Origin of the sequence: Thalassolituus hydrocarboniclasticus, from assembly GCF_025345565.1 — a bacterium.
In the GTDB taxonomy this organism is placed as follows: domain Bacteria; phylum Pseudomonadota; class Gammaproteobacteria; order Pseudomonadales; family Oceanobacteraceae; genus Venatoribacter; species Venatoribacter hydrocarboniclasticus.
This window is the reverse complement of the sequence record NZ_CP054475.1, coordinates 2,940,656-2,998,326: the sequence shown is the minus strand read 5'-3', so window position 1 is coordinate 2,998,326 and position 57,671 is coordinate 2,940,656. Positions and strand designations below refer to the sequence as shown.

Below are 57,671 nucleotides of genomic sequence, written 5' to 3'. Positions count from 1 at the left end.
ACCATTTTCAAAGTCCGCGTGAACATCTTGCTTTTGTTATTTCAGAAGAACGCTTGTTTGCCGCCAGCAGTCGCGAAATATGGTGGTCGGTCTTAATCATCGCCGCCGTCTGGTTGTTATCGATGCCTCTGATTCTGCTGTTTTTTGTGTTCCGCCCGTTACGGAATTTCCATAGCGCTGTCGCGGCGGATAACCATGACTGACAGACGGCGGATATTACGCAGCGCTACATTTCTATACGGGGCTGTTCTGGACTCACTCTGTTAATTCCAGTACAGTCCGCCCCCTCTCAAAGGCAGGATATGCACCTGTTACCTGCCTTGCCGGGCGACCGCCCGGATGGACGCGGCTGCTGACACCGCGCCATTTCTCCTTGCAATGTCAGCTCTCAGAGCAGATCACGCACTCATGACCCAATTTTCCGAACTCGGCTTAGCCGATGCCATCCTGAAAGCTGTTGCTGATCAGGGTTACACCACGCCATCTCCGGTACAGGCCCAGGCTATTCCTGCCGTACTGGCTGGCCGCGATGTAATGGCCGCCGCCCAGACCGGCACGGGTAAAACCGCCGGTTTTACCCTGCCAATGCTGCACAAACTGCAGCAGGGCGAACGCGCCGGCGCCAACCGCTGCCGCGCGCTGGTATTAACACCCACCCGTGAGCTGGCTGCTCAGGTAGGTGAAAACGTTGCTGATTACAGCAAATACCTGAATATCCGCTCTGCCGTTGTATTCGGCGGGGTCAGTATTAATCCGCAAATGATTGCCCTGCGCCGTGGCGTGGACGTGCTGGTGGCTTGTCCGGGTCGTTTACTCGACCTTTATCAGCAGAAAGCCATTCGTTTTGACGAAGTAGAATTTCTGGTGCTGGACGAAGCCGACCGTATGCTCGATATGGGCTTTATTCACGACATCAAAAAAATCCTCGCGCTGCTGCCGAAAAACCGCCAGAACCTGATGTTCTCGGCCACCTTCTCTAACGAGATCCGCACCCTGGCCAAAGGCCTGGTAAACGATCCGGTAGAAATTGACGTCAGCCCGCGTAACAGCACCGCCCACACCGTTGAGCAGTGGCTGATTCCGGTCGATAAAAAACGCAAACCGGAAGTGCTCAGCCACCTGCTGAAACAACACGGCTGGAAACAGGTACTGGTATTTACCCGCACCAAACACGGCGCTAACCGTTTAACCACGCACCTGCAGGATCGTGGTATTACTGCCGCTGCCATTCACGGCAATAAAAGTCAGGGTGCCCGTACCCGTGCACTGGCCGAATTTAAAAGCGGTGATATTGCCGTATTAGTGGCGACCGATATTGCCGCCCGTGGTCTGGATATCGAACAATTACCGCACGTTATTAACTTCGAGTTGCCTAACGTTGCCGCCGACTACGTACACCGTATTGGCCGTACCGGACGTGCCGGTGCCAGTGGTGAAGCTATTGCCCTGGTGTGTGCTGAAGAACTGGAAGACCTCGAAGGTATTGAAGGCTTAATCGGCAAAAGCATTGAACGCCGTGTGCAGGAAGGTTTTGAACCCAATACCCCACTGCCGGTATCGCGCCCGAAAGCCCCGCGTAAACCGAAAAAAGCCAAACAGCCGAAAGGCTTTAAAGACACCTTTGACCGCGAGCCACGCGCTCCGCGTCCGGCCGGTAGCGGTCGTTCAAATGGAAATGGCGGCAACGCCAGCCGTTCCGGTTCTGGTCGTTCTGGCTCAGCTCAGAAACAGGGTGAGCAAAAGCAGGGTGAACAGCGCCGTTCATCCGGCAGCAGCGGTAATAACACTGGCAATAGCAATGGCGGTAACAGCCGTCCGGCAGGCAACGCACCGCGCCGCTCACGCCGCCCGGCACAGGGATAAAACCTGTGCCAACAGCGGCTGCTGTTAACGCCGCCTGAAACAAAAACGGGCCTCAGATGAGGCCCGTTTTTTTATTCCGGAATTGAGACAAAATTCCCCGTTTCTTATTAAGACTTAACGGATCAGATCCGTTGGCGGGTTGTCTGCAATCCTTCCGGTTCAGAATGCTTTATGGGAGTAACAGCCTGCATGCTTACTTCTGTGCTTGCAGTCGCTCGGCCTCAGCTTTAATCATATCCTGCAGCTCGCCAAGGTTTTCCTGAACCCGGGAAGCACCGATCATTCCACCCTTGGTCATCAGTTCCGGCATTTTTTCAATTGCCTTCTGACCCACATCGGTAGAGTAGAATTCATTGATTTTTATCAGCTCAGCAGCAGTAAAGGCTTCTGCATACATTTTTACCAGATCGTCTTTCAGACTCTCATAGCTCATATGTTTTCCGAGGAATTCCAGCATAACCGCTTTGTACGGCCCGAGAGCAGGGTTCTGCTGAATCTGAAGATTAAGCATCTGGGACATTGATTGTTCAAGCATGCTGTCCATTTTCATGGAGTCCAGTAGCTTTGTGGCTTCCTTTTCAGAGGCCGGATCAGCTGAAACCAGGGATGGGACTGTAAGAGAAAACAACAGTATCAGATAAGGTAATTTCATTTTCACTCCGTGTTTTATGGTGTTTATTTCTTAAAAATTCAGGCTGCTTATCCGGCAGCCTTGATCACTCTGCAATCTTCTGTCGAAAGTCTCATTGGATGCCAATCGTCAGCTTAAGCGCTTATAGTGAATCGCGGTAAGTTCTCAGTCAATATTGAGGTGCATGTCAGGGGCTGGGGTAACGGTGCATTTTTCAGAATATTGCCCGCATAGCCACACCAGATAGCCAGTGTAGTTGTGCTTATAAAATCCATTGTCTGGAATGCTATCAATAATGGGTTGTGCGGTGTTCTCATAGGCCCGGCTTATCCAGCGGTTATTTATCTCAAACCTGAGCCCGGCTGCCAGAAAAGGGTGCGCAAGAAAGAGGATAATGACTGCCACTGATACTCCAGTCGCTATTTTATTGTTTTCGAAGTGATCACACTCATCGTCTTTCTATATCGCTGGTCTTTTTCATTGGCTACCTGTGCCTGCTCCTGAACGAATAGCGTTGTTGACCGTTTCCGGTTCGTTTTTATATCTGATAGCGATACCGGTTAATACCGGAGCTTCGTACTCATCGTTATCAATCCTCTCTCCGGCGGCCAAGCTCATGGTATCAATGATCAGGTCACCAGAAGATCTGGTTTGGCGTCTCTTTTTTATAAAAATAACAGCGTCAGCTCCTATGGATTTTGCTTTGTCTTTCAGTAATGACAGCAACTCTGGCAGACGTGAGGACTCATGGCCGATTGCCTCAAGGTATGCGATCTGATCGTACTCGCGATGAATGGGTTTATCCTCGAATATGACTTCTGTGTTGTTCGTTGATGGTGGATATGTGTCGTTTGTTATCATTGTTGCGCTGACATAACTGTTATATCCGAACGAACATCCGCTGAGCGTCAATGCCAACAGGAGAATCATTTTCTTCATTTACCAGTATTCCTCAGGTGCTTTCGGGTGTAAGAGTACGGCTGTCTTGTAAAGCTTCAGGCCAAAAGCTTTGTGCTTCATAAGTTTCGGTTATTTGTTATAGACCGGTCAGCTTCTTCATCGTGTTGTTTTTTCAGACACGCTGCCGCCCGTCCTTATATACGCAGGGCAGGAGTCGCGTGGTGTTATATCCGGAGTGCTAAGCGGGGAGGGGAGTTATTGTCGGTCGTTCTGACACTGTTGTATTAACGGTCTGGCGGCATCCCTGCTGTGACTTGAGAGTACTGAAGTTCGGGGCCGTGTTCAATAATTGATAGAAAGGGTTACAAGTGGCAAATAACGACCAGAATCTGGTTTGTAGTTCCTTCCTGTAATGACGGTGGTGGCGTTGCGCTGTTATCGCGGCTGAAAGCCGCTTCCCTTGTCCTGCGGGCATGGCCAGCTCATGCCGTGTGGTGTTTGTTATCATATCGGGTGTTGCATGATGGTTTAAGGGCTATTCCCCGGAACGGCACTGTCAGCATCAATCTGTTAGAATTCAGTCACTGAACTCCAGAGGCCCGTGCCCGCTTTGACCCATACTCCAACATCCTCCGTGTATACGCCCGACGGTCAGTCCGGCCGAACCCAGCTGACACCGCAGCAGGCACAGGTGATTGCGCATCAGCAGGGTCATGCCAAAGTGGTGGCGGTGGCGGGTGCCGGTAAAACCACCACGCTGACGCACTTTATTGCTGCCCGTCTGAGTGAGGGGGTAAGCCCGCGGCGATTACTGGTGCTGATGTACAACCGCGCCGCACGGGAGGATTTTGAGGCCAAGTTAAGCCGCTTGTTGCCTCGTCAGGCGTTGCCCGAGGTACGTACCTTTCACTCGCTGGGCTTGCGTATTTATCAGCGCTTAATTGCTCAGGGTGTCTTGCCGCCGTTTCAGGGCAAGCCGTTATCCGATGGCGAAATGGAGCCCATTGTCTGGCGTTTACTGCAGCAGCTGGCGGATGACGATACCCGTCAGGAAATTCTGTCACAGCGGAAAAAATGGGTCGAACCGGCACTGGCCTTTATTGATCTGGTGAAGTCTGGCCTGCAGCCGCCGGCTGAGGTGTTTGAAGCGCTGGAACTGCCCGACAGCTGCAAAATCTTTATCGACCTGTTTGATCTGTTTGAAGACTGGCGCCGTCAGCAACGGCGCATCAGTTATGCCGATATGCTGTACGATCCGGTGATGGCCTTTATTTATCAGCCGGAAATCGCCGCACAGTTTGGCGGCCATATGCAGTGGATTCTGGTGGATGAATATCAGGATATTAATGCCATTCAGCAGCACCTGCTGGAAGTGCTGTACGGTGGTCGCGGTTCGGTGATGGTAATCGGTGATCCGGATCAGACGATTTATGAATTCCGTGGATCAAAGCCGGAATTTATTGTGCAGAAGTTTGATCAGCAGATGCAGCAGGTCAGCACTTACCAATTACCGCACACCTTTCGCTATGGTCATGCGTTATCGCTGCTGGCCAATCATCTGATTACCCATAATAAAGAGCGTGAGCCGGTGCTGTGCCTGTCGCATCCGTCCACACCACAGACCAAAGCCAAACTGCATTTTGCCCGTTATGAACCGGCGCTGATTTTAACCCTGATTAAAAGCGAGGCAGAAAAGCAGCCGCTGGAAAACATCGCCGTTATTAACCGCTTATGGGCGCTATGCGCGCCGATTGAGCTGGGGCTTTTGCAGGCCGGCATTCCGTATCAGCTGCATAATTCGCAGTCGGTACTGGATCGCTGGGAGTTGCAGATTTTCTGGATCTTACTGGAAATCTCGGCCGGGCGTTTTGCTGCGCGTAATACCGAGCAGCGTACCGATGCCTGGCTGCAGTTACTGACTACGCCATACCCGAAGATTAAACGCTCAACACTGGAACAGATTGCCCGCACCATGGCGCAGGCCGATGCCGATTTTGGCGAGGCATTGCAGGCGGCGGTGCCGGACGATATGAGTAAATGGCAGCGCCAGCAGCTGGATGCCCGGGCTGAAGTGCTGGCCAGTGCTGAGCATGTGGCGATGCCGGCGCACCGGTTATTACAGCAGTATATTGATCAGTCGGGTCTGGAAGATGGTATTGCCGACAGCGCATTTTCGGCGCAGCAGATTGAAGACCGGCTGCAAACCATTAAAGCCTTTGTGCATTTTATGCGTGAGTCGGAACAGAACAGCCGCAACGCGCTGGACTATCTGCAGCAATTAAAAGCGCAGCGTCTGCAGCAAAGCCGCGAGAAAAAAGGCGGTGTGCATTTAACCTCGATACATAAGAGCAAAGGTCTGGAATGGCCGGTGGTGATTATTCCCGGTTTAAATGCCCATTATTATCCTTATACCCCCGAAGGTGAATTCACTACCCCGGCCAGCGAAGAAAGCGAACGGCGTTTGCTCTATGTGGCGATGACCCGCGCCAAGCAGCAACTGCATTTAATTGCGCCAGATCCGTTTAAAGATCAGAAACGCGGCGGCGGGCAAACTTCCGCCCGCGACTGGAGCAGCCGCTTTCAGCAGGAATTAATGGTTGAACGCAGCGTTGATATTGCACGCGCTATCGAAGCGAAATCGGATTCTGTTGCGTTAAAAATACCCCATGGCAGCCCGGCATCCTGGTTGCAGGATTATTGCCGTCAGCTGGATATTCATCTGAACTTTACTCTGGATACTTCTGCCCCTGCTTCGGCAGAGCGTACAGCACGGCGGGCGGCACCGGGTTATCCCAAAGCGCCGGCGGATTATATTATCGAGCGCAAATATTCGGCCGCAGAAGAACAGCGCCGTATCCGCCATGACACACTCGGGGCAGGGGTCGTACTGGCGGAAGATGAGCGCTATATTAAAATCCGTTTCGATGGCGAAGCTCAGGCGCGTACGCTGGATAAAAAAACTGCCAGTGCTTTTATGGAAAATGAATAACCGGCCTGATCTGTTTATAACGCCTAACAGACGCTGACAAGCCGCAGGAGAAAAGAGACATGAAGTCATTGCTGCGCATTATGCTGACCACGCTGTTTGTTACCTTTATAGCAGCGCTCGCGCTGGAACTGTTCTGGCTGAACAGCACGCCTGAGCAGCGTCAGCACTGGCTGAGCTTAAGTCCGCAGCCTCTGGCGATTAAACCCAACGGCTGGCTGTTACCGCAATTATTCAGTGCACATACAACGGCTTCTGTGACGACGAGGCCGGGTGTTGCTTCCGAACATGCTCCGGGCAGCGATAAGTTTTGGTCTGATACAGCCCCTGCGGCTTCCTCACCCGGTACCGCGCCGGCCAAAGCTTTGGCGGACAGCATGCCAACAGGTTACCGCAATCATGGTGGCGCGGGATGTGTTCGTCCGCCAACGCAGGATATCCGTGATGTTGAACGCGGTGCGGTCTATCGCTGGACCGACAGCGAAGGCAAGGTTCACTTTGGTGATCGGCCACAACAGAACGGCGCGGAAGATCTCAGTAAAAAATACGCCGCGGCAACTCAGGGCGTGCGTCTGGTGATGGAATATCCGGGCTGGGCCGGTGATGCTCAGCTCGAATTTCAGCTGCGCCGTGAAGCCGATTTACTCTACCGCGTGTTAACGCGCTTTATCCCGCAGAAGGCCTGGCGTCAGATCAATCTGAATCTGGTGCTGTTTGCCAGTCAGAGCGCCTTTGATGAATTCCGTCAGCAGCAGGGGGCAAACAGTGGCTGGATGGCGTATTACAGTGGCGGCCATAATCAGGCGTATCTGGCCCGCCAGCAGCGTGACGAATGGACACTGCGTATTGCCCGCCATGAAATGACCCACGCGATGATGACCGGCATGCTGGGCACAACACCGATCTGGCTCAGCGAGGGCATGGCACAATACCTTGAAGGTCTGCAGTGGCAGATGAATGTCGGCCAGATAAAAGCCGATGCCGCCGGTTTTAACCGGCTGAGCGCGCAGGGGCTGACCGGTTTCAGCGAGCTGGCCGGGCGCAGCCATGCGGAATTTAACGGCATGGCGCAGGATGAGAATTACGCCCGTGCGGCAGCGATGGTATTTTTTCTGATTGATCATGACGATGGCAAGCGCTGGTTGCGGCAGACGCTGGGCCATTATGCGCAGCATCCCTGTGCGCCCTTTATACCGTCACAATTCTTTAATCAGGCCTACCCCGGCGGGCTGGCGGCGGTAAACGGGCGCTACGCCCGCTGGTTACAGGACGGGCATTTCAGCACGCACTATTACTGATGACAGGATCCGGTGCGCGGCAGGGGGTGGTACTCAGATAGCCAGTTGTTATACTGAGCGCTTTCGTAGAGATCGGTCGTACAGGTTTATCCGGGTCGCCTTTGCGTAACGCCACAACGCCTTGTTCAGACAAGGCGGTTATATTTCAGTCCGGTGATGCCGGGCCCAACAAGGACAACACCTTATGACCATTGCACAACACAAAATCGTAACCATTCACTACAAAGTTGTTGATGTTGCCAGCGGCGAAGTTATCGATTCATCTGAAGGTGGTCAGCCAATGACTTACCTGCATGGCGCGCAGAACATTATTCCGGGTCTGGAACAGGCTCTGGAAGGCAAGCAGGTTGGTGATGAATTTGAAGTTACTGTTGCTCCTGCCGATGCGTACGGCGAGTACAGCGAAGAGCGCGTACAGAAGGTACCAATGGAAGCGTTCGAAGGCGTCGAAAAAGTTGAGCCTGGTATGGCCTTTACCGCTCAGACTGAACACGGCCCGATCAACCTGATCGTGACCGAAGTTGATGAAGCCATCGTTACAGTTGATGCCAACCACCCTCTGGCCGGTAAGTCTCTGAGCTTCAGCGTTAAAGTTGAATCTATCCGTGACGCCAGCGAAGAAGAACTGGCTCATGGCCATGTTCACGGTGAAGGCGGTCACCACCACTGAGTATTTGTCCAAGGGAAAATACTTAATAAAAAGCCGGCAAACAGCCGGCTTTTTTTATGCATTTTAAATTTATTTTTGCAGTTATTTATTTCTGCTTAAAAAATAACGGCTGGTTATTGCCCGCTGGCTTTTTTCAGATCCAGTGGTTCGGCAATATCCACTTCAACCACGGTACCGGCTTTTACATCGGCCAGCGCGCTGACTTCATCAAGGGCGTCGCCCCAGATATGACAGGCATTGGACAGGCGGATTTCACCGTGGCGGGAAATAGGCGTTGGTCCGAAACCAATGACAATGCTGCTGCCATCGGCCCAGAAGGCAATATCGCCGGGTTGCACAATATTTACCGCATTATCTTCATAGCTTACCCGTACCGGGCAGTCGAAAATAACTTCCTGCCCCCAGGTTTGTACCGTGGCGGTAAAAGGCACCGCCTTAAGAATGGCCTGAGCAGTTGGGGTGCGGCGCAGTGCAATACGGATTTCGTGGTTTTCAAAACGCATAGCCAGTAACGTCATAAGAAATTCCCCCGTCGTGTCAGTAAAGACAACGGCATAAATGCATCCGCCGGCAAGTTGCCGGCGGTGCAGTTCCGTTGCATCGGATTACTTTCAGACTAGCAGAGCGGTTTTTTTGCCGCGCTGATTTTCTTGGTTCTCAGGCGACGGCCCGGCTGTCAATGATTGCCTTGTTAATAGTAAACAGGATGGCATTGAGGCTGGCCGAGAGGGTGTCACCGTCCTGAGCGACCGCGGTATAACGGCTGCCGCGGATGCTGGCCTGCACAAAGGCCATGGCGGTGGCATCGGAACCTTCACTGATGGCCTGCTCGTCAAACTGGACAATCTGCACGTCCACGCCGGTGGCTTTGTGCATGGCGTCAGCAAAGGCGCTGATGGCACCGTTGCCATGACCATGAATCAGCATTAACTGGCTGCCGTCATTAATAGATGCCTGCACATGATACTGGCTGCCCTGTTTGTCGATCTGGTAACCGGCCAGTGAGTAACGGCCATCGCTGTTCATAAACTCGGTACGGAATACGCTCAGAATCTGCTCCGGGCTGAGTTCGCCTTCCTGCATTTCGGCGCGGCGCTGAATCGGCTGTGCGAGTTCGATCTGCATCCAGCGCGGTAAGGTAGCGCCGATCTGCTGTTCAATCAGGTACGCAGCCCCACCTTTACCCGACTGGCTGTTAACGCGGATCACCGACTGGTAATTGCGGCCAAGGTCGCGCGGGTCGATCGGCAGGTAAGCCACATCCCATGGCTCGTCGTCCTGCTGCTTGCTCAGGCATTTACGGATAGCATCCTGATGGCTGCCGGAGAAGGCGGTGTACACCAGTTCACCGACCCACGGGTGGCGCGGATGGGTCTTGATGTTGGTACAGGCTTCTACGGTGGCGATGATGTCATCGGCCATGCTGATATCCAGCTCAGGATCAATGCCCTGGCTGTACAGGTTCATCGCCATAGTGACGATGTCCATATTGCCGGTGCGCTCGCCATTGCCAAGCAGGGTGCCTTCGATACGGTCTGCACCGGCGAGCATTGCCAGCTCGGCGGCGGCTACTCCACAACCACGGTCGTTGTGGGTATGAATGCTGATGATCAGGCTGTCGCGCTTGTTCACATGGTCGCAGAACCACTCAATCTGGTCGGCAAACACGTTGGGCATGCTGCTCTCGACGGTGGCCGGTAAATTGATAATGGCTTTTTTGTCGACCGTCGGCTGCCAGACATTAATCACGGCGTTACAGACTTCAACGGCAAAATCGACTTCGGTGGTCGAGAAGCTTTCCGGTGAGTACTGAAATACCCACTCGGTCTGCGGATAGCGTTTGGCTTCGCTGGCGACCTTACGTGCGCCTCTGACAGCGATGTCGACAATGCCCTGTTTGTCGAGATTAAACACACGCTGACGCTGTACCGGCGAGGTGGAGTTATACACATGCACCACCGCGCGGCGTACACCGGCAAGAGCTTCGTAGGTGCGTTCGATTAATTCATCACGCGCCTGCACCAATACCTGAATGGTGACATCCTCAGGAATCTGGTTGGCTTCGATCAGCCAGCGTACAAAGTCAAAATCCGGTTGTGAGGCGGCAGGGAAACCGACTTCAATCTCCTTGAAGCCCATGTTGACCAACAACGCCCACATCTGCTGTTTCTGCGCAACGGACATAGGTTCGATCAGCGCCTGGTTACCATCACGCAGATCAACTGAACACCACAGCGGTGCGGTGGTCAGAGTCTGGTCCGGCCAGCGGCGATCGGTTTTGGCGATAACGGTTGCAGGGCGGTACTTACGATGGTTAAAGCGGGCGGTGGTCGGGGTATTCATATCCGGTCCTTGCTCAGATTTTATAAAAACTGGTCATTGATTGCGTGTTTTAAGCCTTTTGAGCTTGTTCGTGTTTCCTTTCTGACTGTCTTTGCTCAGACCTTGTGAGTCCTCTCTGGCCCTGACCACTTCTGGCGGCTGGGCGGACGCGTTGTCTTGTGAACAGCGCGTTCAGATGCCTTCCGGTAAGGAAGAGATCTGGTTAACAGTATGTGCACAGTATATGCGGCATGCTGGCATTTATGATTGCAAAGTTGCTATTGATAACCCTTAATTTTGATACAATATTGCGCAATATTTATTGTCTTTGGCGATTTGTGCCAGTGTCTGTTCGTGGCACGGATTGCCCTGACCGGCAGCGACTTGTATCAGCTCAACAGAAGGTCGTTTTATGAACTCAGATATGCCTGATGGTATGGCCCGGCTGGATCGTATTGACCAGCGCATTCTCGAATTACTGCAGCAGGATGGCAGTCTCAGCAATCTGGAGCTGGCCGATAAAGTCGGCCTGTCACCCTCGCCCTGCTCGCGCCGGGTAAAAGCGCTGGAAGAAAGCGGTATGATTCAGGGCTACCGTGCCCATCTGGATGCCCGGCGTCTGGGGCTGGATCTGCTGGCGCTGATTTCGATCAGCATGGATCGCCATACGCCGGAGCGTTTTGATAACTTCGAGTCACAGGTCGCGGCCTGTCCGGAAGTGCTGGAGTGCTACCTGATTACCGGCCAGTCGGCCGACTATGTATTAAAAGTGATCGTGCGTGATATGAATGCCTACCAGCAGTTTCTGCTTGGCACCCTGACCCGTATTGAGGGCGTCAGCGGAGTGCATTCCAGCTTTGTAATGCGTAAAGTCATCGACCGCACGGCGCTGCCATTAGCAGCACGCTGATAGGATGATTTTTCTGTAAGGAGACGATGTGTTAACCCAGGTTGCTTTACCACTGGCTCTGGCCATGATGATGCTGGTGATGGGGCTGAGCCTGCGCCCGGCGCATTTTGTCGCGGTGGCGCGTGAGCCGAAGCTGATTCTGCTCGGTCTGGCGCTGCAATTATTTTTGTTACCGGCATTGGCGCTGATGCTGGTGATGGTGCTCTCACTGCCGGCCACACTGGCCATTGGCCTGATTATTCTGGCGGCCTGCCCCGGTGGTGCCACCTCAAATATTATCAGCCATTTAAGTGGTGGCGATGCGTCGCTGTCGGTCACCCTGACGGCTCTTATTACCTTGCTGGCACCTTTGACGTTACCGCTGTGGGTAAATACCCAGCTGCAGTGGCTGAACCTTGATCAGCTTGAACTGTATCTGCCCTGGCTGCCGACATTAATGCCTTTATTGCTGGTAACGGTGTTACCGCTGTTAGTGGGCATGGGGTTGGGGATGGTGCTGACGGCCCGTTATCCGCAATGGTTAGAGCGTGCTTTACCCTGGTTTAACCGGTTGTCTGGTTTGCTCTTTGCCGTGCTGGTCATCGCCATGGCCGTGGCCAACAGCGAACGCCTGCCGCAACTATGGTCGCAGGCGACACTGGTGTGTCTGGGGCTGTGTGTGCTGGCGATGGCGGCGACCGCTTTGCTCAGCCGTTTACTGCGCCTGAGCGAACGGCATACGCTGACGCTGATGATTGAGGTGGGTATCCAGAATGCCGGTACGGCGATGCTGATCAGCGCGACCATCCTGCAGCGGCCGGACCTGGCGCTGGTCGCGTTGTTTTACGGTATCCTGATGAATCTGCCGGCGTTGTTGCTGATTGGCCGTAATGTCCTGCGCTCGTCATCTGCAGTGCGGGTGCCACTGAACGGATCTTCGCTATAATGACCCGTGCCTGTCTTACCACAGCCGGATCGCTGAATAATAATTAGGGGACAATTTTGAGCAGTCGTCTGTCATCGATAGAAAGTAAGCTGACTTTTTATGTCCTTAGCTTCAGCATCTTTCTGGGGGTGCTGTTCAGTGCCGCGCAAATCGGCTTTGACTATACCGCCGAGAGTCGCCGCTACCATGAGCTTACCGCCCAGCTGCTGGAGCGCCAGAGCGGTCCGGCGGCCCTGACCCTGTATAACTACGACAACAGCTCCATGCAGAGCATCCTCGACAGTCTGCTGATGAACCCGGCGGTGGTGGCCAGCGTGATTGTGGAAAACGATACCGGCTTTGAGAAGCGCGCCGGTCTGAGCAAACGCGAGCTGAGCGATACCGCTAATTCCTTTTATTACCGTGCCCACGATGTCGAACTGCTGGAGCCGGCGATCTACTCTAAAAATCCCCGCGTGATCGGTCATCTGACGGTCTGGTCGGATGAGCGCCTGACCCGCCAGGGCTTTGAGCGCCGCGCCGGTATTACGTTATTGCTGGATGTGCTGCGTAATATCGCGCTGGCGGTGGTGCTGATTCTGGTGTTCCGCGCGCGTCTGACCAGCCCGCTGAAGCGTCTGATGGAACGTCTGATGGCCATCGACCCGCGTCAGCCGATAACCGCACCGCTGGTGGTGGAGGGCTCGCTGCGCCACAGTGAACTGGACGATCTGGCGCATAAAATGAACGATGTGCTGCGCGCCATGGAAGGTGAGATCAGCCAGCGTCAGCAGGCCGAGAACCGCGTGCGCCAGCTGAATGAACAGCTCGAAGAGAAGGTAAAAGCCCGTACCAAGGCCCTGCACGACAGCAACCATCAGTTGCAGAGCAGTCTGGATGAACTGCAGCGCACCCAGGATCTGCTGCTGCAGGCGCAGCGGATGGCATCGCTGGGGCATCTGGCGGCGGGTATGGCCCATGAAATCAACAACCCTATTGCGGTGGTGTATTCCAATATCGCCACGCTGAGTGAGTACCTGACCGAGCTGATTGGTCTGGCCGATCAGTATCAGGCCGCTGAGCACAGCATTGCCGATCAGGCCCTGACACAGGCGCTGGTGCAGATGCGTGCTGCGATTGATCTGGACTTTGTACGTGACGACGCCCCGGATCTGGTGCGTACTTCCAAGCAGAGCCTGGAGCGGGTACGCAATATTGTCAGCGAGCTGCGCACCTTCGCCATCAGCGAACATCAGCGCAAAGAAACCACGGCGCTGGACGAGCTGATGCAGCAGGCGCTGGCCGAACAAAACCTCAGTGCGCGTAACGATTTACGGGTTTACAGTCATCTGCAGCAGCTGCCGCTGGTGTCGTGCATCCCTGAGCAGGTGCGGCTGGTGTTTAACAATATTCTGCATAACGCTGCCGATGCGATGCCCGGTGGCGGTACTATCGAAATTGCCGGCGATCTGCAGGATGACTGGGTAGCGGTCATGGTCAAAGATTCCGGCACCGGTATGAGTGCAGAAGACCTGAGCTGTGCGGTTAACCCCTTCTTTACCCGCAAGGAAATTGGTCAGGGCACCGGCCTTGGCCTGACCGTGGCTTACAACGTGATGGTTAATCATGGCGGTGAGCTGCTGATCGACAGCTCTCCGGGTAAGGGCACGGTCGTTACCCTGCGTTTTCCGCGCAGCTGACAGAGCCTGTCATCCTTTCTTTACGGGGCTTTATGCTCCCGTCAGATTCACCAATTCCTTCAATAATTCCCGTAACCAGCGGTGTGCCTGATCGCGCTCGCGGCTCTGATGCCAGATCAGCTGCAGTTCAACCGGTGGGCAGGCAAAGGGCAGGGGGGCGGTCTGCAGTAACTGCTGCCAGAGACTGTGGCTGACCAGCTGTTGCGGTACCACGGCAATCAGGTCGGTACTGGCGACCACCGGCGGAATTGATACAAAACTGCTGACCCAGAGCTGCACCTGGCGTGGCAGGTCTTTATGTCCCAGCAACTGCTCAATCGGCGTGCCCTGACGGTTACGTGGCGACAGGCTGACATGTTGCAGGCGGATAAACTCGTCGTAGCTGAGATCGGGGCGGAACTGCGGATGGTTACGCGCAGCAATCACCACCAATGATTCCTGCAGCAGCGGCGCATGGCACAGCCCCGGCTGCGGCTGGTCGACATAATCGATGGCCAGATCGAGGCGGCCATCCTGCAGGCGCTGCACAATATCCGGGCTTTGGTCGGTTTCTATCTGCAGGGCGACACCCGGCGCGCGCTGACGCAACTGCTGCATCAGCCAGGGCGCAGCCAGATATTCCACTGCACCATTGGCACACAGACGGAAATGCCGGCGGCTGGTGGCGGCATCGAAGCTTTGCTGATCGGCCCAGCCCTGTTCAATCAGTTCCAGCCCGTCACGGACTTTGGCATACAGCTGCAGCGCCCGCGGGGTCGGTTTCAGGCCGCTGGCGGTGCGCACAAACAGATCATCACCCAGCTGCAGGCGCAGGCGTTTCAGGGCGTTACTGACCGCTGGCTGACTGAGATGCAGACGTGTGGCGGCACGGGTCAGGTGCTGTTCTTCCATTAAGGCGGCAAACAGCGGCAGCAGATTCAGATCAAGGGAACGCAGGCTCATGGCTTTCTCATGTATTATTCATAATGGTGATAATACATTTTTTAATTATTGATTGGCCTTTATTTAGCCGCCGGCGATAGAGTGGAGACAACTTAAAAATAATAACAACAGCAATAATGACAGGAGATGCTTATGGCCTTTGATCATCTGGCCTTCCGCGCCCGATACCGTGCCTCTATTGCCAGCTTTTATTCCGGCGGTCTGCATGCGCTGGTGGTCGCGGCTACCGGGCTGGCTGTCATCATTTACAGCTTCAGTCAGGTGGAACAGGGCACTGTCGCCGAGTGGCTGTTATTGCCGCTGACCATGGTGCTGGTGAATTTCGGCGAATACGCCACTCATCGCTGGCTCGGGCACCGTAAAACCCGTATTGGCCGGCTGTTCTATTCGCGCCATACCGGCGATCACCACAGCTTTTTTATTGAATCGGCGATGCCCTTTGAAAGCGTGCGCGACTGGCGTGTGGTGCTGTTTCCGGCCTGGCTGATTTATGTGTTTTTAGTATTCCTGATTATTCCCGGTACTTTGCTGCTGCAATGGCTGTGGTCGGATAACGCCGGCTGGATTTATGCCGCTGCGGCGCTGTGCGGTTATCTGTTTTATGAGGTGATGCACTTCAGTTATCACCTGCCGGCGGGCAGCTTTGTTGAGCGCACGCCCATTTGGTGGCGGTTGCGGCATCTGCACCAGCTACACCATGAACGCGAGCGTATGGCGCAGTGCAATTTCAATATCACCCTGCCGTTATTTGACTGGTTACTGGGCACGCTGTACTGGCGCACACCGGGCAATCGGGCGACATCCGGGGAGAAAAACCGATGAAACACACACTGTTTAGCCTGGCCGTGATTCTCGGCGCGCTCTATATCCTGCTGTGGCCGCTGCATCCGTACCCGCTCAGTTATGCCCTGAAAGCCAGTCCGGTATTGCTGCTGGCGGTTGTTGCCTGGCTGCAGTACAGGAACGCTGAAATCAGTTTACGGGCAGCCTGGTTGTACGCGCTGGCGATGCTGACCTCAGCCGCCGGGGATGTGTTTCTCGACTTCGACCGCAGCCTGTATTTAAAGCAGGCGCTGGCGGCGTTTTTGCTGGCGCAGCTGAGTTATATCGCGCTGCTGTGGCCATTGCGTCAGAGCCGCCGTGGGGATGCGCTGCGGGCCGGCTTGCCGGCGTTGTTTGCGGTCTTTCTGCTGTGGCAGTTTTACCCCAATACCGGCGCGCTGTGGTGGCCGGTGCTGATTTATGTGCTGTGTTTATGGGGTATGGCAGTACTGGCGTTACGCAGCGGCAACCGCTGGATTGCCGCCGGCGGTGTGCTGTTTATGCTGGCCGACAGCCTGATCGGCGTAAACCGCTTCTGGCTGCCGTTTGAGCACTCCACACCGGTGATCGTCAGCATCTATATCAGCGCCCAGTTACTACTGGGGTATGGCCTGTTGCTGGCGGTGGATTCACCTCTGCTGAAAGCAGCAACCGGCAGGCAGAAAAGCACGGCGGAATCCGCTCCGGCGAGCTGAAATCCGTGATTGCGTCAGGGCGGTGGATGGTTTAGTTTGCCGCTTCTTTACGGTCATTATTGGCCAGTTCTGTCGCATAGCAGTGTGAGTGTTCCCATGGCAAAAAAATCTTCTTCCGGTGGTCTGGTGTATTCAACCGAGTTTGGCCGTGCCTGTCCTGAGTGTCGCGAACCTCAGGATCAGTGCCGTTGCGGCGAACCAGAAGTACCCGCCGGAGACGGTATTGTGCGCGTCAGTCGCGAGAGCAAAGGCCGTGGCGGCAAAGTGGTGACCATTGTCAGCGGTGTGCCTTTGGCAGGCGCCGAGCTGAAGACGCTGGCGAAAGAACTGAAGCAGAAATGCGGCGTGGGCGGTGCGTTAAAAGACGGACTGATTGAAATTCAGGGCGATCAGCGTGACCTGCTGGTCAGCGAGCTGAGCAAGCGCGGTTTTACTGTTAAAAAAGCAGGTGGCTGAGATGCAGGCAGCCTCTGCTGGCACTCAGACCGATTTACCGCCACCGCGTGCGCTGATCGTTTACGCCCATCCCCAGCATCAGCATTCCTACGGCAACCGCGAATTACTGGCGGCCGTGCAGGGGCTGGAGCAGGTCACTGTGCATGACCTGTATGAAGAGTATCCCGATTTTCATATCGACGTGGCGCGCGAGCAGGCGCTGCTGCTGTCCCACGATCTGATTATTTTTCAGTTTCCGCTGTACTGGTACAGCGCCCCGGCATTGTTAAAAGAATGGCAGGACCGGGTGTTCGACTTTGGCTTTGCCTATGGCCAGAACGTGCAGCAGGAACAGCAATCTCAGGCGCTGGCGGGTAAGGCGCTGTGGCTGGCGGTCACTGCCGGTGGGCCGGTGAATTCCTTCCGCGAAGAAGGCATCAGCCGCCGTCCGCTGAGCGACTATCTGCTGCCCTTTGAGCAGAGTGCCGCGCTCTGTGATATGCGTTATCTGGAGCCGTTTGCCGTGTACCGCATCCGCAAGCTGACCAAACCTTATCTGCAGGAACGCGCCGAAGAATACCGTGCCGCGCTGCTGCAGCATCTGCGTGACCTCAGAAAACCTCAGGAGAACGCCGATGCATGACAGCGGCTTAATGCAGCAGGCTTTTGTCTTTCTGCTGTCGGCGGTGGTGGCGGTGCCCGTGGCCAAGCGTCTTGGACTTGGCTCGGTACTGGGGTATCTCTGTGCCGGTGCGGTAATCGGCCCCTTTGCGCTGGGCTTGATCGGTAACGACGTTGAAGGCGTGATGGCCTTTGCCGAATTCGGCGTAGTGATGATGCTGTTTCTGGTCGGCCTCGAACTTGACCCGTCGCTGTTATGGCGTATGCGCGTGCCTATTTTAGGGCTCGGCGGCCTGCAGGTGGTGGTCACCAGTGTGCTGATTCTGCTGGTCGGTGTGCAGCTGGGCTTTCCCTGGCAGCAGAGTCTGGCGGTGGGCATGATTCTGGCAATGTCATCGACCGCCATCGTGCTGCAGACCCTGAATGAAAAATCACTGCTGAAAACCGAAGCCGGGCAATCGGCCTTTGCTGTGCTGCTGTTTCAGGATATTGCCGTGATTCCGATGCTGGCCATTCTGCCGCTGCTGGCACTGGACAGCTCGCTGGTGGCTGCGGCTTCGCACACCGGTTTGTCCGGCTGGCAGAAAACCCTGCTGGTACTGGCGGTGGTGGCCTCCATTGTGATTGTTGGTCGCTGGGTCAGCCGCCATCTGTTCCGCATTATTGCCAACACCCGTATGCGCGAAACCTTTACCGCTACCGCACTGGCGCTGGTGGTCGGTATTGCGTTGCTGATGGAGTTGGTCGGCTTGTCACCGGCACTGGGCACCTTCGTTGCCGGCGTGGTATTAGCCAACAGTGAATACCGCCACGAGCTGGAAGCGGAGATTGAGCCGTTTAAAGGTTTGCTGCTGGCGCTGTTCTTTATTTCCGTTGGTGCCAGCATCGACTTCGCCTTGCTGGCGGCCAAACCCTGGCTGGTGCTGGAACTGGTGCTGGGGCTGATCATTATCAAAATGCTGGTGCTGATTGTGCTGGCGCGGCTGTTTGGTCTGTCGGCGCAGAGCAACGGTATCTTTACCTTTGCCCTCGCTCAGGGCGGTGAGTTTGCCTTTGTACTGTTCACCTTTGCCGGTAATAACCAGATTCTGCCAGCGACGATGATTGAGCCGCTGGTGCTGGTGGTCGCGCTGAGCATGGCCGCGACACCGCTGCTGATTATCCTTAACGAGCGCCTGATTCTGCCGCGGCTGTCGGGTAATAACAGCACGCGCCCGCACGATCAGATCGAATCGGAAGAGGCGCGGGCCATCGTTGTCGGCTTTGGTCGTTTCGGCCAGATTGTTGGCCGTCTGCTGCGAATGAACGGCTTTGCCATTACGGTTCTGGAGCACGATGCGACTCAGGTCGATACCGTACGGCGTTTTGGCCATAAAGTGTTTTACGGTGATGCCGCACGCCTCGATTTGCTCGAAGCCGCCGGACTGGCCGACGCCGAGCTGCTGGTCGTCGCCATCGACGATCATGAACGCTGTCTGCAGATCGTCGAAGTAGTGCGCCGCCATTACCCGCAGCTGCGCATTATTGCCCGTGCCCGCGGTCGCCGTCAGGCGGCCGAAATGCTGCGTGCCGGAGCTGATCATGTGGAGCGAGAAACCTTTAACTCGGCATTGGCATTGGGCCGTGAAGCATTGCGTTCGCTTGGCTTCCGCGCCTATCAGGCGCAGCGTGCGGCGGAACTGTTCCGCCACCATGATGAACTGAATGTACGCTCGCTGGGTGAAGTGCTGGACGACGAATCAGCCTTTATTAACCGCGCGCGCCAGCATGCCGTCGATCTGGAGCAGGTACTGAAAAACGACCAGAAGGTCGATGCCGAAAGCGGCGATCAGGCCTGGGACCGGGACTAGCTGGTATCTCAGGCGCTGTCTGAATGAGTCGACAGAACAGGCGCTTACAGCGCCTGTAAGTGCTCGCTCAGCTGGGCACGGATAGGCTCCGGAATCGTCACCGATTGCTTGGCGTCGTGATCAAAATGCACCATCACCGCCGAGCCGCGGGCCCCCATTCGGCCTTCCTGCCAGGCTTCGTGGGCAATCACCATAGAGCTGTTGCCCAGCTTGGTGAGGTAAGTGCGGATCTCCACATCTTTGCCGTAAAACAGTTCACCAACAAATTCGACTTCGATTTTGGCGATGATCAGATGCCAGTTGTTGATATCCAGATCCGGGGTAAACAACCGGAACAGCGGCGTGCGGGCATCTTCAAACCAGACCGGTAAAACGGTGTTGTTGATATGACCCAGGGCATCGGTTTCCACAAAGCGCGGGCTCAGGTGGTGCGTCCACATAATATTATTCCTGTTATTAGTAGGTCACTGATTGTACCTGCTGAATCTGTCAGCGGCATTGGCAATGAGTATACAATGGCAAAGAGTATAAAATGCCCGGCGCCGGGAGCCATCCATTCACGATTTCAGTCAGATAAACGAGGCCACTTTGCCAGATTCCGCCACGCACATCAGTAACGACGAACAGGGCATGCAGCTGGCACTGGCCGAAGCGCAGCGCGCCTACGATGCCGGTGAAGTGCCGGTGGGCGCAGTGGTGGTGCTGGATGGCAAAGTGATCGGCCGTGGTTTTAATCAGCCTATTACCAGCCTTGATCCGAGTGCTCATGCTGAGATGGTTGCCGTGCGTGATGCCGCCAGAAATATCGGTAATTACCGCCTGCCGGGCGCTACGCTGTATGTCACCGTGGAGCCCTGTACCATGTGTACCGGGTTATTAATTCACAGCCGCATTGCACGGCTGGTTTATGGCGCGACCGAACCGAAAGCCGGGGCGATAGAAAGTGCGCTGCAGTTACCGGCACAGCCTTTTTATAATCATGTGATGAAAATTGAGGGCGGGGTGCTTGCTGAGCAATGCTCCGCTATGATGTCATCCTTCTTTGCAATGCGCCGCGAAGCGAAAAAGCGTCTGAAACAGGCGGTACCTCCGGCGGCAGATTAATCATCCGCGCAAAAAATAATAAAAAGTAAGAACAAAAATAATAAAAAAACGACCAACCATTCCTGATCACGACGACCCGTACCAATAGTAAGAAACAACAATAACAAACAAAAAAATAATTAAAACGCTTACCGGGAATACGTTTATGCCTGTTTTACGTTCAGTGCTTCTGGCGCTGCTGTCACTGCAATTACTCGCCTGCGCCAAAGTGCAGGACACCCTCTTTGAAACCGGCCTGAAAGCCGAGCGCGCGCTGTCGGCGCTTAACCGCCATGAGCTGGATGTGGCGGGTCATCACTGGGTGTATCTCGATTCAGAAACCGCCGATGTGCCGGTGCTGCTGATGCTGCATGGCTTTGCCGTCGATAAAGACAACTGGCTGCGTTTTGCCCGCCATTTTAAAGATTACCGGGTGATCGCGCCGGATTTACCCGGCCACGGTGAAAGCTCTTACAACCCGCAACTGACCTACGATTTCGCTGCTCAGGCCGGCTGGTTGGCGGAGTTTGTTGACGCGCTCAGGCTCACTCAGCCTGTACATGTACTGGGGAATTCTATGGGCGGTGGCATTGCCCTGCTGTACAGCGCGGCGCATCCGCAGCAGGTGGCTTCCATTACGCTGATTGATGCCGCTGGTGTGTACCCGCCGCAGCTGAGTGAATTCCAGCAGATTATTGATAACGGCGGGCGCAATCCATTGGTGGTCGAAAACATGGATGACTACGACGCGCTGCGCAACTTTGCCATGGTGCAGCAGCCGTTCCTGCCGTGGCCGGCGCCGGATGTGCTGGCGCGCCGGGCGATGGCACGCAATACGATTAATACCGACATCTTTGCCGATATTCATGCGGTGGCCGAAGCCGCACGCCACAACGACGATAACCTGCGTCTGCTGGAGCAGATTCAGCAACCGGTACTGATCCTCTGGGGTGAGCAGGACCGTGTGCTGGATGTCAGTTCGGTGGGCGTGTTTGAGCAGCATCTGGCACACAGCCAGAGCCATATTTTTGCCAATGTCGGCCATGCGCCGATGCTGGAAGTGCCGGATGACAGTGCAGAAGTGGTGCGCACATTTCTGCAGGAATTGCCGCCTCAGCAGCAACTCCTGCAACCGTCGCAGACGGCTCAGAACGGGGAATAAAAAAAGCGGATAAATCTATCCGCGAAACTCACTATTGCTATAGGAGTGGAGGAATAACGGTAATCAGTGATGATGACAGCATCAGAGCATTTTCGTCATCGCTGAATGTTTGATTCTGCTCTTCGTTCCAGACCAGCACGTCGTAGTAACGGCGGATATTCTGTACATAATCCACCGGCTCCTGACCACGGGCATAACCGTGGCGGGTATGGCGGTAGTAACGTTTCTGGCTCAGCAGTGGCAGGGCTTCTTTAACGTCCAGCCAAAGATTCGGGTTGCCGCCCATCTGAGCGGTAATTTTACGTGCATCGGTCAGGTGACCAAAACCCACGTTATAAGCGGCCAGCGCCAGCCAGGTGCGGTCCGGTTCCTGTACATCATCGCCCAGACGCTCACGCAGTTTGGCCAGATAACGGCTGCCGCCAAAAATACTCTGCTTAGGGTCGAGGCGGTTTTTTACACCCAGCTCGCGAGCGGTGTTACGGGTCAGCATCATCAGGCCACGTACACCGGTAAAGCTCTTGGCTGTCGGGTTCCAGTGGCTTTCCTGGTAACCGACGGCGGCCAGCAGACGCCAGTCAAAACCGTGATCGGTGGCGGCTTTTTCAAAATGTGGCTTGTAGGTGTCGAGCTTATTGCTGGTCTGGCGCAGGAAACGCTTGGCACCCACATAATCAAGCTTATCCAGATGGCCGTAGTAACGCTCTTGCAGACCAGCCAGCAGGGCGGCATTTTCTTTGCGCTGGAAAAATTCATTGGCGGCCCGATACAGGCTGTCATCGCGGCTGTGGCTGAACGCCCAGGCGATATTCCGTTGCGTGCTTAAATCGAAGGCAATGGCCAGGTTGGGGAAGTAAGCCTGCAGTACATCAAATTCGTTGGAATCGACCACGGTAAAGTCGATATTGCCACTGGCTACCATCTGCAGCATATCGGCGACTTCCAGGTCGGATGTTTCGCTCCAGGTCAGTTCAGGAATCTGACCGTGTTGCAGCAGGCGCAGATGCTCGGCATGGCTGGAGCCGGAAGCAACCACTAACTGACCTTTGGCCAGATCATTTACCTGCAGCGGGCGCAGGGCACCACGGCGGTAGATTACCTGCTCGGTCACCTGCATATAAGGCTGGGCAAAGCGGAACCAGCGTTCACGCTCGGCGGTATGGGTGAGACCAGCGGCTGCAAAAGCCGCCTTTCCTGTCTCTAGGGTGCTGAAAATGTCATTCAGGTTGTCGGCCACCATCACATGCAGGTTAACGCCCAGATGGTCGGCAAAGGCGCGGGCCAGTTCAAATTCGTAACCGGCAGGGCCTGTACGGTCTTCATAAAAGCTGGTCGGGCTGTTGCGTGTGACCATGACAATTTCGCCATGCATCCGCACCTGCTCGAGGTTGTTCGGACGCACGCTGCCGGTCAGCGCTGTTAAACACAGGGCCGCCATTGTGATGGTATAGAATAGACGCTTTATGCCAGATTGCATGCAAATTTTCCGTAAAGCTGCACCTTTATGGTGCATTTTATGAAATCTGAGGTCATTGTAGCGTGCGATTCGCTTAAAAAACAACCGATCAGCAGACCAGGTTTGCAAAATGATGACTATTTCGTGTCGTTATAGTGACCTAACCCGTTGAAACACTTCTGTTTTTTCTGTAGGCCTCAGGCATCCGGGCGGGTCAGCAACGCACTGTTGCTGATATTGCAACGATGATGGTTTTTTCACGGCCGCTTGGATGTTTACAGCAACCCGTTTAACCAGCAACGGCCCAGCGGCCGTGCCTGTTGCAACGCTCTGGCCTGTCGGCCGTTCAAATCTGGTGTGAGCAGGCACTCTCCGGTATCATTCGCGCTCATTTTGACCCACCTCCTTACGTTGGAGTTTTCCCCCGATGCTCGAGCTGCGTGGCGCACCGGCGCTTTCCGAATTCCGTCAGAACAAAGTCCTGAACAAACTGCAGCAAGTGCTGCCACAGGTCAGCGGCGTGTATGCCGAATTTATGCACTTTGCCGAGCTGCACGAAGCTCTGGCCGATAACGAGCTGGCGGTGCTGCAACGTATCCTGCGCTACGGCCCGAAAGCCGAAGTCAAAGAGGGTAAGGGTGAGTTTTTCCTGGTGGTGCCGCGTTTCGGCACTATCTCGCCGTGGTCTTCCAAGGCTACCGATATTGCGCACAACTGTGGCCTGAATAAGGTTCAGCGTCTGGAACGTGGTATTGCGTACTATGTAGAAGGTATCAGTGTAGCTGAGCGCGCTGCGGCTGCGGCCGTGCTGCATGATCGCATGGTCGAAGTGGTGCTGGATAACAGCTCGGCTGCGGCTGACCTGTTCTCCCACGCCGAACCTGCGCCACTGAGCACCGTCGATATTCTGGGCGGTGGTCGTGATGCGCTGATCGAAGCCGATAAGAATCTGGGTCTGGCACTGGCCGACGACGAAGTGGATTACCTGGTTGAGAACTACAACATTCTGGGCCGTAACCCGACCGACGTAGAGCTGATGATGTTCGCTCAGGCGAACTCCGAGCATTGCCGCCACAAAATCTTTAACGCCACCTGGACGCTGGATGGCGAGGATCAGGACAAGTCCCTGTTCCAGATGATCAAAAACACCTACGAGTGTTACAACGAAAATATTCTGTCGGCTTATAAAGACAACGCCTCGGTGATTGTTGGCCATAAAGCCGGTCGTTTCTTCCCGAACCCTGACAGCCGTGCATACACCTATCATCAGGAAGATATGCACATCCTGATGAAGGTCGAAACCCACAACCACCCGACCGCCATTGCTCCACACTCCGGTGCGGCGACCGGTTCTGGTGGTGAGATCCGTGACGAAGGCGCAACCGGCCGTGGTTCCAAGCCAAAAGCCGGCTTAACCGGTTTTACCGTATCCGACCTTAAAATTCCGGGCTTCGAACAGCCATGGGAAAGCCAGTACGGCAAGCCAGACCGCATCGTGTCGGCCCTCGACATCATGATCGACGGCCCGCTGGGCGGCGCTGCTTTTAACAACGAATTCGGCCGTCCGAACCTGTGCGGTTACTTCCGTACGTTCGAACTGCAGCACGACGGTGAAGTCCGCGGTTACCACAAGCCAATCATGATTGCCGGTGGTTACGGCAACATCCGTGGCGAACACGTACAGAAGGGCGAAATCCCGGTGGGCGCCAGCCTGATCGTTCTGGGTGGCCCGGCGATGCAGATTGGTCTGGGTGGTGGTGCGGCGTCTTCTATGGCCTCTGGCCAGTCGAATGCCGACCTCGACTTTGCTTCTGTACAGCGTGAAAACCCGGAAATGGAACGCCGCTGCCAGGAAGTGATCGACCGCTGCTGGCAGCTGGGCGATAACAACCCGATTGCCTTTATTCACGACGTCGGCGCGGGCGGTATTTCCAACGCCTTCCCGGAGCTGGTGAACGACGGTGGCCGTGGCGGTAAGTTTGAACTGCGCAACGTACCGAACGACGAGCCGGGCATGAGCCCGCTGGCGATCTGGTCAAACGAATCCCAGGAACGTTATGTACTGGCGGTGGCGCAGGAAGATATGGCGGCCTTTGATGCCATCTGTGCCCGCGAGCGCGCGCCTTATGCGGTAGTGGGTTATGCCACCGAAGAGCCGCATTTAACCGTGACTGACAGCCACTTCGACAATAAGCCGGTTGATCTGCCATTGCAGGTTCTGCTCGGCAAGCCACCACGCATGCACCGTGAAGCCAGCCGCCGCAACGCCGCCGGCGATGCCTTTAATGGTACCGGTGTTGATCTGGCCGATGCTGCCGCGCGCGTACTTAAGCTGCCAACCGTAGCGAGCAAATCTTTCCTGATCACCATCGGCGACCGTTCTATTACCGGTACCGTGGCACGTGATCAGTTTGTTGGCCCATGGCAGGTGCCGGTGGCTGACGTTGCCGTAACCACCTCTTCTTATGACACCTACGCCGGCGAAGCCATGGCGATGGGTGAGCGTACGCCGGTCGCGCTGCTGGATGCGCCGGCTTCCGGTCGTCTGGCGGTAGCCGAAGCCATCACCAACCTGGCGGCGGCGCCGATTGCCAAACTGGCTGACATTAAACTGTCGGCTAACTGGATGTGTGCGGCAGGCCACGACGGTGAAGACGAAAAACTCTACGCCACGGTAAAAGCCGTGGGTATGGAACTCTGCCCTGAGCTGCAGGTGACCATTCCGGTAGGTAAAGACTCGATGTCGATGAAAACCCGCTGGAACGATGCCGGTACCGATAAAGCTGTTACCTCACCGATGTCGCTGATTATTACCGGCTTTGCTCCGGTAACCGATGCCCGTGGTGTACTGACGCCGCAGCTGAAACTGGATCAGGGCGAAACCGATTTAATTCTGGTTGACCTTGGCCGTGGCCAGAACCGTATTGGTGCTTCCTGTTTTGCCCAGGTATTCGGCAAAGTGGCTGATGTACCGGCTGACCTCGACGACGCCGAAGACCTGAAAGCCTTCTTTGCCGTGGTGCAGGGCTTAAACAGCGACAATAAACTGCTGGCTTACCATGACCGTGCCGACGGTGGTCTGTTCGCCACCCTGACCGAAATGGCCTTTGCGGCACATTGCGGTGTGGATATCTCCATGGATCTGCTGGCCGATGACGAAGCCGGTCTGGCCGCTGCCCTGTTCGCTGAAGAACTGGGTGCGGTGCTGCAGGTTCGCCGCGACGATCTGGAAGAAGTGCTGGCCCAGTTTGAAGCCGCCGGTCTGGGCGATTGCACTGCCGTCATCGGTAAGCCGAACTTCGACGACCAGATTACCTTCAGCTTCCAGGACGAAGAATTCCTCAGCGAAAGCCGTGTGAACTGGCAGCGTCTGTGGAGCCAGACCAGCTACGAAATGCAGGCGCTGCGTGACAACGCCGACTGCGCCAAGCAGGAATTCGACACCCTGCTGGACACTGAAAACCCGGGCCTGCACGCTGAGCTGACCTTCGATATTAATGACGATATCACTGCAGATTTACCGGCTTCCGGTTCTGAAAACAGCCCGAAAGTCGCAATTCTGCGTGAGCAGGGTGTGAACGGTCAGATCGAAATGGCCGCCGCCTTTGACCGCGCCGGTTTCACTTCGGTTGACGTGCACATGAGCGACATTCTGTCGGGCAGCGTAACCCTGGAAGGCTTCCGCGGCTTGGTTGCCTGTGGTGGTTTCTCCTACGGTGACGTACTGGGTGCCGGTGAAGGCTGGGCCAAGTCCATCCTGTTTAACGACCAGGCGCGCAGCCAGTTTGAAGCCTTCTTCAAGCGTGAAGACACCTTCGCCCTCGGTGTGTGTAACGGCTGTCAGATGCTGTCAAACCTGCACGAACTGATTCCGGGTGCCGAACACTGGCCGCACTTTGTGCGTAACATGAGCGAGCAGTTTGAAGCCCGTGTTGCCATGGTCGAAGTGCAGGAATCCGACTCGGTATTCCTTGCTGGTATGGCCGGATCACGTATGCCGATTGCCATTGCCCACGGCGAAGGCCGCGCCGAATTTGCCGACGACAGTGCCATTGACGAACTGGCTGGCCAGATCGCCCTGCGTTACGTCGACAACTACGGCAACGTTACCGAGCAATACCCGGCCAACCCGAACGGTTCACCACAGGGCATTACCGGCCTGACCGCCAATGATGGCCGTGTGACCATTATGATGCCGCACCCTGAGCGGGTATTCCGCGCCATCCAGAACTCATACATTCCGGGTGAGTGGGATGAAGACGGTGCCTGGATGCGGATGTTCCGCAATGCGCGGGTGTGGTGTGAAGAGAACTAAGGAGTAAGCCAAAGCTGGCTCACTCGATCTGGCGTTGTTAAATGTGACCTCAAAATGCTCATTTACGACTTGTAAACTGCGCTTTTTCGGTCACATTTGCCTAGCCAGCTCATCGCCGCCGACGCTTTGGCAGTGCTCCTTTCCTGAAAACTAACTAGTTAACGTTTTCAGGTGAGTGCTTTGCATTGTAGGGTGGGCACTGCCCACCACATGGAATGAAAAGAAAGCCGCGGCTCAGCAATGAGCAGCGGCTTTTTTATGGCTGTGCTGAGCGTAGTGATGCATTATTACATCGATAGCGCATCAGATTTGTACGGAGGAGCAGGCTATGGCAACCAGAGCAAGTCTGTCACTGACTGAGCCGAATGAACGCTGGATTCAGGCTCAAATCGACAGCAAAGAATTCACCAGTCGCAGTGAAGTGATCAACGACCTGATCCGTAAAGCGCGGGAGGTTGAAGACATTCGTGCCCGGTTAATTGCAGCAGAAATGTCAGTCGCTGAAAAAGGCTGGGTAACAACATCTCAGGAATAGATGCTGAACAGGTTCAGGGAGCGGACGGGCGGAGATAGCAAGTTATAAACTCTCACCGCAGGCCGAAGATGACCTCTATCTGATATGGCTATATGGATTGAATAACTGGGGCATGGAAGCCGCCGATCAATATATATCAAATATCTTCCATTCCTTCGACCAGATCGCAAATAGCCCTTTGCAATACCCGCTTGTCGATGAAATCCGGCCAGGATACCGACGGTGTGTTACAGGAAAAGAAGTATTTATTCTCGGGTGACAGATGAAGGTGTGGAGGTAATGGCGGTGATTGGAAGGCAGGAGTGGTGAGTAACAGATGAGCAGGGTGGCTTGATAGTTTCTCTGGTTGTTCGACCAGCTTCAACTGCCTTTAAAATTTTGATGATTCGTTTTTCGCTAAAACAGGATTTACGCATAGGAAAATCTCCTGTAAATATTGATTATGCCGGGAAATTTCCAGTTATGAATAGCCCAGTTTTTTGGGGGTTACGGGTCTGCTTTTTAAGAAGCGGTCTGGAACATCAGTCAAGACGAGTAGTCAGAACTGAAAAATCACCTGACTTTACTTATCGAGATCAATCGAACGACAAGGAATGCCATGAGCCTCGCCGGAACAAGATCTACCCGTGGAGATTATTATCAAAAGCTGATTGCTCTTGATTGGGTGCTGGATGCCTTGGCTAGCAATGATATTGAATCACTGGAAGTCGACTCTGTTTATCATCAAGTCGACGATATCGTTATCAAAAAAACGGATGGCCCTCTCATCTGCTGCCAGTGCAAGAAAAACCAGAAAAATTTTAATACATGGTCTATCGCAGATCTGGGTGACGAGCTTGAGAAAGCAGCCAAAGAATTGGCTGACTCACCGACCACTACTCTCATTTTCTATTCCCGAAGCGCATTCGGAGATATAGCCAAGCTCCAGGAATTCGCAACCAACTACGAAGATGACCTGCAACTCATCCAAAACCTGACAAAAGGCCACCAAAAAAGTTATGCAGCAGTTCAAAAGATCATCGCAGCAGCCAAGGTATCCCTAACGCCATTTGAACTACTAGAGCGAACGACTTTTGAAACGACACCTGCTGACTTTGAACGCCATGAGCAGCTTCAAATCGAGCGACTGGAAAGACTGGCCTCAAATTCAAAAATTGCTTACGAATCGCTCTGGCTAACACTAGAAAAACTCGGTGGTCGAGTACCGACTGGTGGAGTCGCAACCAGTAAACATCGGCTAACCCGCAATGATCTATTAGCAGTGCTGAATCAATCAGGCGCAATGCTGGTGCCACCTATTTCAGAGCAGGAGGTTCGAAACTCCTTTCAACAAACTTCCCTGATTGGCAGAAGCTGGAAAACCGATATCGCCGGGAAGCGTCTTGATAACCCGACACTGCATGGTGTACTTGAGGCCATAGAGGCCAACGCCTCATCCATCTTGATCACTGGTCAGCCAGGTTCAGGTAAAACCTGTTTGATGCTTCAGCTACAGGCAGCACTGGAAGAAAGAGCCAAATCCCAGAACGGTTTTATTTCTCTGTTTATTCAGTCCAGAGAATTTTCCGAAGCGACAAACACGGAGGAGAGACATCATCAAGGGTTATCAAGCCAGTGGGTTGAACAAGCGGCTCGTCAAGCTGAGTTCTCCAGAGTGGTCGTCATTATCGATTCTCTGGACGTGCTCTCGATAGCTCGCGAGCACAATGTGTTGTCCTATTTTCTGGCGCAAATAGATCGTCTGAAAAATATTCCCAATCTTACAGTCATCACCGCTTGTAGGGACTTTGACCGCCAATATGATCGACGCATCAGCGAAAAGGTCTGGGACAAGGAACTGAAAATACCACCGCTGGATTGGGAGAAGCAGGTCCAACCTTTTCTCACCGATCTGGATATTGATACTTCAACGATTGATCAAACAACCCAAACGCTTGTTACCAACCCCAGAGAGCTGGATCTTTACGTAGAACTAGCGAAGCAGTCTGGCAGCTTCAACGTGATCACCAGTCAGGATTTGGCCCAAAAATATCTCACTGTTTTTGTACAGAGTGATACTGCTCTTGGCGACGAAGCCATGGTCAACGTGGAGAATGCGGCTCGCCGAATGCTGGAAGCCAGAGCGCTATCTATTCCTTATCAGCAATTCTCAGGATCAGAAGCCGTTTTAAGGCGGCTACTGAGCCTCGGCCTGTTCCAGAAAACTCATGACAACGGACTGACCTTTGGTCATCAAACCCTGCTGGATGTTTTGGTTATCAGTAATGCGATTCGTGAAGATGTTTCTCTGAAGGAATTTATTACCGGGTTACCACCGGTTCCTTTTGTCAGACCCAGTATTCGCAGTTTTGTTAACCAACTCGCATTAGGAGAGAAGAAGGCGTTCAGGGGACAACTTCGTGCGGTATTAACCGGACACTTTCCTTTTCATCTTCGTCGCTTGGTCGCTGAAACCTTCGCACAGCAGCCAGTTGATCAAAGTGATTGGCCGTTGTTACGGGATTTGCGGAACCAGCACAAGGATGTCTTTCAGGTTATTTATACCCATAGCGCACACATCAGTTGGTTCCATATGTGGCAGCAGAACCTTTTACCAAACTTGAAACAAGCGAAAGATCAAGAAGGGTTGGAAGGATATCTCTATCGAATCAGCCAATGGCTGAATGAGGCTACTGAAGCCATTGTTCCTCTTTGGACAGAAGCAATGGATTGCAGCTGGATAGAAACTAATAACCTGGCGAGGCAGGTCTCTTTCTGCTTGCAAGATCTCAGGGCTGAACACTTACATTTAGCCAAACCACTGGTGTTGAAGCTACTTAAAAACCTGAATAGTGATCGAGATTTTCTTGGGGAAACCATAGCTCAATGCGTAGAAGCGGAAGTTTTGACGGATCAGGAGCTGTGGGGATACATCACTGGAGCAGTGAAACCTGAGAATTTACTCCATTACCGACTTGAAAAAACATTGAATTGCCGACCGCACCAGTTTGGCAACAAAAATATAGATTTCTTGAAAAATCGAATGGCCAAGTCAACGACGCTACTCACTTTGGCCATAAAGACAATCAATAATTGGGCCCATATACTATTAAATGAGTACAAGTACGAAAGGCCTCGACTGTTCAGATATTTTCTCGACTACACTTCCTATGAAAAGACTCACTCCGAGAGAGGAACGAGTCCATACGATGATGTAAACGTACTGTTTGATGCCATTGAATATGGGATCACCGTGAATGCCGAAAATCACACGCGATGGTGGCAAGAAAATCGACTTCCATTATCTGAAAGCAACGACTTAGCCATAACTTATTTTTTGGTAAAAGCTCTTTCCGCAGCCCCAGAAAAAAACATAGATATTACCCAGCGAATTATTCTTAATGAAAAAATACTTAGATCCAGAATATCTTTTGAAATAGGAACTCTGATAAACATATCATCCATCCACCTTAATGAGAAGGCCATAACTAGCTTTAACCAGGTGATTGAATCACTCTATGAAGATGAAGTCCATCCGGACAGCAATATTACATGGATATCGAAAGAAAAGATTTCCTATATCTCAGCTCTGCCTAACTTCCTTCGTACCGACTCGAATCAGAAAACTCTTGATGCGTATGAGAAATTCAATGGGAATTACATTCGCGAACCAGATATTTACTGCAGAGGTGGTTTTGTTAGAGCACCATTTTCTTATGAGTTGATCATTGATACTTCAGATGGGGCATTACTAAAAATTCTGGCACACTACTCAGGCTATGCAGGTCGATTTGATGATTTTCTGGTCGGCGGAGAAGAGGAAGTTCAGCGCCAATTAGAAGAAGCTTCTTCCAGGCAACCCATCAGGTTTATCAACTATCTGATTAGATACTGGCACTGCTTAGCCTCAGCGTTCCGAAAATCCATCCTTGATGGACTCTCCAGCCATCTGAGATACCTCTACGGCAATCTTAGACCAGGCCAAAATTGGGAGGCCCTCGAACAGCCTGATAAACACTGGCTTGCTGAACAGGTAATTGAAGAATTGGAAAGGCATCCAAGTCACTGGTACCGGACAAGAAGCAAAGCCAAGGCACTGGAAGCCTGCGCATATGTGATCAAGGATGCACACCTTGTAGATAAGCTTGTATTTCAAATGCTGGAGTTTGCTTATATCTCCGAAGACCGGTTCCACTCGAATGACTCCAGATTGGGATTAATTCATGACGGAATTAATATGAAATCTGGCACTGTAGCCGATGCGATTATGGTTCTTGCGACCGAAATTTCTGAATCAGGACGTGATAACTCTGAGCTGACAATTTCTGCATTGAAATTGTTTGCGCAATCAGAATCTTCTGCTGTAAAGGCAATGATTCTTCGCCGCTTGCCTTACCTGAAGAATGATGCACCGGAACTGGCATGGGAAATATTTGAACGTACTATGCAACACTGCCCCGAATTATGGCCTTATGCCGAATCATTCCTATACTACAGCTACCACAATGAATTCGTGAAAGTTGAACCTTATTTAGCAAAAATAAAGTCTAGCTCAGATGCGGAATCGCGGGCTACATGGGGGCGCATATCTGCTCTTTCAGGGTTAAGCGGATTTATTCAATCTGAAGAATTTATTAAGAAACTTATAGAACTCAACAGTACCAGTGCCTGGGAAGGTGCGCTGGATGTATGGTCCCATCGAGAAAACTTCAACCTTCATCCAGAAATATGCCTGAAAGGGATAATTGCCGCCTTTTCTCAAAACGACAACATACAAATACTAGCCAGTGATGATTTTGCAGGGCTGCTAGGTGATAACGAACCCGCTATTAACTTCAGCGAGTCGGTATTTAATAGCTTTATTAGCTCGTTGGAGATAAGGCGGAACCAAGACAACAATAGAGATCATTTTCAAGAAATTAACGAATGGCTAAATCTCATAGCCCAATCCGACCCAGCTAAAGCTTTAAAGTGCGCTGAGAGATATATCTCAAAGCTGCAAAAATGGAAGCCCCACTTATATGACCACAATAATAATCTTGTTCAACTAATGAACCAACTATTTGCCTACGCCGAAGAGCTGGAAGAGTCCGATGATGGAGATTTTCTGAAACGAGTTGTCACTCTTCAGGATGCTTTATTGTCTGTTGGTGTTAGTGAGATTCAAACATGGCTTGAGGCAGCGGAAAGGCCATAAGTAGTCTATCGATGGGCACCTATTTATGATGTATTGTAAACCAGTATTCGATACTAATAAGACACCCACTCTAAGACTCTCTAACACTAACAGACACCGGTTGTAAGAATTTAGTATCGCAATGGGTGTCTGGTTTTTACGGGCAGCCCCTCCACTCTGCTTTCTTCTCTGCTTTCTTCTCTGCTTTCTTCTCTCATCCTGCTGCCTTGCAGTGACCGTGACGACTGACCAGGCCAGCGACGGCAGGTGCGGGTCTGGCAGAGGCTAAACACAGGCTGAAGCTGGCAGATTGCGGCTCCTGTCCCAAATCTATAATTAAGTTGGTCAGTAACAGATGCTTTTCCGGCTCTCTGCCTTTACCCGCTTTGGTGCGCGCGATTACACTGCCGGGCTTATTCAAACGCACAGGATTTTGCATGAAGCGCGTGGTCTCTCTGTTTGTACTGGTATTGGCTGCACTGTCAGCAGGTTGTCGCAGCGATATTGCCGAACTGAAATTTGCGACTTCGGTTGTGGCAGAGCGGGTGGATTACAATACCGGCAGCCGTATTAAACCCGTATATCGTGAAGGCGTTATCGCATTGCTGACAGAGGCCGGTATTGATCCGGATACCGTGCGTATCAGCTACGATAAGGACGACTACAGCGGCAGAACCATGGTGCTCAATATGCCGCTGTTTGCTGGTTTATCCGCAGCGCAGGAAAATGCTCTGCGTGACGCGCTGGAAAGTATTATTAAAGCCCGCGACGATGACTTTTATCTGAACCTTACCCTGCGCCCTGAACAGATCAAGTCAGACGCTGAGGATTACCGCGAAGACGTTAAAACCCTGGCGACAGAGTATCGCACGCAGCTGAGCATAGATGATGCGATTATTGGCTTGTCGTATAGCCTGGGGGATATGTATGCAGCGGCTTTAAAAGGCTCACGCGAGAGCGAAGGCGAGGCTTTTTGTTCTGTTGCCGTCAATATGTCACCGGCACTGCCTTTTACCGATGTCGATGTGATTTATCGACCAGCAGAAGCGATCGGAGAGTCGACTGCATCAGCAGACAATACCGCCGACAAGGCGTCGCCTATACCGCAAGGTATTGTGCTGGTACGCCGCCCGGAGAGCTCCCACAGCCGCTATAACATTCCGGTGGATATCACTGTCACTCTGGGTGATACAACTCCGGCGATGCAGGCTAAGCTCGACAACAAAGAGGTGCTTTTATCCACCACCTTTATCAACAGCGAGAGTGTTGCGCTGTACCGTAAAGAGATCGGTGCGGTGGAATTTCAGCTTGGCACCATGGGTACTGTCCAGCATCAGAGCAGGCAGGTGAATTATTTTTCGATGCAAAACCTGAAAGAGAAATGCCGCTTTATGGCAGCTGAGAGAATGGGTCGCCCATTCAGTTTTACTATGGGCGAATCCATTGACCGGCTGGAATCTGTGACGGTCTTTTAACGTTAATCCCTTCCGCTGTTTTTTGTCGTGTGCGCTTATTTCGGCGCCGCGGCAGCTATTTGCAGAAATTTAATAAAGCGGGCTTCGCTATAGCCTTTTTTGGTGTGGCCATTGGCGACAAAAAAGGGAACGTTGGCTTTGCTCGGGTTGTACTTGTCACCAAGTAATGCTTTCTGCCGCTTCAGTGCCGCCGGGTCCTGCTCGATATTGTACTCAATGTAGGAGATACCTTCTTTATCCATAAAGGCCCGCGCTTGCTTGCAGTAAGGGCACCAGTCGGTGGCGTACAGCTCAACCTGAACATTGCGATAGGCTCCGGGCTCGATATACACCCTGCCGGACGCCGCTGATGGCGTTGTTGCGGAAGATGAAGGGTTGAACACGTAGTAAGCAGCGCCTGCGGCGAGCAGAAGAAGCAGAATCCTTTGCATAGTAAACTCCTGTAAATATATGGGAGCCGAGAATATCGTATTTTTCTTCTTTTGGCTGCAATGTTTACCGGAACCTGGCTGATTCTCCAGTCGGAATAACGAACAATAAAAACGGGCCATCAGACCCGCTTTTATTATCTGACTGTATGCCGTTAATCAGGCATAAGCCTCTTCTTTACTGCTGTCATCCATCAGGCTGAGTTCCAGTCCGGATGTGGCGGGAGCGGCTTTAGGGGCCGCTGGTTTTGCCGCCGCAGGCTTAGCTGCTTCCGGTTTGTTATCACCCAGTTTAATGCGCAGACGCAGGTTGTTTTCAGAGTCGGCGTTCTTCAGTGCCTGTTCCAGAGTGATCTTGCCCTGTTTGTACAGATGGTAGAGTGCACCGTCGAAAGTCTGCATGCCGAGGTTTTCGGACTTGTTCATAATTTCTTTAATGGATGGGAAGTCACCGCGAATAATCAGATCTTCTACGGTTTTATTGCCCAGCAGCACTTCAACGGCAGCTGCACGTTTACCATCGATGGTAGGAATCAGGCGCTGGGAAATAATGGCGCGCACATTCTGGCCAAGACCAAGCAGAATCTGATTGCGGCGCTCTTCCGGGAACATATTCACAATACGTTCAAAGGCCTGGTTGGCATTGTTGGCATGCAGAGTGGAAATGGCCAGATGGCCGGTTTCGGCGAAGGCGAGGGCATGTTCCATGGTTTCGGCATCACGGATCTCACCAATCAGAATCACGTCTGGTGCCTGACGCAGGGTGTTTTTTAACGCTGCGGCATAGCTTTTGGTATCGGTACCGACTTCACGTTGGTTAATCACGCTTTTCTTGTGCTTGTGCACAAATTCAATCGGGTCTTCGATGGTAATAATATGGCCGTAGGTAGTGGCGTTACGGTGGTCAATCAGCGCGGCCAGCGAAGTGGATTTTCCGGAGCCTGTACCGCCAACAAACAGAATTAAACCACGTTTGGCAGTAATCACTTCTTTCAGTACCGGTGGCAGATTCAGCTGGGCGATATCGGGAATTTCGGTATTGATATTACGTGCCACCATCGACACTTCGTGCTGCTGTTTGAAAATATTAATACGGAAGCGGCCGGAAGAATTAGACATGGCCATATTCAGTTCCATTTCATCTTCAAATTCTTTGCGTTGTGCTTCTGACATAATGGAATAGGCAATTTTTTCAATATCACCAGGACCAAGAACATCGCGACTTATTGGTTTTAACTGTCCCTGAAATTTTGCGCATGGTGGGGCACCTTTACTCAGATAAAGATCAGAGCCATCGTGTTTTGCCAGAAGGTGAAGCCAGTTTTCGATGCTCATGAAGACTCCTTATAAGTAATGCTTTGTATCTTATTCGTGATTTTTATTGTGCCGGGATACAGGGACAATCGGTATGAAAAATAGTAACAGTTTGGCCGGATACCTACCTGCTTATTATTGAGGCTTCGCTCACAGAATTACGTTGTAAGTAAGGCGACGGATCATCCTTACGCGATGCTCTGTCAGTTTTGTTGCCACAAATGTATTGGTTTGTATATATCTTCAGGTCAAATGTTGAGCGAAGCGTTGAGTTTGGTTACAGATTGTTTGCTCTGTAATCCTGTGCATGCAGCCTTTTGGCTGATCCGGAATTGTTCTTCTGCTGCATTCTAGGCTGAGGAGAGACGGGGGAGTTCTTATCAGAATCTGTTTGGCCGGAATGTTGATAATATTCATCCGGCCGTATTCTGCGCTGCAGGATATCAGCTATTCCATAGCAAGGCCGCCAGCTTATGGCTGGCGGCCCTGCAGAAATAAATGGCTCTGCGGTTGTTAGTTTGTGGTTGTTACTCGGCAGTTTTGATTTCGCTGACAACGGAGCGGATCAGATTTTTTTCTGCACGCAGTTTGATTTCGCCGCGTCCGAGATCTTCCGGATTCGACATAAATAATGAGAACCAGCCTGAGTAGGATGACACCCGTACGCTGTCGGTAATTTCGACGCCGTTTTCGGCATCTTTATAGGTCACGATATAATCATCGTAGTGATACAGCGGTGACAGACCAAGGGTAATGATATTGAAGAAACCGGTGGTGTATTCAACGAAGCTGTTGATGCTGTCAACTTTGACGCTGATGGTCGGCGCAGGCTGATTTTCCTGCGGCGGTCTGGCCGCTAATCCCTGTTCTTTGAATGCCGCAACAATGGTTTGAATGCGGCCTTTGTTAGAGCAGGTTGTACGGATGCTTTGTCCCACCCGGCTGCTGTAGCAGTTTTTATCAGCGTCAATATTCAGCAGGAATGGCTGGGTCTGTGCAGGCTGGGCAACAGGTTCATTGTGCAGCAGGCTGACGTTGGATACTGAATAGTGAGTACAGGCGGTAAGGAGTAACAGCAGTGGGAGTGCTAACAGTGTTTTCATTGAGAATAAAACGTCCTTGAAATAATAAGTATATGAGGTGATGTCAGACCATTGTGGAGTCAGGCTGTGCCTCATTGGCGGCATTGTATTTATATGCTGCCAGCTCTTCAATGCAGTTGCTAAGGTAGCGGTAAAGCTGTGATAAAGTTGCTGTGAATACTGTGGGGAAACAAAAATGATCAGAACAGGAATGCTTATGCTGGTTCTGCTGCCATGCTTTGCCAGCGCAGCGGATAACATCAGGGTGCTGTCCGCTGGTGAGGAAACTGGTTGTACATGGCTGGCGCAGGAACAATGCTCTACGGAAGCAAGACTGGCGGCGGAAGAGTGTCTGAACTGGCACCAGACCCAGGCGGTTGCTGCCGGAGCGGATGCGCTGCTGATGGGTGACAGCGAAGAAAGCCGGCGTAAAAAACCTTCGCTGACCGGGATGAAAACCGTAGTTGCCACCAAAGTGTCGGCGGATTATTACCGTTGTGCTGCAGCGGCTGCCACTGCGGAAACAGTAGTAAAAGGTGCTGAAGGCTGGAGTACCGTAGAGAAGCGTTTGCTGGTGTTGGAATCGCTGAAAGCCAAAGGTCTGATCAGTGCAGAAGAATATCAGGCGAAGCGTCAGGATATTCTGAAGGATTTATAAAGCATATTGCGGCAGCACGGCTGAAAGCCCGACAGGCTGCTGCTGTTTTTCCACATCAATTGTCTATAGAATGCGCGCAGACTTGAAGGAATCAGGAACGCTGTACGCTAATGGATTTTCGTTGTGCTTTTCGTTTTGCCCTGCTGGGCAGTCTTGTTTTTACGCCTTTTGTTGCTCCTTTTGCTATTGCCGATGGGTTATCTGAATACCGTGCCCGGGTTGGTTATGAGATCCGTTCTTCCGACTCAGACAGCATGGAGACCGATAGCCGGATGCTGAGAGGGCAAATATTCTTTTCGCCAGTGAATGCCCGTAACGATTACCCTATGGGACTGCAGGAGTATTTTAACCGCAGCAGTTCGGTATATCTGAGCCGTACCGCGGTTACTCAGGCATCAGGAATTGATGTCAGCAGTCATTATCTCGGTAAAGGACTGACACTGGCCTCAGCGCAAAGCCCCCTTGTATTCAGCTGGTCCAAATCAGAGATGCAGGATGCCGATGTGGATGTGGCGGTAAACTTCTCTGGCCGTCAGGATGCGATGGCGGATCAGTCGATAGATATTAAGTCTCTGGGGGTATATATCGATGAGTTTTTTGTGCGTTTCAGCCGTACAGATAATGATTCAACGGTGCGGTACAAATACGCTGAAAGCTTGTCTATGCCATATAAGTTTCCGACAGTCGGTAATCACTATTATCTTCAGTCTGTCGCAGGCCGAACGTCAGATGAATTAGCAATGATGTATACCGACCGCATGCCGGATGGCTCATATTTATCGGCGGGTATGGCTTGGGCCACTGCTGATGTTAGTGAAGAGATCTCAGACCTTAATTATTTCAATGGTCTGATTGACCCTGCCTCCGATGACTTTCCGGGCCTTCTGAATGCAAAAACCTCTGTAAAGCGATCCTCTGACGAAGAGCTCTGGCGTTACTATGCAACCTGGTATCCCAATCGTTATTCCTACCTGAAGGCTGAATATTCCCGTGGCGTTAATCAGGGCGTTGCTTTGCAGGGCGGCACCTATCTTACTTATCGGTTGTCTGCTTATCTGTCTTTTTATCAGGAAAATGGCCAGCGCAATCCGGTGGATGTGTTGATGGCCGGTTTGGAGTATTTGTTTTAGCCGCCGACCGGAATGCTATAGAACCGATGCAGGCCGTGGTTGCGATATCGTGCTCTTTAGTCTGATCAATCGTGGGAGACTGTGAGCGGTATATATTCGGGGTTGCCGCCATATTGTCTTTGTATGCTCTGGCTTCGGCCTGGCGCTTATCTGGCTGGTGCAGGTCATGCTATGTCTCATTTAACCTCTGAAGGTGTCTAATCGGCCAGAATCTGTTCTGATAATGGAACAGTTTGGCTACAAAACCTCTGTTTACACTGAACACATTACCGTTAGACTGGTACGATTTTCGTAGCCCATTTTTCAGGTTTTTTATGTCCAAACAACAGAAAATCAGCATTCTGGTCGTAGCTTTGTTGCTGGCCGGTGGTTATTGGTGGTGGTGGCATCAGGGCCGTGAAGATACCGATAATGCTTATGTGAAGGCCGATATTGTGCCGGTTATGAGCCGTATTCCGGGGACGGTAACAGCGACCCCCGCACCGGCCAACCGTCTGGTAGCCGAAGGTGATGTGCTGTTGCAGCTGGACCCGGCGTTGTATCAGGCGAAACTGGCTGAGGCTGAGGCGGTGCAGGCCGAGGCAGAAGCGCGTCTGGTGCATCTGGCCGACCGTGAAAACGCCCAGCAGTCACAGATTGTCGCCGCCCGTGCCAGCGTGGCTGCCGCCGATGCCGAATGGCGCCGTACGGTGCAGCAGGCTGATCGTTTGTTGCAGTTAATGGGCAAACAATATGTGTCGCAGGATGATTTGGATGCCGCAGAGCTGAACAAAGCCGCCGCGCAGGCACGATTAAATCAGGCCAAGGCTCAGCTGGCGGCACAGCAGGCCAATCTGGTGACACTGAGTGGTGAGAAGCCACAGCTGGCTGCTGATGTGGCCAAGGCTGCGGCGGCGGTACAGCGCGCGCAGCTGGAGCTGGACTACACCACTATACGTGCGCCGCGTGCGGGGGTTGTAACCAGCCGTCAGGTGCAGGTGGGGCAGAGTGTTGAGCCGGGTGTGCGCCTCCTCAGTCTGGTGACTGAACCGATCTGGGTTTACGCCAATTTTAAAGAAACCCAGGTTGCCGCTATGGCGGTGGGTCAGGCCGTTGATATTCACGTGGATGCGTTGGGTGGCAAAGTACTGAAAGGCCATATCGACAGCTTCTTTGCCGCCACCGGCTCTGAATTTGCGTTGCTGCCGCCACAAAATGCCACCGGCAATTTCACCAAGGTGATTCAGCGTTTACCGGTAAAAATTCTGTTTGATGACGATCAGGATCTGAGCGCGGTACGTCCGGGCATGTCGCTGGAAGTGACGGTTTTTACTGAATGAGCGAGCGCTTTCCCAAGCACTGGCTGGCCATCAGTGGCGCTCTGCTGGGCGCCTTTATGGCCATTCTCGATATCCAGATTACCAACTCATCGCTGAAAGATATTCAGGCGGCGCTGGGCGCGACGCTGGAAGAATCTTCCTGGATTGCGACCTCGTATCTGGTCGCCGAAATGATCGCTATTCCGCTCTGTGGTTTCTTTGCTGCCTGGTTATCGCCGCGCCGTTATCTGCTGTGGAATGGTGCCATCTTTATTGTTGCCTCGCTGGCCTGTTCCTTTGCCTGGAATCTGGAGTCGATGATTGTCTTCCGTGCCGTGCAGGGATTCAGTGGCGGCGCGCTGATTCCGATGGCCTTTACCCTGATTATTACCCTGCTGCCGCTGGATAAGCGCCCTGTGGGTATGGCGTTGTTTGGTGTTACCGCGACCTTCGCACCAACCATTGGTCCGACGCTGGGGGGCTGGCTGACGGAAGCCTTCAGCTGGCACTACATCTTCTATCTGAACGTTATTCCCGGTATTGCTGTATTAATGTTGCTGGCAGCGGGTCTGGATAAAGAAGAAGGCGACCCGGAACAGCTTAAAAGAATCGATCTGTTCGGCATGGTGACCATGGCGCTTGGTCTTGGCTGTCTGGAGATCATGCTGGAAGAAGGCGCGCGCGACGATTGGTTTGACGCCGAATATATCCGCTGGCTGGCACTGGTGTCGGGGCTGAGTCTGTTGCTGTTTGTGCGTAAGCAGCTGACTACGGAGCATCCGCTGGTGGATCTGCGCCTGTTCCGCAGCCTGGATTTTTCCCTCGCCTGTGTGGCGTACTTTGTTCTGGGGGCGGGTTTATTCGGCTCGGTGTATCTGGTGCCGTTATATCTGGCATCGGTACATGACTATACGGCGCTGGATATTGGTCTGGTATTAATGTGGGTCGGTTTTCCACAGTTGCCTTTCTTTCCGCTGATTCCCCGTTTGCTGAAATTTATTGACGCCAAATATCTGGTAGCGTTCGGCTTCTTTGTGGTCGGCGGCAGTATGTGGATGAATATGCATATGAGTATCGACTTTAATGGCTCGTATCTTATTCCGGCACTGTTGGTCCGTGCTTTGGGGCAGCCTTTTATTATGGTGCCACTGTCGATAATGTCGTCGCAGAATCTCGATCCCAAAGATGCACCGTCAGCCTCGACCCTGTTTAACGTCATGCGTAACCTGGGTGGTGCTGTGGGCATTGCTTTGCTGGCAACCCTGCTGTCAGAGCGCACCGATTACCATCTGGCTGAGCTTAAACAGACGCTGGTCAGTGGCAGTCAGAACGTCATTGAGTATATGCGCCTGCTCGGTGGTGCGCTGGAAAGTGGCGGTGGTGCTGCTGAGCAGAGTTATGGCCTGTTGATGCAGGAAGTGACGCAACAGGCCATGGTTATGTCCTATAACGAAGCCTTCTTTGTACTTGGTCTGGCACTGATGGTTGCTGCCCTTGCCTCGCTTGGCATTCGTCCGGCGGATAAGCAGGCTTCTGCTGCTGAAGCCGCTGTTCACTGATACTGCCGGTTATTATTAAAGCCGCAGGCGGAATTTTCCGGCTGCGGCTTTTTTTTACCGGTTCTGCAACTGGCCGGTAAACCTGAATTTATCCAAAAGTTTCCTGCGGCCCGTTTTGCTGCAATTATCTATCCCGGATCTGTTTATATAATTCTTTATTATTATATTTATATATTTGTTAACAAGGTCTGGAGTATTGCGCAGTTGTCCTGATTGGTGAGCAATATTGTCCGGATGCGTGATTGCATTCCGGATGCTCTTTGTCCTCAGGGAAAAATTGTCGGATAAGTTGCATTAATTCTTATTTTTTCTGTTCTTGTCTCTGGCCTTAAGGGAATGCTCTGGGTAATATCCGCGGCCGTTCCGGGCATTGTTACAACGATTATTCTAAAGCCGCTGATGGCAAACGATGTGCCAGTTTTTTTTAGCAAGGCTAAAAGGATTTTATCGTGTCATTCTCACTGCGTTATCCGTGGCTGGTTATTGTTGCCGCCATAATACTAATAATAAGTTTGACAGCAGGGGCGACAAAGCTGTCATTTGTATCAGACTTCCGGGTTTATTTCAGTGCTGATAATCCGCAGCTGCTGAGCTTTGAGCAGCTTGAAAAGGATTTTAATAAACAGGATACGCTGACCTTTCTGTTGCAGCCATCATCGTCGGCCACTGTGCTTGATCCCCGTGCGTTAAATGAAATTGCACAACTTACCCAGGTCGCCTGGGAAATTCCCTACGCCCGCCGGGTGGATTCCCTTACCAATTATCAGCGTATTCAGTCTGCTGATGATAATATTAATATCGATGATTTTTATCGGCCTGAGCAAGCGTCTGCTTGGGATATTTCGGGGGAGTTGGAATATATCCGGACTCAACCCGATCTGCTGAATCGTCTGGTCAATAAAGACGGCGATCTGGCATTAATTATTGTCAGCCTTTCATTGCCGGACGGTGACGAAAAAGCAACCGCCGAACTGGTCGCCTATACCCGTAAATTACTCGCTGAAACTGACCTGCAACATCTGAATGTACAGTTGTTTGGTTCGGCGATTATTAATCTGGCGCTGGCTGAAGCCGTAGAGCGCGATATGGAAGCCTTGATTCCGGCCAGTTATCTGCTGATTTTCGCTGGTATCTTTTTTCTGACCCGCTCTCTCGCCGGTACTTTTCTGGCATTAACCCTGACGTTGCTGAGTGTAATGGCGACCTTTGGTGCTCTGGGGTGGGCCGGTGCGCTGGGACTGACCACGGCACGCCTGACTCCGGTGGTGGGTGTGGTGCCATCGATGATTATGATTATCGTAATTGCTGACTGCCTGCATATTCTGGCGACCTATCAGCATGGGCTGCGTGCCGGTATGAGCAAAGTACCTGCACTGGCGGAAGCGGTTAAATCCAATATCCGCCCGGTGTGGATTACTTCGATTACTACTGCGCTTGGTTTGTTGTGCCTGAATTTCAGCGAGTCTCCGCCATATCGCGACCTGGGCAATTTAGTCGCTTTTGCCGCACTGTTAGCTGCGGTGCTGAGTCTGACTCTGTTTATTGCCGCACTGCGTGTTTTACCACAGCCAAAAATACAGCCGGGCCGGACGCTGGCGCATCCCGGACAATGGCTCAGTGGCTTATTGCTCACATTCTGGCAGCGGGTATTGCAGCCGCATCCGCGGGCGTTACTGCTGGGGGCGGTCATTGTGTCAGCGATACTGGCAGCCGGTGTCAGTCAGCTGAAATTCAATGAGCAGTGGCATCAGTATTACGATGAATCCTTTGCGGTTCGCCAGGCACTGGATCTGCAGAACGATAAACTTAACGGCGTTAATTTTATTCAGTACCGCATTGCGGCACAGGATGGTGGCTCGCTGTACCGTACCGAGCCTATGCAACAGTTGCAGCAACTGGCTGAGCATCTGGAAACCTTTGCTGAAGTCGGTTTTGTTGACAGTCTGCATCAGCCATTACTGACACTGAATCAGGCGCTGCATGATGGTGATAAAGATTACTACCGCATTCCCGCTTCCGATGAGCAGGTCGCTCAGGCAATGCTGTTGTACGAAATGTCGCTGCCTTTTGGTATGGGTCTGAATGAGCGTCTTACTATTGATCAGACCGCCAGCCGTTTTACCGTGCATTTATTCAAGCGTACCTCACGTGAATTAGTGGCCTTTGATCAGGCTCTGCTCGACTGGGCGGCAGAACATACTCCGGCGCTGAGTATTGCTCCGGGCAGTGGTCTGGATATGGTGTTCGCCCAGATTTCTGACCGTAACAGCATCAGCCTGTTTCAGGGCACATTACTGGCGCTGGTATTAATTTCGGCGGTCATGATGCTGGTACTGCGTTCGGTACGTCTCGGGTTGATCAGCCTGGTGCCGAATTTACTGCCGGCACTGCTGGCTTACGGTATCTGGGGTTATATCAGCGGCCATGTTGATCTGGGGCTGAGTATTGTTGCCTGTATGAGTCTTGGTCTGGTGGTTGATGACACCGTGCATTTTCTTGCCAAGTACCGCAGCGCCAGGGCCAGAGGTGAAAGCACCGAAGCGGCCATCGAATACGCATTTTCTACCGTTGGCGTGGCCATGATTATTACCAGCCTGGTACTGGCCGCCGGTTTTGCACTGTTGCTGTTGTCACCTTTTTCGCCGACCTGGGGCATGGGTGGGCTGATGGCTCTGACGGTTATTGTCGCCTTACTGGCCGATCTTATTCTTTTACCTTTGTTGCTGATGCTGTTGGATCGCGACTGAATTTTTCTGATTTATTCAATTAATGAGACCTCTCTATGACTAACTCTGCTGTTATCGCCGGCGAGCCGTTGCTGCGCCGTATCCGCGCCTGGATGGACGAACGTTTTCCGTTCGCCAATGCCTTGCTGTTTTTTATTCTTTATCTGGTCACTGCCAGTGTTGTTCGCGCCAGTCAGGGCGAATGGTTTTTTAACTGGAGTGATATTGTTGCCTGTCTGGTTACCTGGTCGTTGTTTTTAACCATCCGTATTTTTGATGAACATAAAGATTACGAGCTGGATGTTAAAAATCACCCGCAACGCGTACTGCAGAGTGGCCGCATTACTCTGACGCACCTGAAAGGTCTGGGCATTATTGCGGTAATTGCCCAGCTGCTGTGGAGCCTGTTTCTGGGTACCGATACCCTGATCGTCTGGGCCGTAATGTTTGTTTACCTGTGTTTAATGGGCGCCGAATTTTTTTGTGGCGCCTGGCTGGAAAAACGTTTGCTGTTGTATGCCCTGAGCCATATGGCGATTATGCCGCTGATCGTGCTCTGGCTGGCGGCGATGGCACAACCACAACTGCCGGTAATGCAGCTACTGAATTCTGCACCTTTAATGGCGATGATGAGCCTGGCGTTTATCAGCGGCTTCTGTTTTGAAATTACCCGTAAAACCCGTGGCCCGGAAGAAGAGCGCGAAACGGTCGATTCTTACTCGCGCATCCTTGGCGTGCAGGGTGCCGCTAATCTGGTCATTGCGCTGGTCTGCGCCATGGTGGTGAACCAGCTGGTATTACTGTGGCTGCTGGATGTCGCAGTATTAGTGGTTTATGCCGTATTGCTGGTACTGGTTCTGGTACTGGCTCTTAAAGCTGTTTTCAAATTCAAACAATCCCCCCATGAAAGCGGCCGTGAAAATAACGAGAAAGCCGTCGCCCTGACGATGTTGCTGGGCTATCTGGTGGTGATTATCGCCGCTGCATTAAACATTCACCTGCTGGGAGCTGCCGTATGAAAAAGGCCCGCGTTTATACTACTCAAGCCCGTTATGAATTCAGCCCTGAACAGAACGCCAGCGTAAGTCTGCAGTGCGGTGATAACTGGCGCAATGCCGAAGCCGTGGATGTTTCCAAAAGCCATTTATGCGTGCTGGCCGAGCCCTGCGAACAATGGCAGCTGGATGCTGCCTTTACCACGGTGACTCTGGTTCTGGCCGACAAAGAATATGTGCTGCGCGATTTAATCATCAGCAAACTGGAGGTCGCGCAGAATTCTAAATTATGGCGTCTGGTACTGCGTAACGATACCGATGGTGAAAACGCTGCCGAAAACAGCCGTCAGCTGTGGCAGATCAGTTATGCCCTGCGTCAGCGTGCGGCAGAAGATGATGGTCGTTTATACGACGAACTGACGTTGCCGAAAGTACCGGCGCGTGGTTTATACACCGAAGAGGCCCGTCAGGAGCGTCTGGGTTTTGTCCGCGCAGAAACCGGTGCCGCGATGGAGCGGGTAGCGGATATTACTCTCGATCCGAAAGCGCTGGTCAGTAATATTGAAGCGTTAATCGGTACGGTCGAAATACCGGTAGGTGTTGCCGGGCCATTGCATATTCGGGGTGAACACGCGAACGGTTTATTTTACGCGCCGATGGCAACCTCTGAAGGTGCTCTGGTGGCTTCGGCTACCCGTGGTGCCACAGCGATTTCCCGTGCCGGTGGTGTGAATGTGCGGGTTCTGGGTCAGCGTATGCTGCGCGTACCGGTATTCGTATTAAGCGATTTATCTTCGGCGTTATTTTTTGCCGAATGGGTAAAAGACCATCAGCACGAAATTGCCGCCCAAACCCGTAAATATTCGAACTACGCCAATCTGGTGGAAGTGCATACTGAATTAATGGGCCGCACGGTGCACGTACAGTTTGTGTATGAAACCGGTGATGCTGCGGGTCAGAATATGACCACCACCTGCACCTGGCAGGCGTGCCAGTGGATTCTGGCCGAAATGCGTGCTTTTGAAGGCATTGAGTTCGAAAACTTTATGGTTGAGGCCAACCTCTCGAACGATAAAAAAGTTACCTATAACTCTTTCCTGCGTGGTCGTGGTGTACGCGTATTGGCAGAAGCCGTACTCAGCGATGACGTCTGCCGTAAGGTATTAAAAGTCAGCGCGCGCGAACTGTTTACCGCCTATAACCATTTTGTTGGCGGCAGTATTGCAGCCGGTATGGTCGGTCTGAATATTAATATCGCCAACGTGATCGGTGCGATGTTTACCGCCACCGGTCAGGACATTGCCTGTGTACACGAGTCGGCCATCGGCCAGCTGCATATGGAAATGACCGATGATAATGCGATTTATGCCACGCTGCGTCTGCCAAGTCTGGTAGTCGGTACGGTCGGCGGCGGCACCAGTCTGCCGCAGCAGAAAGAATGCCTGCAGATGATTGGCTGCGCGGGCCCCGGCTGTGCGCATAAACTGGCCGAAGTGATAGCCGGTTACTGTCTGGCGCTGGATTTATCCACGCTGTCGGCCATTGCCAGCGATCAGTTTGCCCGCGCTCACGAAAAACTCGGCCGCAACCGCCCGGTAGAATGGTTAAAGCTGGGTGATTTAAATCCGGAGTTTTTCAGCCGCGCATTATCTCAGGGGTTAAACCGCAACGTGCAGGTCAGTGCGCAGCAGAGCCTGAGCCTGTCGGGTAAAGGCAGCAGTATTATTACCGAACTGACGGCGCATAAAATCAATAAACTGGTTGGCCATTATCCGTTCCGCCTGACGCTGGACGATGCCGATCAGCCGCTGGATGTGATGGTCAAAGTAAAGCCTCTGGATGACGAAGTTATTCTGATGCTGAATTCTATGGCGTCGATGTGTGATGCCCGTCTGGCGCACGCCTATAACGAATTCCGCAAGCATGTTGGTTTCCGTGGCTGTCATGTGCGTGAACTGGAAGTGATGGCACAGCAGGATGAACGTTTCCGCCGCGTTGCTCCGACCACCTATATGGCCTGGGCGGATGCCTCACGCGAAGCCTATGTACTGGTGCAGGAATATCTCGACGGTCTGGAATTAATGGATTCCGCTGACGACACTTCCGGCTGGACGACCGAACACTTTAATGCCGCCGTGGATGGCATTGCTCAGGTGCACAGTATCTGGCTGAACCGCGAAGATGAGCTGCTGACGCAGGACTGGATCTGCGACGCACCGAATACCGCCAATATGCTGGAAAAAACCCGCCTGTGGGAAATGCTTGGTGCTCACGCCCAGCAGGAATTCCCGGAATGGTTCAGTGCTGGTGATATGGAGCGCTTCCGCGATCGCGTGTACAGCATGGAGCAGTGGTATCCGCAGCTGGATGCCTTACCGAAAACCCTGATCCATAACGATTTTAATCCGCGCAATATTGCCTTCCGTCGTCAGGGTAGTGAACTGACACTCTGCGCTTACGACTGGGAACTGGCGACCGTTCAGGCACCGCAACACGATCTGGCTGAATTGCTGGTATTTACCCTGAATCCGGATTTTGATCCGCAGCTGGTGGAAACTTTAATTGAGCGTCACCGTGTACAGCTGGAGCAGGCTGCCGGCGTTACGCTGGATGCCGCACAATGGCGTTACGGCTTTACCCTGACACTGTGGGATCTGGTTGTTAACCGTGTACCTATGTATGTGATGGCACATACCTTCCGTCATTATCCGTTTATGGAGCGGGTGGTGCGTACCTTCCGTCGTCTTCTGGATCTGGAAATTCAGCGTCTGGAAAACGGAGATCAAAGCCTGTGAAAAAAGACACTGTAAACAGCCCGGCTAATTATTGTCTGGATGCGCTGCAGGCCGCAGCGCTGAGTGCTGATCAGATCGGTGGCAAAGCCTTTAACCTGGCATTTTTAAGCCGCCAGACTCTGGCCATTAATAGTCTTCAGGTGCCGCAATGGTGGGTGGTACCCGTTGCGGCTTTCCGTGCACAGTTACGCTCGCTGAATCTTGAGCAGTGGATCGAAACCGAACTGGCGTCACTGGGCGATAAACCCGAAAGCAGTGCGCTGGAGCAGGTTGCCCAGGGGATTCAGCAGAAAATCCGCGATGGCGGTTTATTAGTTGCCATTACCGACGACGTGCGCACAGCCATTGGCAGCGATGCATTGGCACATGGCTGGTGGGCGGTGCGCTCATCGGTGGTGGGTGAAGATGCTGAAGGTGCGTCTTTTGCCGGACAGATGGACAGCTGCTTATATCAGCGTGGTGAAGAGCAGATTGCCGCGGCCATTATTACCGTGATGCAGAGTGCCTTTAATGCCCGTGCTCTGGCTTATCGCATCCAGAAAGGTCTGGGCCTGACCGATATTAATGCCGCAGTGATTATTCAGCGCATGATTGATGCCGATGTGGCCGGGGTGATGTTCACTGCCAATCCGGTTAACGGCGATCGCGGCGAAGCTTTTATTTCGGCTACCTGGGGTTGTGGTGAAGGTCTTGTTTCCGGCCATTGCAATGCCGATGAAATCAGTGTGCGTTTAAACAGCAATGAACTCAGCGTACAGGTCAACGATAAAGACCTGTGTCTGGTGCAGGATGCTGAACAGGGCGGCACCCGCGAACACGAAGTGGCCGCCGATAAACGTACGGTTGCCTGTTTAACCGACACGCAGATTTTTGCCCTGCGTGATCTGGGACGCCGCATTGCGGAAGCCTATTGCGCACCGCAGGATATTGAATGGTGTCTGAAAGACGGTGCGTTTTATATTCTGCAGGCACGTCCGGTGACGCGTTTACCGGAACAGAACCCCGACACCGACCGTTTGCAGGTCTGGGATAATTCCAATATTCAGGAATCCTATTGTGGGGTAACCACACCGCTGACCTTCAGCTTTGCTAACCGCGCTTATAAAACCGTTTACGAGCAAACCCTGCGTTTATTGGGTGTGCGTGAAAATGTCGTACAGCAGCATCAGGATATGCTGGAAAATATGCTCGGCCTGATTCGTGGCCGGGTGTATTACAACATTAATAACTGGTATCGCGGGTTATTATTCCTGCCATCTTTCCGTACCAATAAAGCCGATATGGAACGCATGATGGGCCTGACCGATCCGGTGGATCTGATTCAGGACCGTGAACTGAGTGGCCGCGAAAAACTGGCACGCCTGCCGCAGATGTTGCGCGCCTTGTTTGCCATGCTCAGCCGTTTCCGCCGTATGGATGATCTGGTTGCCGAATTCCGCGCGCACTTTGCCGCTGAATATGCCCGGGTCGAGCGTAATAAACTGCACAGCCTGAGCATGGATGCATTAATCAGCCTCAGCCGTACCCTGGATAAAACCCTGCTGAATAACTGGACCACGCCCATCGTTAACGATTTTTACGTAATGATGATGAATGGCAAGGTGCACCGCTGGCTGGAAAAACTCGGCGTAGAAAATCCGGCACTGGTGCAGAACAACCTGCTGTCCGGTGAAGAAGGCATCGAAAGTACTGAACCTACCAAATTCCTGCTGCGTTTATGCGATGAAGCGCGCACACAGCCGGAATTGCTGGCGTGCTTAAAAGATCAGCCAAACGATCAGCTTCTGGTTCTGCTGCAATTAAAATTTCCGGATTTCCACAGCCGCTGTCTGCAGTACATTGAACTGTACGGCGACCGCACCATGGGCGAGCTGAAGCTGGAGTCGGTAACGTTGCGTCAGGACGCATCCTTTATGTTTGCGGTGCTGAAAAACTTTTTAAGCCGTGACGATCTGACCCTGGCAACGCTGGCCGAAAACGAAGCCCGTTTCCGTGCCGAAGCAGAGCAGGCGGTATTGCCGGCGTTGCAGAAGCAATTTGGTCGCCGTGGCTTAAAAAAATTCCAGCGTGATTTAAGCCGCCTGCGCGATGCCATCCGCAACCGCGAAAATATGCGTCTGGCGCGTACCCGGATGTTTGGACTGTACCGCGATATTTTCCGTCAGCTCGGTGAGCAGCTGGTGTTTTATTCGCAACTTGAGCAGGCCGGGGATATTTTTTATCTGACTCTGGAAGAAATCTACGCCTATGCCGATGGCCGCTCGGTGACTGCTGATTTAAAACCGCTGGTGGCAATCCGTCGTGCGGAGTTTGCGTCTTACGCAGCGGACGAACCACCGCATCATTTCCACACCCGCGGACCTTTGTATTGCAATAATCGCTTTGAATACCCGCACGCTCAGGAAGAAACCGCAGCTGCTGATGGCAGTCTGCAGGGCACTGGTTGTTATCCGGGTATTGTTGAGCAGAAAGTGCGGCTGATTTTTTCACCGGACGATGAGCTGAATTTAAATGGTCAGATTCTCTGTACCGTGCGTACCGATCCGGGCTGGGCACCGTTATTCCCAACCGCTGGCGGTATTCTTGTGGAGCGTGGTTCTACCCTCAGCCACTCGGCGGTGGTGGCCCGTGAGCTGGGAATTCCTGCGGTGGTGGGTATTCCGGGGTTAACCAAATTACTGGCAGACCAGGAGCTGGTGCGCATGGATGGTTCCAGTGGCCGTGTAGAACGGCTGGAATTTAATGCTGCTGATACGATGGCTGCGGCCGAGGAGTCGGTGGCATGAGCAGCATTCCGCACCTGAGTGATGAGTTTTTCCGCATTGCCCGTGAGCGTTACAGCGACGATGCCTTCTGGCTGGGTGAAGACGAAGCCGCAGTGCGCCGTCAGTTCAGTACGGCAAATGATTATTTCCGCACTGGCCGTGCCTGGGCAGAAACCGCAGAAGGTTGTCGTTTAGCCGGTTTTTTTAATCCCGAGCAGCGTATTAATGATGAAGCCGTTGCCTATTTCGGTTTCTGGGAAAACAGCGGCGACACCGACGCGGTACTGAATGCGCAGCGGGATTTATTCGCCCGCTTTGAACGCTGGGCCGCCGAGCAGGGAGCGGAGCGTATTTACGGGCCGATTAATTTTAATACCTACGGCCCGTACCGTTTGCGCCTGGCCGACGAGCAGGGCGGTATGCCGGGGCCGGTATTTGCCGGCGAACCCTATAATCCGCTCAGTTATGGCGAGCAATTACAGACGCTGGGTTACGACATTCATTACCGCTATTACACCCGCATTAATAATAATTTACCGGCACTGGCGCAGCAGATGGAAAAACCACTGGCACAGGCGTTACAGCAATTGCAGGGTGAATTTATTGTCAGCCGTCTGGATGGCGACACCTGGATGAATAATCTGCCGGAGCTGTATCCGTTAATCGACCGCATGTTCCGCCAGAACTTTGCTTACAGCCCGATCAGCGAAGCACAGTTTGCCGCTGCCTGTGGTGAGCCTTTTGCGCGCAAGCTCTGCCCGCAGTCGTCGGTACTGGTACGGCATAAAAGCGGTGCTATTGCCGGATTTTTCCTGTGCTATCCGGATTACAGTCCGCTGCAGGTTGCTGGCTCATTGATGAAGGCTGCGGATATCCGCTACGACCAGCATGCGGCACTGTTGCCTGAGCCGCGTCTGGCGCTGGCGAAAACCGGGGCTATTCATCCCGATTATCGTCAGGCTGGTCTGTTCACCCTGATGTCGATGCAGCTGACCTGCTGGGCGGCGCCTCACTATCAGCGCGTGGCTGCGGCTCTGGTGCGCGAAGATAATCCGTCACTGCGTTATGCCCACAACGGCGAAGAAGTGCGGGTGTACGGTTTGTTTACCAAGAAGCTGGCCCGCGCGGCTGCTCAGGAAGGCTGATATGAGCGGGCTGAATTTCTGCCGTCATGTGCTTGAGGAGGCGCGGCGTAATCCGCAGCGGCTGGCGCTGGATATTCCATTGATGCAGGGGCGTCGTTGTTTGGGCGCTGAGCAATGTACCTATGGCGAGCTGATGCAGCGTGTGAGCGCGCTGCAGTTATTGTGGCAGCAGCAGGGGTTGCAGCCCGGTGAGCGGGTGGTGGTGATCGCCCGGCCGTCGGTTGACCTGTATGCGGTGGTGCTGAGTTTGCTGGCCTCCGGTCTGGTGGCGGTGTTTATCGATACCGGCATGGGCCGCAAGAAAATCCGTATGGCGCTGGCCGATGCCCGCCCGGTGGCAATTGTCAGTATGCAGGCGCTGTTGCGCTGGTTCTGGCTGATTCCTGAGCTCTGGTCTTTAAAGCGCTTCAGTATCGACCGGACAACGTTAGGAAGTCGTTCGCTGAGTAAAGCGCTGACGGCGTTTAAGGGCAAGCTGGCGTCTGTTGATAGCGGCACATGGCCGCAGCTGGCGGAGCCTCCCACAGGCGATCACGGTCTTATTTCTTTTACCTCCGGCAGTACCGGCCGGCCGAAAGGCGCTGACCGCACTCATGCCAGCCTGGATGCTCAGCATGCGGCGATCCGTCATCACTGGCCGGATGCCGATGGCGAGCGTGACAGCCCGTGTTTCCCGGTCATGGTGCTGCATAACCTCAGTTGCGGCATGAGCAGTTGTTTGCCACAGGTGGATCTGGCTGCTCCGGCACAGGTAGATGCAGCTGCGGTTCTGACACGCTGGCAGCAGCAGGGGGTTACCCGCATCAGTGGTGCGCCGGCTTATTTCCGCGCCCTGTGTGATGAGCTGTTGCTGCGTAAGACGACCTTACCGCAGATCACCAGTCTGGTGATTGGTGGTGCGCCGGTCAGCCAGCTGCTGGCGCGCGATCTGCTGCAGGTCTTCCCCAATGCCTATGCGCGCATTGCCTATGGTTCCACCGAAGCTGAGCCCATTGCCTCGTTGCTGCTGCAGGATTATCTGCACAGTGGTGAACAGCCCGGTGTGGCCGGTTTGCTGGTGGGCGAGATTGCTGAAGACACCGATGTGCTGATCTGCAATCTGCCTGCAAACAATGAACGTCTGGTTAATGAAAGTGATCTGCTCGACGGCCGATGTGGCGTGGGCGAAGAGGGCGAAATTCTGGTGGCCGGCAATCATGTGCTGCGTGGTTATTACCACAACCCTCAGGCTGATGCGGAAAATAAAATCCCGCGCGCCGATGGTCTGGTCTGGCACCGTACCGGTGATACCGGCTGGCTTGATGAACGGGGCCGGCTGTGGCTCAGCGGCCGGGTAAAAGATGCGGTGCAGCTTGGCAGCCAGCGCCGTTTGCAGCCGCTCTGGCTGGAGCAACAACTGGATGCGCTGGCCGGTGTACAGCGCAGCGCGCTGATTGGCCATGAGCAGCAGGGCTGGTTATTTGTCTGCTGTGATGAGCCACTGGAAAACCTTAAAAGTGCGTTGCTGGCTTTGCTGCCAGCCGGCGAATGGCAGGTTGCCCGGCTGAAGTACATGCCGGTGGATGGTCGCCACAACAGCAAGATTGACCGTCCGTTGCTGCGTCAGATGGCGGCTGCAGGCCGTACCGACAGGGTGGTTACCTGGAATAAAACGGAGAGTACCTCACTATGAACAGTTTACCGGCCGGTGGCTGGATTATCCGCCTGAACCGGGTTGATCTGATAACCCTGAGCAGTGTTCCGCTGACCTTGCTGGCGCTGTTCTTTACCCTGCAGCAGGAAACTCTGACGGCGCTGGCGTTGCTGTTTCTGGCGATGACCGCCGATGCGCTGGATGGCTTGCTGGCCCGGCGCTGGGGGCTGACCCGTGAGTTCGGTCGCTACCTCGATGGTTTTATGGACGTGCTGATTTATCTGGTCAGTCCGGCGCTGATTTTATTGCAGTGGGGTTTTGATGGTGCTTATGCCGTGGCGCTGGTGACTATGGTCGCCGCGGGCTGTATCCGTCTGTCGGTATTCAATCAGACCGGCAATATTGAGGATGCGAGCAAGGGCAATGCCCGTCCTGCCTATCTGGGCATGCCGGTATTCTGGAGCCTGCTGATTATTGCGCCATTGGTATTGCTGGAGCATTGGCTGGGTTGGACTGCCTTTATCAAAGCTCTGCTGGCGCTGGTGCTGCTGTGGTTTTCGGTACAGATGCTGCGCGCCCGGCCGTTCTTTAAGTTCACCTCACTGGCACAGATGCTGTGGATTACGCTGGGTGGTTTCTCACTGCTGTGCGCCACCACGCTGGCAGCTAAGGGCGCACAGGCGCCGTTGCATCCGCTGCTGATGGCGCTGTACCTGCAGGTGCCGGTGGTGATTGGCGGTGTGGCGCATATGTGGTGTGTCAGCAATGATGTGCTGCCTTCTTTTGCCCGGCCGGTGTGGAAATCGGCCTTTGGTGCCAACAAAACCTGGCGCGGCGTTTTATTGGTGCCGCTGCTGACGGCGCTGGGCGCGCTCTGTCTGTGGCCACTGGAACTGATATTTCAGGCGCTGGAGTGGCCGACCGTGTGGAGTGGCTATTCGCTGCTGCTGGCCGGGGCAATGGCTGGTGTTGGTTATATTCTGGGGGAGTTTCCCAACTCCTGGTTTAAGCGTCGGCTGGGCATTGCGCCGGGGCAGGTGCCTGAGGATCAGCGTTACTGGTTTATCGCCATCGACCAGATTGACTCGGCGGTTGGCGTTGCGCTGATACTTGGCTGGTGGCTGGATCTGAGCTGGACGGTGGTTGGCCTGTACATTCTTACCTTCCCGCTGACCGCGCTGCTGGTTAAACAGTGGCTGTATCGTAATAAGCTCAAAGACAGTGCTGTCTGAGGCGTGAATGAATGCTTGTGGCAACAGGGCAGATTTTATACACTACGCGCCCTTTTATTAGGTCTCGTCTGGCTGGATGCCATGTTTGCGTGCATAACATGCCGCTGTAATGGTGTTGGGGCAGATGAGTTGATGAACGGCAGGCGATCCCAAAACCTGTCCCTTGATAAACGATCGGAGTGATCTGAAACTATGGTAGTAATCCGTTTGGCCCGTGGTGGCTCTAAAAAACGTCCTTTTTATCACATTAACGTAGCTGACGCGCGTAGCCCTCGCGACGGTCGCTTTATCGAGCGCGTTGGGTTCTTTAACCCTGTTGCTCGCGGCCAGGAAGTTGCTTTCCGCATCGATGCGGAACGCGTTGAATACTGGTTGGCCAAAGGTGCTCAGCCAACTGATCGCGTAGCTAGCTTACTGAAGCAAGCCAAGAAAGCTCAGGCTTAATTGGCGACGACCGGAGTTCTGATGTTGAACGACCAGATTGCGGGTGAGGAAATCACCGTCCTCGGTAAAGTAACCACCGCATTTGGTATTAAAGGCTGGGTGAAGGTGTATTCGTACACAGATCCCATGACCAATATCCTGGATTACCCGACCTGGCTGTTACGTATTAACGGACAGTGGCGCGAATTCAAGGTGACCGACAGCAAACTCCAGCCAAAAGGGTTGGCTGTAGCTCTGGCAGGAATTACCGACCGGGATGCCGCTCTGGCGTTATCCCAGATTGAAATCGGTGTACCTACTTCGGAGTTACCGGAACTCGAAGAAGACGAACATTATTGGTTCCAGCTCGAAGGCTTGAAGGTGGTTAACACCGACGGCGTGTGGCTGGGCCAGGTGAAAGAACTGTTTGATTCCGGCGGCGGTAATCAGGTGATGAGCGTAAAAGGTTGCGAAGGCAGCATTGATAAGCGCGAACGTCTGATTCCATACGCAGAAACAATCGTTCTTGAGGTTGATCTGGATAACGGTGAAATCCAGGTTGACTGGGACCCGGATTTTTAAGCCCGGTGTTGTAATTATGTGGTTTGGGGTTATTTCCCTCTTTCCTGACATGTTCCGCGCACTCACCGACCATGGTGTCAGCGGGCGGGCAGTCAAACAGGAAAAAGTGAGTATCGAATGCTGGAATCCGCGTGATTTCGCCTACGATAACTACCAGACCGTGGACGATCGTCCATACGGCGGCGGCCCCGGTATGCTGATGAAAATTCAGCCTCTGCAGGATGCCATCCACGCAGCCAAAGCGGCAGCAGGGGAAGGCGCTAAGGTGATTTATCTATCACCTCAGGGACGCAAGCTGGATCAGGCCGGCGTGTTAGAGCTTGCTCAGCGCGACAAACTGATTCTGGTGGCCGGACGATATGAAGGTATTGATGAGCGTTTGATTGAGCGCGAAGTCGACGAAGAGTGGTCTCTTGGCGATTTTGTTCTCAGTGGTGGCGAACTGGCTGCCATGACGCTGATGGATGCCGTGATCCGATTGGTACCCGGCGTGCTGGGGCATGACCAGTCGGCACAGCAGGACTCCTTTATGGAAGGCTTGCTGGATTGTCCACATTACACCCGCCCGGAAGTTTACGAAGGGCAGGCCGTACCGGACGTGTTGCTGAGTGGCAACCACGAAAAGATCCGCCAGTGGCGCCTTAAGCAGTCACTGGGCAGAACCTGGCAGCGCAGACCGGATTTACTGGAAGCGCTGGAACTGACAAACGAGCAACAAAGGTTATTGACAGAGTATCTGCAAGAGCTAGAACAGAACTCAGCAGACTGTTAAGGAGCGAACAATGAGCAACAAGAACCCAATCATTCAGCAGATTGAAAATGCGCAGCTGAAAGACAACATCCCTGCATTCAGCACCGGTGATACCGTTGTTGTGCAGGTTAAAGTAAAAGAAGGTAACCGTGAGCGTCTGCAGGCGTTCGAAGGCGTAGTTATCGGTAAGCGTAACCGTGGCCTGAACTCTGCATTCACTGTACGTAAAATCTCCCACGGTGTGGGCGTTGAGCGTACTTTCCAGACTCACAGCCCGATGATTGACAGCCTGGCTGTTAAGCGTCGCGGTGACGTGCGTCAGGCGAAACTGTACTACCTGCGTGAGCGTAGCGGTAAGTCTGCACGTATCAAAGAAAAGGTTTAATCCTTCTCTTGCAGAAAAACGGGCCTCTGGCCCGTTTTTT

46 protein-coding genes (1 of these 46 cut by a window edge) are annotated in these 57,671 nt (G+C 53.2%); 35 read left to right on the top strand and 11 right to left on the bottom strand.

Going from position 1 to position 57,671, the window contains the following annotated elements; translation table 11 throughout:
* Both HUF19_RS13395 and HUF19_RS13390 read left to right on the top strand, forming a co-directional pair.
* Positions 1-203: the final stretch of a transporter substrate-binding domain-containing protein gene (locus HUF19_RS13395; protein ID WP_260997084.1), read on the top strand. Its footprint begins 1,687 nt before the window's first position; the window shows 203 of its 1,890 coding nt (coding positions 1,688-1,890); its start codon lies off the left edge, out of view; it ends in the stop codon at positions 201-203.
* Between the two features lie 205 nt (positions 204-408).
* Positions 409-1,863, top strand: a complete 1,455-nt coding sequence (locus tag HUF19_RS13390) for a DEAD/DEAH box helicase (RefSeq protein ID WP_260997083.1) — start codon at positions 409-411, stop codon at positions 1,861-1,863.
* Between the two features lie 193 nt (positions 1,864-2,056).
* On the opposite strand, the gene HUF19_RS13385 is transcribed toward HUF19_RS13390, so the two are convergent.
* From HUF19_RS13385 to HUF19_RS13375, 3 genes are all read right to left on the bottom strand, one after another.
* Positions 2,057-2,383, bottom strand: coding sequence for a DUF2059 domain-containing protein (locus HUF19_RS13385; protein WP_260997082.1), 327 nt, complete (start codon positions 2,381-2,383; stop codon positions 2,057-2,059).
* 276 nt (positions 2,384-2,659) lie between these two features.
* Complete coding sequence (locus HUF19_RS13380) at positions 2,660-2,899, bottom strand: hypothetical protein (protein ID WP_260997081.1); 240 nt, start codon at positions 2,897-2,899, stop codon at positions 2,660-2,662.
* A 72-nt stretch (positions 2,900-2,971) separates the two neighbouring features.
* Positions 2,972-3,433 (bottom strand): hypothetical protein, encoded by a 462-nt coding sequence (locus HUF19_RS13375; RefSeq protein ID WP_260997080.1) that lies wholly within the window; start codon positions 3,431-3,433, stop codon positions 2,972-2,974.
* Positions 3,434-3,995: 562 nt separating this feature from the next.
* On the opposite strand from HUF19_RS13375, the gene HUF19_RS13370 reads away from it, so the two are divergent.
* From HUF19_RS13370 to HUF19_RS13360, 3 genes are all read left to right on the top strand, one after another.
* Positions 3,996-6,383 carry an ATP-dependent helicase gene (locus HUF19_RS13370; protein WP_260997079.1) on the top strand — a complete coding sequence of 796 codons (2,388 nt, stop codon included), beginning with the start codon at positions 3,996-3,998 and terminating at the stop codon, positions 6,381-6,383.
* Between the two features lie 59 nt (positions 6,384-6,442).
* The gene (locus HUF19_RS13365; RefSeq protein WP_260997078.1) at positions 6,443-7,678 is read left to right on the top strand and encodes a DUF4124 domain-containing protein; all 1,236 of its coding nucleotides are present in this window, start codon (positions 6,443-6,445) and stop codon (positions 7,676-7,678) included.
* A gap of 184 nt (positions 7,679-7,862) precedes the next feature.
* The gene (locus HUF19_RS13360; protein ID WP_260997077.1) at positions 7,863-8,348 is read left to right on the top strand and encodes an FKBP-type peptidyl-prolyl cis-trans isomerase; all 486 of its coding nucleotides are present in this window, start codon (positions 7,863-7,865) and stop codon (positions 8,346-8,348) included.
* A gap of 113 nt (positions 8,349-8,461) precedes the next feature.
* Here the strand turns inward: HUF19_RS13360 and HUF19_RS13355 are convergent, their stop codons facing one another.
* Complete coding sequence (locus tag HUF19_RS13355; RefSeq protein WP_260997076.1) at positions 8,462-8,866, bottom strand: cyclophilin-like fold protein; 405 nt, start codon at positions 8,864-8,866, stop codon at positions 8,462-8,464.
* A gap of 139 nt (positions 8,867-9,005) precedes the next feature.
* The gene (leuA, locus tag HUF19_RS13350; RefSeq protein ID WP_260997075.1) at positions 9,006-10,691 is read right to left on the bottom strand and encodes a 2-isopropylmalate synthase; all 1,686 of its coding nucleotides are present in this window, start codon (positions 10,689-10,691) and stop codon (positions 9,006-9,008) included.
* A 391-nt stretch (positions 10,692-11,082) separates the two neighbouring features.
* On the opposite strand from leuA, the gene HUF19_RS13345 reads away from it, so the two are divergent.
* From HUF19_RS13345 to HUF19_RS13335, 3 genes are read left to right on the top strand one after another with little or no spacing between them, the layout of a single operon-like run.
* Positions 11,083-11,580: an Lrp/AsnC family transcriptional regulator gene (locus tag HUF19_RS13345; protein WP_260997074.1), complete on the top strand. Its 498-nt coding sequence runs from the start codon at positions 11,083-11,085 to the stop codon at positions 11,578-11,580.
* A 28-nt stretch (positions 11,581-11,608) separates the two neighbouring features.
* A complete protein-coding gene (locus tag HUF19_RS13340; protein ID WP_260997073.1) occupies positions 11,609-12,505 on the top strand; it encodes a bile acid:sodium symporter family protein in 897 nt (298 codons plus the stop codon).
* 56 nt (positions 12,506-12,561) lie between these two features.
* On the top strand, positions 12,562-14,184 hold the full coding sequence (locus HUF19_RS13335; RefSeq protein ID WP_260997072.1) for a sensor histidine kinase: 1,623 nt from the start codon (positions 12,562-12,564) through the stop codon (positions 14,182-14,184).
* A 30-nt stretch (positions 14,185-14,214) separates the two neighbouring features.
* On the opposite strand, the gene HUF19_RS13330 is transcribed toward HUF19_RS13335, so the two are convergent.
* Positions 14,215-15,126 (bottom strand): LysR substrate-binding domain-containing protein, encoded by a 912-nt coding sequence (locus tag HUF19_RS13330; protein WP_260997071.1) that lies wholly within the window; start codon positions 15,124-15,126, stop codon positions 14,215-14,217.
* A 132-nt stretch (positions 15,127-15,258) separates the two neighbouring features.
* On the opposite strand from HUF19_RS13330, the gene HUF19_RS13325 reads away from it, so the two are divergent.
* From HUF19_RS13325 to HUF19_RS13305, 5 genes are all read left to right on the top strand, one after another.
* Positions 15,259-15,948: a sterol desaturase family protein gene (locus HUF19_RS13325; protein ID WP_260997070.1), complete on the top strand. Its 690-nt coding sequence runs from the start codon at positions 15,259-15,261 to the stop codon at positions 15,946-15,948.
* Positions 15,945-16,643 (top strand): lysoplasmalogenase, encoded by a 699-nt coding sequence (locus HUF19_RS13320; RefSeq protein ID WP_260997069.1) that lies wholly within the window; start codon positions 15,945-15,947, stop codon positions 16,641-16,643. The genes HUF19_RS13325 and HUF19_RS13320 overlap by 4 nt, the downstream gene beginning before the upstream one ends.
* A 96-nt stretch (positions 16,644-16,739) precedes the next feature.
* On the top strand, positions 16,740-17,099 hold the full coding sequence (locus HUF19_RS13315) for a translation initiation factor Sui1 (protein WP_225693383.1): 360 nt from the start codon (positions 16,740-16,742) through the stop codon (positions 17,097-17,099).
* Position 17,100: 1 nt separating this feature from the next.
* On the top strand, positions 17,101-17,721 hold the full coding sequence (locus HUF19_RS13310) for an NAD(P)H-dependent oxidoreductase (protein ID WP_260997068.1): 621 nt from the start codon (positions 17,101-17,103) through the stop codon (positions 17,719-17,721).
* A complete protein-coding gene (locus HUF19_RS13305) occupies positions 17,714-19,549 on the top strand; it encodes a monovalent cation:proton antiporter-2 (CPA2) family protein (protein WP_260997067.1) in 1,836 nt (611 codons plus the stop codon). Before HUF19_RS13310 ends, HUF19_RS13305 begins: the two co-directional genes overlap by 8 nt.
* A gap of 44 nt (positions 19,550-19,593) precedes the next feature.
* Here HUF19_RS13305 and HUF19_RS13300 read toward each other — a convergent pair whose 3' ends face one another.
* Positions 19,594-19,989 carry an acyl-CoA thioesterase gene (locus tag HUF19_RS13300; protein WP_145465948.1) on the bottom strand — a complete coding sequence of 132 codons (396 nt, stop codon included), beginning with the start codon at positions 19,987-19,989 and terminating at the stop codon, positions 19,594-19,596.
* Positions 19,990-20,179: 190 nt separating this feature from the next.
* On the opposite strand from HUF19_RS13300, the gene tadA reads away from it, so the two are divergent.
* Complete coding sequence (gene tadA, locus HUF19_RS13295; RefSeq protein WP_260999510.1) at positions 20,180-20,653, top strand: tRNA adenosine(34) deaminase TadA; 474 nt, start codon at positions 20,180-20,182, stop codon at positions 20,651-20,653.
* Positions 20,654-20,798: 145 nt separating this feature from the next.
* Complete coding sequence (locus HUF19_RS13290; protein WP_260997066.1) at positions 20,799-21,794, top strand: alpha/beta fold hydrolase; 996 nt, start codon at positions 20,799-20,801, stop codon at positions 21,792-21,794.
* Between the two features lie 37 nt (positions 21,795-21,831).
* Here the strand turns inward: HUF19_RS13290 and mltF are convergent, their stop codons facing one another.
* Positions 21,832-23,271: a membrane-bound lytic murein transglycosylase MltF gene (gene mltF / locus HUF19_RS13285; RefSeq protein WP_260997065.1), complete on the bottom strand. Its 1,440-nt coding sequence runs from the start codon at positions 23,269-23,271 to the stop codon at positions 21,832-21,834.
* 406 nt (positions 23,272-23,677) lie between these two features.
* Between mltF and purL the strand changes: the two genes are divergently transcribed.
* The 5 genes from purL to HUF19_RS13265 all read left to right on the top strand — a co-directional run bounded on the left by purL (position 23,678) and on the right by HUF19_RS13265 (position 34,730).
* A complete protein-coding gene (purL, locus tag HUF19_RS13280) occupies positions 23,678-27,565 on the top strand; it encodes a phosphoribosylformylglycinamidine synthase (protein ID WP_260997064.1) in 3,888 nt (1,295 codons plus the stop codon).
* A 328-nt stretch (positions 27,566-27,893) separates the two neighbouring features.
* On the top strand, positions 27,894-28,100 hold the full coding sequence (locus HUF19_RS13275) for a ribbon-helix-helix domain-containing protein (protein ID WP_260997063.1): 207 nt from the start codon (positions 27,894-27,896) through the stop codon (positions 28,098-28,100).
* 97 nt (positions 28,101-28,197) lie between these two features.
* Positions 28,198-28,359, top strand: a complete 162-nt coding sequence (locus tag HUF19_RS18440; RefSeq protein WP_366516511.1) for a type II toxin-antitoxin system RelE/ParE family toxin — start codon at positions 28,198-28,200, stop codon at positions 28,357-28,359.
* A 339-nt stretch (positions 28,360-28,698) separates the two neighbouring features.
* The gene (locus HUF19_RS13270) at positions 28,699-33,276 is read left to right on the top strand and encodes an NACHT domain-containing protein (protein ID WP_260997062.1); all 4,578 of its coding nucleotides are present in this window, start codon (positions 28,699-28,701) and stop codon (positions 33,274-33,276) included.
* A 416-nt stretch (positions 33,277-33,692) separates the two neighbouring features.
* A complete protein-coding gene (locus HUF19_RS13265) occupies positions 33,693-34,730 on the top strand; it encodes a hypothetical protein (protein WP_260997061.1) in 1,038 nt (345 codons plus the stop codon).
* Positions 34,731-34,765: 35 nt separating this feature from the next.
* Here the strand turns inward: HUF19_RS13265 and HUF19_RS13260 are convergent, their stop codons facing one another.
* The 3 genes from HUF19_RS13260 to HUF19_RS13250 all read right to left on the bottom strand — a co-directional run bounded on the left by HUF19_RS13260 (position 34,766) and on the right by HUF19_RS13250 (position 37,575).
* Positions 34,766-35,161, bottom strand: coding sequence for a glutaredoxin family protein (locus tag HUF19_RS13260; RefSeq protein WP_260997060.1), 396 nt, complete (start codon positions 35,159-35,161; stop codon positions 34,766-34,768).
* 156 nt (positions 35,162-35,317) lie between these two features.
* Positions 35,318-36,493, bottom strand: coding sequence for a PilT/PilU family type 4a pilus ATPase (locus tag HUF19_RS13255; protein WP_260997059.1), 1,176 nt, complete (start codon positions 36,491-36,493; stop codon positions 35,318-35,320).
* Positions 36,494-36,999: 506 nt separating this feature from the next.
* Positions 37,000-37,575 carry a hypothetical protein gene (locus tag HUF19_RS13250; RefSeq protein ID WP_260997058.1) on the bottom strand — a complete coding sequence of 192 codons (576 nt, stop codon included), beginning with the start codon at positions 37,573-37,575 and terminating at the stop codon, positions 37,000-37,002.
* A 196-nt stretch (positions 37,576-37,771) separates the two neighbouring features.
* On the opposite strand from HUF19_RS13250, the gene HUF19_RS13245 reads away from it, so the two are divergent.
* The 15 genes from HUF19_RS13245 (at position 37,772) to rplS (ending at position 57,631) form a co-directional block, all read left to right on the top strand.
* Entirely contained in the window at positions 37,772-38,212 is a 441-nt protein-coding gene (locus tag HUF19_RS13245; RefSeq protein ID WP_260997057.1) for an SHOCT domain-containing protein, read from the top strand.
* Positions 38,213-38,322: 110 nt separating this feature from the next.
* Positions 38,323-39,342 (top strand): hypothetical protein, encoded by a 1,020-nt coding sequence (locus HUF19_RS13240; RefSeq protein ID WP_260997056.1) that lies wholly within the window; start codon positions 38,323-38,325, stop codon positions 39,340-39,342.
* A 314-nt stretch (positions 39,343-39,656) separates the two neighbouring features.
* Positions 39,657-40,661 carry an HlyD family secretion protein gene (locus tag HUF19_RS13235; protein WP_260997055.1) on the top strand — a complete coding sequence of 335 codons (1,005 nt, stop codon included), beginning with the start codon at positions 39,657-39,659 and terminating at the stop codon, positions 40,659-40,661.
* Positions 40,658-42,199, top strand: coding sequence for a DHA2 family efflux MFS transporter permease subunit (locus tag HUF19_RS13230; RefSeq protein ID WP_260997054.1), 1,542 nt, complete (start codon positions 40,658-40,660; stop codon positions 42,197-42,199). The genes HUF19_RS13235 and HUF19_RS13230 overlap by 4 nt, the downstream gene beginning before the upstream one ends.
* Positions 42,200-42,648: 449 nt before the next feature.
* Complete coding sequence (locus HUF19_RS13225; protein WP_260997053.1) at positions 42,649-44,946, top strand: efflux RND transporter permease subunit; 2,298 nt, start codon at positions 42,649-42,651, stop codon at positions 44,944-44,946.
* A 35-nt stretch (positions 44,947-44,981) separates the two neighbouring features.
* Positions 44,982-45,944 (top strand): UbiA family prenyltransferase, encoded by a 963-nt coding sequence (locus tag HUF19_RS13220; RefSeq protein ID WP_260997052.1) that lies wholly within the window; start codon positions 44,982-44,984, stop codon positions 45,942-45,944.
* Entirely contained in the window at positions 45,941-48,715 is a 2,775-nt protein-coding gene (locus HUF19_RS13215) for a hydroxymethylglutaryl-coenzyme A reductase family protein (protein WP_260997051.1), read from the top strand. Before HUF19_RS13220 ends, HUF19_RS13215 begins: the two co-directional genes overlap by 4 nt.
* Positions 48,712-51,501, top strand: a complete 2,790-nt coding sequence (locus HUF19_RS13210; RefSeq protein ID WP_260997050.1) for a phosphoenolpyruvate synthase — start codon at positions 48,712-48,714, stop codon at positions 51,499-51,501. Before HUF19_RS13215 ends, HUF19_RS13210 begins: the two co-directional genes overlap by 4 nt.
* A complete protein-coding gene (locus HUF19_RS13205) occupies positions 51,498-52,625 on the top strand; it encodes a hypothetical protein (protein WP_260997049.1) in 1,128 nt (375 codons plus the stop codon). The genes HUF19_RS13210 and HUF19_RS13205 overlap by 4 nt, the downstream gene beginning before the upstream one ends.
* Position 52,626: 1 nt before the next feature.
* Positions 52,627-54,297, top strand: a complete 1,671-nt coding sequence (locus tag HUF19_RS13200) for an AMP-binding protein (protein ID WP_260997048.1) — start codon at positions 52,627-52,629, stop codon at positions 54,295-54,297.
* Positions 54,294-55,490, top strand: coding sequence for a CDP-alcohol phosphatidyltransferase family protein (locus HUF19_RS13195; protein ID WP_260997047.1), 1,197 nt, complete (start codon positions 54,294-54,296; stop codon positions 55,488-55,490). Before HUF19_RS13200 ends, HUF19_RS13195 begins: the two co-directional genes overlap by 4 nt.
* A 192-nt stretch (positions 55,491-55,682) precedes the next feature.
* Positions 55,683-55,934, top strand: a complete 252-nt coding sequence (gene rpsP / locus HUF19_RS13190; protein ID WP_145465908.1) for a 30S ribosomal protein S16 — start codon at positions 55,683-55,685, stop codon at positions 55,932-55,934.
* Between the two features lie 21 nt (positions 55,935-55,955).
* On the top strand, positions 55,956-56,495 hold the full coding sequence (rimM, locus tag HUF19_RS13185; RefSeq protein ID WP_145465906.1) for a ribosome maturation factor RimM: 540 nt from the start codon (positions 55,956-55,958) through the stop codon (positions 56,493-56,495).
* Positions 56,496-56,511: 16 nt separating this feature from the next.
* Positions 56,512-57,267, top strand: coding sequence for a tRNA (guanosine(37)-N1)-methyltransferase TrmD (gene trmD, locus HUF19_RS13180; protein ID WP_260997046.1), 756 nt, complete (start codon positions 56,512-56,514; stop codon positions 57,265-57,267).
* Positions 57,268-57,277: 10 nt separating this feature from the next.
* Positions 57,278-57,631, top strand: a complete 354-nt coding sequence (gene rplS, locus HUF19_RS13175; protein ID WP_145465902.1) for a 50S ribosomal protein L19 — start codon at positions 57,278-57,280, stop codon at positions 57,629-57,631.
* Positions 57,632-57,671 lie beyond the last annotated feature (40 nt).

Coding starts and splice junctions, on each gene's coding strand:
- HUF19_RS13390 (WP_260997083.1), top strand. CDS start 409: ATGACCCAATTTTCCGAACTCGGCTTAGCCGATGCCATCCTGAAAGCT.
- HUF19_RS13385 (WP_260997082.1), bottom strand. CDS start 2,383: ATGTCCCAGATGCTTAATCTTCAGATTCAGCAGAACCCTGCTCTCGGG.
- HUF19_RS13375 (WP_260997080.1), bottom strand. CDS start 3,433: ATGAAGAAAATGATTCTCCTGTTGGCATTGACGCTCAGCGGATGTTCG.
- HUF19_RS13365 (WP_260997078.1), top strand. CDS start 6,443: ATGAAGTCATTGCTGCGCATTATGCTGACCACGCTGTTTGTTACCTTT.
- HUF19_RS13360 (WP_260997077.1), top strand. CDS start 7,863: ATGACCATTGCACAACACAAAATCGTAACCATTCACTACAAAGTTGTT.
- HUF19_RS13355 (WP_260997076.1), bottom strand. CDS start 8,866: ATGACGTTACTGGCTATGCGTTTTGAAAACCACGAAATCCGTATTGCA.
- leuA (WP_260997075.1), bottom strand. CDS start 10,691: ATGAATACCCCGACCACCGCCCGCTTTAACCATCGTAAGTACCGCCCT.
- HUF19_RS13345 (WP_260997074.1), top strand. CDS start 11,083: ATGAACTCAGATATGCCTGATGGTATGGCCCGGCTGGATCGTATTGAC.
- HUF19_RS13330 (WP_260997071.1), bottom strand. CDS start 15,126: ATGAGCCTGCGTTCCCTTGATCTGAATCTGCTGCCGCTGTTTGCCGCC.
- HUF19_RS13325 (WP_260997070.1), top strand. CDS start 15,259: ATGGCCTTTGATCATCTGGCCTTCCGCGCCCGATACCGTGCCTCTATT.
- HUF19_RS13320 (WP_260997069.1), top strand. CDS start 15,945: ATGAAACACACACTGTTTAGCCTGGCCGTGATTCTCGGCGCGCTCTAT.
- HUF19_RS13315 (WP_225693383.1), top strand. CDS start 16,740: ATGGCAAAAAAATCTTCTTCCGGTGGTCTGGTGTATTCAACCGAGTTT.
- HUF19_RS13310 (WP_260997068.1), top strand. CDS start 17,101: ATGCAGGCAGCCTCTGCTGGCACTCAGACCGATTTACCGCCACCGCGT.
- HUF19_RS13305 (WP_260997067.1), top strand. CDS start 17,714: ATGCATGACAGCGGCTTAATGCAGCAGGCTTTTGTCTTTCTGCTGTCG.
- HUF19_RS13300 (WP_145465948.1), bottom strand. CDS start 19,989: ATGTGGACGCACCACCTGAGCCCGCGCTTTGTGGAAACCGATGCCCTG.
- tadA (WP_260999510.1), top strand. CDS start 20,180: ATGCAGCTGGCACTGGCCGAAGCGCAGCGCGCCTACGATGCCGGTGAA.
- HUF19_RS13290 (WP_260997066.1), top strand. CDS start 20,799: ATGCCTGTTTTACGTTCAGTGCTTCTGGCGCTGCTGTCACTGCAATTA.
- mltF (WP_260997065.1), bottom strand. CDS start 23,271: ATGCAATCTGGCATAAAGCGTCTATTCTATACCATCACAATGGCGGCC.
- purL (WP_260997064.1), top strand. CDS start 23,678: ATGCTCGAGCTGCGTGGCGCACCGGCGCTTTCCGAATTCCGTCAGAAC.
- HUF19_RS13275 (WP_260997063.1), top strand. CDS start 27,894: ATGGCAACCAGAGCAAGTCTGTCACTGACTGAGCCGAATGAACGCTGG.
- HUF19_RS13270 (WP_260997062.1), top strand. CDS start 28,699: ATGAGCCTCGCCGGAACAAGATCTACCCGTGGAGATTATTATCAAAAG.
- HUF19_RS13265 (WP_260997061.1), top strand. CDS start 33,693: ATGAAGCGCGTGGTCTCTCTGTTTGTACTGGTATTGGCTGCACTGTCA.
- HUF19_RS13260 (WP_260997060.1), bottom strand. CDS start 35,161: ATGCAAAGGATTCTGCTTCTTCTGCTCGCCGCAGGCGCTGCTTACTAC.
- HUF19_RS13255 (WP_260997059.1), bottom strand. CDS start 36,493: ATGAGCATCGAAAACTGGCTTCACCTTCTGGCAAAACACGATGGCTCT.
- HUF19_RS13250 (WP_260997058.1), bottom strand. CDS start 37,575: ATGAAAACACTGTTAGCACTCCCACTGCTGTTACTCCTTACCGCCTGT.
- HUF19_RS13245 (WP_260997057.1), top strand. CDS start 37,772: ATGCTGGTTCTGCTGCCATGCTTTGCCAGCGCAGCGGATAACATCAGG.
- HUF19_RS13240 (WP_260997056.1), top strand. CDS start 38,323: ATGGATTTTCGTTGTGCTTTTCGTTTTGCCCTGCTGGGCAGTCTTGTT.
- HUF19_RS13235 (WP_260997055.1), top strand. CDS start 39,657: ATGTCCAAACAACAGAAAATCAGCATTCTGGTCGTAGCTTTGTTGCTG.
- HUF19_RS13230 (WP_260997054.1), top strand. CDS start 40,658: ATGAGCGAGCGCTTTCCCAAGCACTGGCTGGCCATCAGTGGCGCTCTG.
- HUF19_RS13220 (WP_260997052.1), top strand. CDS start 44,982: ATGACTAACTCTGCTGTTATCGCCGGCGAGCCGTTGCTGCGCCGTATC.
- HUF19_RS13215 (WP_260997051.1), top strand. CDS start 45,941: ATGAAAAAGGCCCGCGTTTATACTACTCAAGCCCGTTATGAATTCAGC.
- HUF19_RS13205 (WP_260997049.1), top strand. CDS start 51,498: ATGAGCAGCATTCCGCACCTGAGTGATGAGTTTTTCCGCATTGCCCGT.
- HUF19_RS13200 (WP_260997048.1), top strand. CDS start 52,627: ATGAGCGGGCTGAATTTCTGCCGTCATGTGCTTGAGGAGGCGCGGCGT.
- HUF19_RS13195 (WP_260997047.1), top strand. CDS start 54,294: ATGAACAGTTTACCGGCCGGTGGCTGGATTATCCGCCTGAACCGGGTT.
- rpsP (WP_145465908.1), top strand. CDS start 55,683: ATGGTAGTAATCCGTTTGGCCCGTGGTGGCTCTAAAAAACGTCCTTTT.
- rimM (WP_145465906.1), top strand. CDS start 55,956: ATGTTGAACGACCAGATTGCGGGTGAGGAAATCACCGTCCTCGGTAAA.
- trmD (WP_260997046.1), top strand. CDS start 56,512: ATGTGGTTTGGGGTTATTTCCCTCTTTCCTGACATGTTCCGCGCACTC.
- rplS (WP_145465902.1), top strand. CDS start 57,278: ATGAGCAACAAGAACCCAATCATTCAGCAGATTGAAAATGCGCAGCTG.